Origin of the sequence: Microbacterium sp. 22179 (assembly GCF_052045715.1) — a bacterium.
GTDB lineage: Bacteria > Actinomycetota > Actinomycetes > Actinomycetales > Microbacteriaceae > Microbacterium > Microbacterium galbinum.
The window spans coordinates 113,314-167,463 of record NZ_JBQEPJ010000001.1; the positions used below are offsets into that span (position 1 = coordinate 113,314).

Annotated in this window: 61 protein-coding genes and 1 tRNA gene (2 of these 62 cut by a window edge); 36 read left to right on the forward strand and 26 right to left on the reverse strand. The window is 69.2% G+C overall.

The window, feature by feature from the left end; genetic code table 11:
- Positions 1–437: the 5' portion of a PaaI family thioesterase gene (locus ACTJKK_RS00480; protein WP_247632632.1), read on the reverse strand. Its footprint begins 34 nt before the window's first position; only the first 437 of its 471 coding nucleotides appear in the window; its start codon is at positions 435–437; its stop codon lies beyond the left edge, outside the window.
- Positions 438–535: 98 nt separating this feature from the next.
- Between ACTJKK_RS00480 and ACTJKK_RS00485 the strand changes: the two genes are divergently transcribed.
- From ACTJKK_RS00485 to ACTJKK_RS00530, 10 genes are all read left to right on the forward strand, one after another.
- Positions 536–886 carry a GntR family transcriptional regulator gene (locus tag ACTJKK_RS00485; protein ID WP_440746632.1) on the forward strand — a complete coding sequence of 117 codons (351 nt, stop codon included), beginning with the start codon at positions 536–538 and terminating at the stop codon, positions 884–886.
- On the forward strand, positions 883–1,923 hold the full coding sequence (locus ACTJKK_RS00490; protein ID WP_440746633.1) for a hypothetical protein: 1,041 nt from the start codon (positions 883–885) through the stop codon (positions 1,921–1,923). Before ACTJKK_RS00485 ends, ACTJKK_RS00490 begins: the two co-directional genes overlap by 4 nt.
- 3 nt (positions 1,924–1,926) lie before the next feature.
- Positions 1,927–2,898: a lysostaphin resistance A-like protein gene (locus tag ACTJKK_RS00495; protein ID WP_440746634.1), complete on the forward strand. Its 972-nt coding sequence runs from the start codon at positions 1,927–1,929 to the stop codon at positions 2,896–2,898.
- A gap of 31 nt (positions 2,899–2,929) precedes the next feature.
- Complete coding sequence (locus ACTJKK_RS00500; RefSeq protein ID WP_440746635.1) at positions 2,930–3,589, forward strand: O-methyltransferase; 660 nt, start codon at positions 2,930–2,932, stop codon at positions 3,587–3,589.
- Positions 3,590–3,705: 116 nt separating this feature from the next.
- The gene (eno, locus tag ACTJKK_RS00505; protein ID WP_247623030.1) at positions 3,706–4,986 is read left to right on the forward strand and encodes a phosphopyruvate hydratase; all 1,281 of its coding nucleotides are present in this window, start codon (positions 3,706–3,708) and stop codon (positions 4,984–4,986) included.
- 100 nt (positions 4,987–5,086) lie between these two features.
- Positions 5,087–5,560: an FtsB family cell division protein gene (locus ACTJKK_RS00510; protein WP_247623029.1), complete on the forward strand. Its 474-nt coding sequence runs from the start codon at positions 5,087–5,089 to the stop codon at positions 5,558–5,560.
- 46 nt (positions 5,561–5,606) lie between these two features.
- Positions 5,607–6,149 carry a DUF501 domain-containing protein gene (locus ACTJKK_RS00515; RefSeq protein ID WP_440746636.1) on the forward strand — a complete coding sequence of 181 codons (543 nt, stop codon included), beginning with the start codon at positions 5,607–5,609 and terminating at the stop codon, positions 6,147–6,149.
- The gene (locus tag ACTJKK_RS00520; protein ID WP_247623027.1) at positions 6,146–7,468 is read left to right on the forward strand and encodes a S8 family serine peptidase; all 1,323 of its coding nucleotides are present in this window, start codon (positions 6,146–6,148) and stop codon (positions 7,466–7,468) included. Before ACTJKK_RS00515 ends, ACTJKK_RS00520 begins: the two co-directional genes overlap by 4 nt.
- A 38-nt stretch (positions 7,469–7,506) precedes the next feature.
- On the forward strand, positions 7,507–9,018 hold the full coding sequence (locus ACTJKK_RS00525) for an NAD(P)/FAD-dependent oxidoreductase (RefSeq protein ID WP_440746637.1): 1,512 nt from the start codon (positions 7,507–7,509) through the stop codon (positions 9,016–9,018).
- Between the two features lie 286 nt (positions 9,019–9,304).
- On the forward strand, positions 9,305–10,090 hold the full coding sequence (locus ACTJKK_RS00530; protein ID WP_440746638.1) for a cation-transporting ATPase: 786 nt from the start codon (positions 9,305–9,307) through the stop codon (positions 10,088–10,090).
- Positions 10,091–10,107: 17 nt separating this feature from the next.
- Here the strand turns inward: ACTJKK_RS00530 and ACTJKK_RS00535 are convergent.
- Positions 10,108–10,180, reverse strand: a tRNA-Leu gene (locus tag ACTJKK_RS00535).
- A gap of 88 nt (positions 10,181–10,268) precedes the next feature.
- Here ACTJKK_RS00535 and ACTJKK_RS00540 point away from each other — a divergent pair.
- From ACTJKK_RS00540 to ACTJKK_RS00550, 3 genes are all read left to right on the forward strand, one after another.
- Positions 10,269–11,516, forward strand: a complete 1,248-nt coding sequence (locus ACTJKK_RS00540; protein WP_440746639.1) for an alanine racemase — start codon at positions 10,269–10,271, stop codon at positions 11,514–11,516.
- Positions 11,513–12,826: a D-arabinono-1,4-lactone oxidase gene (locus tag ACTJKK_RS00545; RefSeq protein WP_440746640.1), complete on the forward strand. Its 1,314-nt coding sequence runs from the start codon at positions 11,513–11,515 to the stop codon at positions 12,824–12,826. Before ACTJKK_RS00540 ends, ACTJKK_RS00545 begins: the two co-directional genes overlap by 4 nt.
- A gap of 91 nt (positions 12,827–12,917) precedes the next feature.
- Entirely contained in the window at positions 12,918–13,484 is a 567-nt protein-coding gene (locus tag ACTJKK_RS00550) for a LemA family protein (protein ID WP_247623022.1), read from the forward strand.
- 33 nt (positions 13,485–13,517) lie between these two features.
- On the opposite strand, the gene ACTJKK_RS00555 is transcribed toward ACTJKK_RS00550, so the two are convergent.
- Both ACTJKK_RS00555 and ACTJKK_RS00560 read right to left on the reverse strand, forming a co-directional pair.
- The gene (locus ACTJKK_RS00555; RefSeq protein WP_440746641.1) at positions 13,518–14,471 is read right to left on the reverse strand and encodes a hypothetical protein; all 954 of its coding nucleotides are present in this window, start codon (positions 14,469–14,471) and stop codon (positions 13,518–13,520) included.
- On the reverse strand, positions 14,468–15,724 hold the full coding sequence (locus tag ACTJKK_RS00560) for a winged helix-turn-helix domain-containing protein (RefSeq protein WP_440746642.1): 1,257 nt from the start codon (positions 15,722–15,724) through the stop codon (positions 14,468–14,470). Before ACTJKK_RS00560 ends, ACTJKK_RS00555 begins: the two co-directional genes overlap by 4 nt.
- A 97-nt stretch (positions 15,725–15,821) precedes the next feature.
- Between ACTJKK_RS00560 and ACTJKK_RS00565 the strand changes: the two genes are divergently transcribed.
- Both ACTJKK_RS00565 and ilvA read left to right on the forward strand, forming a co-directional pair.
- A complete protein-coding gene (locus tag ACTJKK_RS00565; protein WP_247623019.1) occupies positions 15,822–17,018 on the forward strand; it encodes an AI-2E family transporter in 1,197 nt (398 codons plus the stop codon).
- Positions 17,015–18,244 carry a threonine ammonia-lyase gene (gene ilvA / locus ACTJKK_RS00570; protein WP_247623018.1) on the forward strand — a complete coding sequence of 410 codons (1,230 nt, stop codon included), beginning with the start codon at positions 17,015–17,017 and terminating at the stop codon, positions 18,242–18,244. Before ACTJKK_RS00565 ends, ilvA begins: the two co-directional genes overlap by 4 nt.
- 62 nt (positions 18,245–18,306) lie before the next feature.
- Here ilvA and greA read toward each other — a convergent pair whose 3' ends face one another.
- Both greA and ACTJKK_RS00580 read right to left on the reverse strand, forming a co-directional pair.
- Positions 18,307–18,795, reverse strand: coding sequence for a transcription elongation factor GreA (gene greA / locus ACTJKK_RS00575; RefSeq protein ID WP_247623017.1), 489 nt, complete (start codon positions 18,793–18,795; stop codon positions 18,307–18,309).
- Positions 18,796–18,891: 96 nt separating this feature from the next.
- Positions 18,892–19,278: a DUF4307 domain-containing protein gene (locus tag ACTJKK_RS00580; RefSeq protein WP_440746643.1), complete on the reverse strand. Its 387-nt coding sequence runs from the start codon at positions 19,276–19,278 to the stop codon at positions 18,892–18,894.
- Positions 19,279–19,346: 68 nt separating this feature from the next.
- On the opposite strand from ACTJKK_RS00580, the gene ACTJKK_RS00585 reads away from it, so the two are divergent.
- Positions 19,347–19,646: a hypothetical protein gene (locus ACTJKK_RS00585; protein WP_247623015.1), complete on the forward strand. Its 300-nt coding sequence runs from the start codon at positions 19,347–19,349 to the stop codon at positions 19,644–19,646.
- Between the two features lie 4 nt (positions 19,647–19,650).
- On the opposite strand, the gene trhA is transcribed toward ACTJKK_RS00585, so the two are convergent.
- Entirely contained in the window at positions 19,651–20,337 is a 687-nt protein-coding gene (gene trhA, locus ACTJKK_RS00590) for a PAQR family membrane homeostasis protein TrhA (protein ID WP_440747194.1), read from the reverse strand.
- A gap of 144 nt (positions 20,338–20,481) precedes the next feature.
- Between trhA and ACTJKK_RS00595 the strand changes: the two genes are divergently transcribed.
- The 3 genes from ACTJKK_RS00595 to ACTJKK_RS00605 all read left to right on the forward strand — a co-directional run bounded on the left by ACTJKK_RS00595 (position 20,482) and on the right by ACTJKK_RS00605 (position 23,987).
- Positions 20,482–21,261, forward strand: coding sequence for an isoprenyl transferase (locus ACTJKK_RS00595; RefSeq protein ID WP_440746644.1), 780 nt, complete (start codon positions 20,482–20,484; stop codon positions 21,259–21,261).
- A gap of 54 nt (positions 21,262–21,315) precedes the next feature.
- Positions 21,316–22,446, forward strand: a complete 1,131-nt coding sequence (locus ACTJKK_RS00600; protein ID WP_440746645.1) for an aminotransferase class V-fold PLP-dependent enzyme — start codon at positions 21,316–21,318, stop codon at positions 22,444–22,446.
- Positions 22,447–22,604: 158 nt separating this feature from the next.
- Entirely contained in the window at positions 22,605–23,987 is a 1,383-nt protein-coding gene (locus ACTJKK_RS00605) for a PhoH family protein (protein ID WP_440746646.1), read from the forward strand.
- Positions 23,988–24,060: 73 nt separating this feature from the next.
- Here the strand turns inward: ACTJKK_RS00605 and ACTJKK_RS00610 are convergent, their stop codons facing one another.
- Genes ACTJKK_RS00610 through xseA form a run of 5 tightly spaced genes read right to left on the reverse strand, consistent with a single transcriptional unit; the run spans position 24,061 to position 28,307 of the window.
- The gene (locus ACTJKK_RS00610; RefSeq protein WP_336640723.1) at positions 24,061–25,455 is read right to left on the reverse strand and encodes a class II fumarate hydratase; all 1,395 of its coding nucleotides are present in this window, start codon (positions 25,453–25,455) and stop codon (positions 24,061–24,063) included.
- The gene (locus ACTJKK_RS00615; RefSeq protein WP_247632617.1) at positions 25,452–26,111 is read right to left on the reverse strand and encodes a carbonic anhydrase; all 660 of its coding nucleotides are present in this window, start codon (positions 26,109–26,111) and stop codon (positions 25,452–25,454) included. The genes ACTJKK_RS00610 and ACTJKK_RS00615 overlap by 4 nt, the downstream gene beginning before the upstream one ends.
- Positions 26,108–26,746, reverse strand: a complete 639-nt coding sequence (locus tag ACTJKK_RS00620; RefSeq protein ID WP_440746647.1) for a DUF4245 family protein — start codon at positions 26,744–26,746, stop codon at positions 26,108–26,110. The genes ACTJKK_RS00615 and ACTJKK_RS00620 overlap by 4 nt, the downstream gene beginning before the upstream one ends.
- The gene (locus tag ACTJKK_RS00625; RefSeq protein ID WP_247623009.1) at positions 26,743–26,973 is read right to left on the reverse strand and encodes an exodeoxyribonuclease VII small subunit; all 231 of its coding nucleotides are present in this window, start codon (positions 26,971–26,973) and stop codon (positions 26,743–26,745) included. The genes ACTJKK_RS00620 and ACTJKK_RS00625 overlap by 4 nt, the downstream gene beginning before the upstream one ends.
- Before the next feature lie 56 nt (positions 26,974–27,029).
- Positions 27,030–28,307 (reverse strand): exodeoxyribonuclease VII large subunit, encoded by a 1,278-nt coding sequence (gene xseA, locus ACTJKK_RS00630; RefSeq protein ID WP_247632615.1) that lies wholly within the window; start codon positions 28,305–28,307, stop codon positions 27,030–27,032.
- Between the two features lie 122 nt (positions 28,308–28,429).
- Between xseA and ACTJKK_RS00635 the strand changes: the two genes are divergently transcribed.
- The 3 genes from ACTJKK_RS00635 to ACTJKK_RS00645 all read left to right on the forward strand — a co-directional run bounded on the left by ACTJKK_RS00635 (position 28,430) and on the right by ACTJKK_RS00645 (position 31,023).
- A complete protein-coding gene (locus tag ACTJKK_RS00635) occupies positions 28,430–29,464 on the forward strand; it encodes a 4-hydroxy-3-methylbut-2-enyl diphosphate reductase (protein WP_372491953.1) in 1,035 nt (344 codons plus the stop codon).
- 2 nt (positions 29,465–29,466) lie between these two features.
- Complete coding sequence (locus tag ACTJKK_RS00640; RefSeq protein WP_440746648.1) at positions 29,467–30,258, forward strand: IclR family transcriptional regulator; 792 nt, start codon at positions 29,467–29,469, stop codon at positions 30,256–30,258.
- Between the two features lie 240 nt (positions 30,259–30,498).
- Positions 30,499–31,023 carry a DUF6264 family protein gene (locus tag ACTJKK_RS00645; RefSeq protein WP_440746649.1) on the forward strand — a complete coding sequence of 175 codons (525 nt, stop codon included), beginning with the start codon at positions 30,499–30,501 and terminating at the stop codon, positions 31,021–31,023.
- An 84-nt stretch (positions 31,024–31,107) separates the two neighbouring features.
- Here the strand turns inward: ACTJKK_RS00645 and fbaA are convergent, their stop codons facing one another.
- Complete coding sequence (fbaA, locus tag ACTJKK_RS00650) at positions 31,108–32,136, reverse strand: class II fructose-bisphosphate aldolase (protein WP_247623004.1); 1,029 nt, start codon at positions 32,134–32,136, stop codon at positions 31,108–31,110.
- A 187-nt stretch (positions 32,137–32,323) separates the two neighbouring features.
- Between fbaA and glpX the strand changes: the two genes are divergently transcribed.
- Positions 32,324–33,310: a class II fructose-bisphosphatase gene (gene glpX, locus ACTJKK_RS00655; protein ID WP_247632612.1), complete on the forward strand. Its 987-nt coding sequence runs from the start codon at positions 32,324–32,326 to the stop codon at positions 33,308–33,310.
- Between the two features lie 181 nt (positions 33,311–33,491).
- Complete coding sequence (locus ACTJKK_RS00660; RefSeq protein WP_247623002.1) at positions 33,492–33,779, forward strand: hypothetical protein; 288 nt, start codon at positions 33,492–33,494, stop codon at positions 33,777–33,779.
- On the opposite strand, the gene ACTJKK_RS00665 is transcribed toward ACTJKK_RS00660, so the two are convergent.
- Together ACTJKK_RS00665 and ACTJKK_RS00670 are read right to left on the reverse strand one after the other, a co-directional pair.
- On the reverse strand, positions 33,760–35,019 hold the full coding sequence (locus tag ACTJKK_RS00665; protein WP_440746650.1) for a DNA recombination protein RmuC: 1,260 nt from the start codon (positions 35,017–35,019) through the stop codon (positions 33,760–33,762). The genes ACTJKK_RS00660 and ACTJKK_RS00665 overlap by 20 nt on opposite strands.
- A 47-nt stretch (positions 35,020–35,066) precedes the next feature.
- Positions 35,067–35,660, reverse strand: a complete 594-nt coding sequence (locus ACTJKK_RS00670; protein WP_404596733.1) for a 3'-5' exonuclease — start codon at positions 35,658–35,660, stop codon at positions 35,067–35,069.
- A gap of 59 nt (positions 35,661–35,719) precedes the next feature.
- On the opposite strand from ACTJKK_RS00670, the gene ACTJKK_RS00675 reads away from it, so the two are divergent.
- From ACTJKK_RS00675 to ACTJKK_RS00695, 5 genes are all read left to right on the forward strand, one after another.
- Positions 35,720–36,457, forward strand: a complete 738-nt coding sequence (locus ACTJKK_RS00675; protein ID WP_440746651.1) for a class I SAM-dependent methyltransferase — start codon at positions 35,720–35,722, stop codon at positions 36,455–36,457.
- A gap of 58 nt (positions 36,458–36,515) precedes the next feature.
- Positions 36,516–37,589, forward strand: a complete 1,074-nt coding sequence (ychF, locus tag ACTJKK_RS00680; protein ID WP_247955833.1) for a redox-regulated ATPase YchF — start codon at positions 36,516–36,518, stop codon at positions 37,587–37,589.
- A gap of 238 nt (positions 37,590–37,827) precedes the next feature.
- Complete coding sequence (locus ACTJKK_RS00685; protein ID WP_440746652.1) at positions 37,828–38,205, forward strand: hypothetical protein; 378 nt, start codon at positions 37,828–37,830, stop codon at positions 38,203–38,205.
- Between the two features lie 62 nt (positions 38,206–38,267).
- On the forward strand, positions 38,268–38,501 hold the full coding sequence (locus tag ACTJKK_RS00690; RefSeq protein WP_440746653.1) for a FitA-like ribbon-helix-helix domain-containing protein: 234 nt from the start codon (positions 38,268–38,270) through the stop codon (positions 38,499–38,501).
- Positions 38,498–38,926, forward strand: coding sequence for a type II toxin-antitoxin system VapC family toxin (locus ACTJKK_RS00695; protein ID WP_247955835.1), 429 nt, complete (start codon positions 38,498–38,500; stop codon positions 38,924–38,926). The genes ACTJKK_RS00690 and ACTJKK_RS00695 overlap by 4 nt, the downstream gene beginning before the upstream one ends.
- Before the next feature lie 60 nt (positions 38,927–38,986).
- Here ACTJKK_RS00695 and ACTJKK_RS00700 read toward each other — a convergent pair whose 3' ends face one another.
- The gene (locus ACTJKK_RS00700) at positions 38,987–39,766 is read right to left on the reverse strand and encodes an alpha/beta fold hydrolase (RefSeq protein ID WP_440746654.1); all 780 of its coding nucleotides are present in this window, start codon (positions 39,764–39,766) and stop codon (positions 38,987–38,989) included.
- A gap of 81 nt (positions 39,767–39,847) precedes the next feature.
- On the opposite strand from ACTJKK_RS00700, the gene ACTJKK_RS00705 reads away from it, so the two are divergent.
- A complete protein-coding gene (locus ACTJKK_RS00705; RefSeq protein ID WP_440746655.1) occupies positions 39,848–41,614 on the forward strand; it encodes a GNAT family N-acetyltransferase in 1,767 nt (588 codons plus the stop codon).
- Positions 41,615–41,626: 12 nt separating this feature from the next.
- Here the strand turns inward: ACTJKK_RS00705 and ACTJKK_RS00710 are convergent, their stop codons facing one another.
- Entirely contained in the window at positions 41,627–41,902 is a 276-nt protein-coding gene (locus ACTJKK_RS00710; protein ID WP_247622993.1) for a hypothetical protein, read from the reverse strand.
- A gap of 38 nt (positions 41,903–41,940) precedes the next feature.
- Entirely contained in the window at positions 41,941–43,149 is a 1,209-nt protein-coding gene (locus ACTJKK_RS00715; protein ID WP_440746656.1) for a N(5)-(carboxyethyl)ornithine synthase, read from the reverse strand.
- 144 nt (positions 43,150–43,293) lie between these two features.
- On the opposite strand from ACTJKK_RS00715, the gene ACTJKK_RS00720 reads away from it, so the two are divergent.
- Both ACTJKK_RS00720 and ACTJKK_RS00725 read left to right on the forward strand, forming a co-directional pair.
- A complete protein-coding gene (locus tag ACTJKK_RS00720; RefSeq protein WP_247622991.1) occupies positions 43,294–43,947 on the forward strand; it encodes an alpha/beta fold hydrolase in 654 nt (217 codons plus the stop codon).
- Between the two features lie 25 nt (positions 43,948–43,972).
- Positions 43,973–45,637: an ABC-F family ATP-binding cassette domain-containing protein gene (locus ACTJKK_RS00725; RefSeq protein ID WP_440746657.1), complete on the forward strand. Its 1,665-nt coding sequence runs from the start codon at positions 43,973–43,975 to the stop codon at positions 45,635–45,637.
- A gap of 3 nt (positions 45,638–45,640) precedes the next feature.
- On the opposite strand, the gene ACTJKK_RS00730 is transcribed toward ACTJKK_RS00725, so the two are convergent.
- From ACTJKK_RS00730 to ACTJKK_RS00745, 4 genes are all read right to left on the reverse strand, one after another.
- Positions 45,641–45,985, reverse strand: coding sequence for a LysR family transcriptional regulator (locus ACTJKK_RS00730; protein ID WP_247622989.1), 345 nt, complete (start codon positions 45,983–45,985; stop codon positions 45,641–45,643).
- Positions 45,985–46,632: a hypothetical protein gene (locus ACTJKK_RS00735; RefSeq protein WP_440746658.1), complete on the reverse strand. Its 648-nt coding sequence runs from the start codon at positions 46,630–46,632 to the stop codon at positions 45,985–45,987. Before ACTJKK_RS00735 ends, ACTJKK_RS00730 begins: the two co-directional genes overlap by 1 nt.
- A gap of 79 nt (positions 46,633–46,711) precedes the next feature.
- A complete protein-coding gene (locus tag ACTJKK_RS00740) occupies positions 46,712–47,011 on the reverse strand; it encodes a Fe-S cluster assembly protein HesB (RefSeq protein ID WP_247622988.1) in 300 nt (99 codons plus the stop codon).
- A gap of 107 nt (positions 47,012–47,118) precedes the next feature.
- Positions 47,119–47,625, reverse strand: coding sequence for a GNAT family N-acetyltransferase (locus ACTJKK_RS00745; protein ID WP_247632596.1), 507 nt, complete (start codon positions 47,623–47,625; stop codon positions 47,119–47,121).
- Between the two features lie 90 nt (positions 47,626–47,715).
- On the opposite strand from ACTJKK_RS00745, the gene ACTJKK_RS00750 reads away from it, so the two are divergent.
- Positions 47,716–48,270 (forward strand): Dps family protein, encoded by a 555-nt coding sequence (locus ACTJKK_RS00750; protein ID WP_440746659.1) that lies wholly within the window; start codon positions 47,716–47,718, stop codon positions 48,268–48,270.
- A gap of 57 nt (positions 48,271–48,327) precedes the next feature.
- Here the strand turns inward: ACTJKK_RS00750 and ACTJKK_RS00755 are convergent, their stop codons facing one another.
- Positions 48,328–48,840, reverse strand: a complete 513-nt coding sequence (locus tag ACTJKK_RS00755) for a DUF6328 family protein (RefSeq protein ID WP_440746660.1) — start codon at positions 48,838–48,840, stop codon at positions 48,328–48,330.
- A 66-nt stretch (positions 48,841–48,906) separates the two neighbouring features.
- On the opposite strand from ACTJKK_RS00755, the gene ACTJKK_RS00760 reads away from it, so the two are divergent.
- Complete coding sequence (locus ACTJKK_RS00760; protein ID WP_440746661.1) at positions 48,907–49,113, forward strand: hypothetical protein; 207 nt, start codon at positions 48,907–48,909, stop codon at positions 49,111–49,113.
- 4 nt (positions 49,114–49,117) lie between these two features.
- Here the strand turns inward: ACTJKK_RS00760 and ACTJKK_RS00765 are convergent, their stop codons facing one another.
- Positions 49,118–49,708 (reverse strand): 1-acyl-sn-glycerol-3-phosphate acyltransferase, encoded by a 591-nt coding sequence (locus ACTJKK_RS00765; protein WP_247632593.1) that lies wholly within the window; start codon positions 49,706–49,708, stop codon positions 49,118–49,120.
- A 22-nt stretch (positions 49,709–49,730) separates the two neighbouring features.
- Positions 49,731–50,336: a carboxymuconolactone decarboxylase family protein gene (locus ACTJKK_RS00770; RefSeq protein ID WP_440746662.1), complete on the reverse strand. Its 606-nt coding sequence runs from the start codon at positions 50,334–50,336 to the stop codon at positions 49,731–49,733.
- Positions 50,337–50,446: 110 nt separating this feature from the next.
- Here ACTJKK_RS00770 and ACTJKK_RS00775 point away from each other — a divergent pair, with 110 nt between their 5' ends.
- Positions 50,447–50,596 carry a hypothetical protein gene (locus ACTJKK_RS00775; RefSeq protein WP_440746663.1) on the forward strand — a complete coding sequence of 50 codons (150 nt, stop codon included), beginning with the start codon at positions 50,447–50,449 and terminating at the stop codon, positions 50,594–50,596.
- A gap of 23 nt (positions 50,597–50,619) precedes the next feature.
- Here ACTJKK_RS00775 and ACTJKK_RS00780 read toward each other — a convergent pair whose 3' ends face one another.
- Positions 50,620–52,098, reverse strand: a complete 1,479-nt coding sequence (locus tag ACTJKK_RS00780; RefSeq protein WP_440746664.1) for an MDR family MFS transporter — start codon at positions 52,096–52,098, stop codon at positions 50,620–50,622.
- A 166-nt stretch (positions 52,099–52,264) separates the two neighbouring features.
- Here ACTJKK_RS00780 and ACTJKK_RS00785 point away from each other — a divergent pair, with 166 nt between their 5' ends.
- Positions 52,265–54,150 carry the 5' portion of an ABC transporter ATP-binding protein gene (locus ACTJKK_RS00785; protein ID WP_440747195.1) on the forward strand. 184 nt of this gene lie beyond the right edge of the window, so only the first 1,886 of its 2,070 coding nucleotides appear in the window; it begins with the start codon at positions 52,265–52,267; the stop codon falls past the right edge of the window.

The following is a 54,150-nucleotide window of genomic DNA, read 5'->3' on the forward strand; positions in this document are numbered from 1 at the left end:
CGGATGTAGACCTCGCGCCGCACGCGGGCCACGACATCCCCGTCGCGATCGGTGATCACGGTCTCGAACCACTCGAGCACCTTCCCACCGCCGTGCGCCTTGCGCCGGATGTCTTCGGCGCGCGCCTTCGACACCGCGAACTCGGCGGTCAGCACTCCGCGTCCCGGCTTGATCAGATCGATCTCGCCGCGGGTGTCCCATACGACGTAGTCCCGGCCGAGCTGGTGCATCACGAGCATGAAGAAGTACGGGTCGGTCATCGCCGACATCGATCCGCCGAACGCCGTCTTGACGTAGTTGCGGGTGAAGACGTTGACGTGCAGTTCGACGGTCGCGTGGGTCCAGTCGTCGCTGAATCGACGGACGCGGATGCCGCTGAACAGGTTCGGGGCCCACAGGCTCATGCCGATCGCGAGGCGGCGGGGAGTGATGCGCATGGCGCCAGTGTGGCCGAGGGACGTGAGCGGGTGAATTTCCCTGGAGGCTTGCGACAATTGTTCTATTTTTCATAGAATTATCTAAAAAAAGGAGTGCGATGCTGATCAGGGTGGACATGGCGAGCGGGGCGCCCCTCTTCGAACAGGTCGCCGCCTCGGTGCGCGCCGACATCGTCGCAGGCTCACTCGCCCCCGGTGATCGTCTCCCGTCGGCGCGCGAGGTCGCGGAGACACTCGACATCAATCTGCACACCGTCCTTCACGCCTACCAGCGGTTGCGCGACGAGGGGCTGATCGACCTTCGGCGAGGGAGGGGTGCGGTTGTCTCGGACTCCGTCGGACCGCTCGCCGCCCTCACCACTGAACTGCGGGCTCTCGTGGCCCGCGCCGGGGAACTCGGGGTCGCTCCCGCCACTCTTGCCGCTCTCGTGAAGGAGATCGCCGTATGACCACCGCTGTCCGCCGAGCCCGCACCGCCTTCCTCTGGGTGGGCGTGATCCTGCCGCTCACGATGCTCGCTGTCACCGCGATCATCGTGACCCTGTGGCTCCCCGAGATCCCGGAACCCGCGGCGATCCATTGGGGCACCGGCGGCGTCGACGGTTACGGCCCGGGCTGGACGCACCTCGTGGTGCTCGCCGGCATCGCGCTGATGGTCATGCTGTTCGCCGTGCTCGCCTGGTTCGCCCACCGTCTGCCCGAGAAGGGAGGGGGGCCCGAGGCATCCGCGGACGAGCGTCCGCAGTGGTCGCCGACCGCGCGCCTCTTGGGGGCCGCGAACCTCGGCGTCGCCGGGCTCATCACACTGGTCACGCTCGCGGGAGTCGGCTCCCAGCGGGGCCTGACCGACGCCGCACAGACGCCAGACATCGGCTTCGCGGTGTTCGGAGGATTCGTCCTTCTCATCGTGGGCTCGGTGGTGGGTTGGTTCGCGCAGCCGGCGACACCGCGAACCGGTCCCGGAGGGGCTGTCGCTGCCGCGCCGCTGCCCGCCTCGGCATCCGAGCGCGTCGTCTGGATCGGCACGGCGACGATCGCGCGGAGCGGGCTCGCAGTTCTCGGCGGATCCGTTCTCATCGTGGTCGCGCTCACGGCCGTGATCCTCGCGATTGCGCCGGGCGACACCTGGTCGTTCGCGATCATGCTCGCCTCCGTGGCGGTGGTGGTCCTCGCCCTCGTCGTGACGTTCTCTTTCCGGGTGCGCATCGGCCCCGCCGGGCTCCTCGTTCGCTCGCGCGTCGGGTGGCCGAAGATCGAGATCGCCGCGCGCGACATCGCCTCGGTGCGCACGGTCGACGTGAATCCGTTCGGGGAGTTCGGCGGATGGGGGCTGCGTTACGGATTCGACGGGCGCTCCGGCGTCGTCCTGCGGCGCGGCGAGGGGATCGAAGTGACGCGTGTCGACGGCCGCCGCTTCGTCGTGACGATCGATGACCCCGAGACGGCGGCGGCGGCACTCGCCACTGCCGCCGGACGAGAGGACTGAGTCATGACCGCGCCGACTTCCGAAGAACTCCGGGTGCCCTGGTCGGCGGTGATCGTGTTCGTCGCGCTCGCCTGCGGCCTCGCCTGGCTCGTGGCGCTGCCGCTGTGGCTCGGCGCGGGGCTCGCCTCGCCGCTCACCCCGGTGCTGCTGCCGGTGATGATGTTCACGCCGGCGGTCGCCGCGCTCATCGTGACCTTCGCGCTCAGGGTCCCTGCCCCGGGCGGTCGCGCCCGGTTCCTCGGACTCTGGCCGCTCCGCCCGGCGAAGCGCGTCGTCTGGCTGATGGTGGCGGGATGGCTCGTTCCGCCCGTGCTCGTGGCGCTCACGATCCTCGTCGCCGCCGCACTCGGGTTCGTGCAGATCGACCTCGCCTTCGGCGGATTCGCCGCCCAGATCGCCGCCGCTCTCCCGCCCGGCACCCCGATGCCGCCGATCGAGATGCTGGTCGTCGCGCAGTTCGCGATGATCCCGGCCGGCGCGCTGCTCAACAGCGTCCTCGCGTTCGGCGAGGAGCTCGGGTGGCGGGGGTGGCTCCTCCCGGCCCTGCGACCGCTGGGCACGTGGCCGGCGCTCCTCCTCAGCGGAGCGATCTGGGGGCTGTGGCACAGCCCGGTCATCCTGCTCGGGTACAACTTCGGCCGGATCGACTTCTCGGGTGTGCTGCTCATGGTCGCCGGATGCATCGCGTGGGGCATCCTGCTCGGGTGGCTGCGCCTGCGGTCGGCATCGCTCTGGCCCGCGGTCCTGGCGCACGGAGCGCTCAACGCCGCCGCCGGGCTCGTGCTGGTCGTCGCGGCTTCCGCACCCGACATGGCGCTGGCCGGCCCCCTCGGGGTCGCGGCCTGGATCGTGATCGCCGTCGTGGTGCTCGTGCTCGTCGTGACCGGCCAGTTCCGCCATCAGCCCGAGCTCGCCGACGGGCACGGCCGACTGCTCTCGGTACCGCGCGAGGGGGCGGTGAACCCACCCTCTTGACGCTGTCGGGCTCGGCGGGTTGGCTGAGGCCATGGAATCCACACCGCAGACCTGGTCGGACGCCGACGTCTACCTCGCCGACACCCTCGTCGGTCACGACGACGCCCTGGAGGCCGCGCTCGCCGCGCAGCGCGCGGCGGGCCTCCCCGAGATCGAGGTCGCGCCGGTCGGCGGCAAGCTCCTGGACCTCCTCGCCCGCATCAGCGGTGCGCGCCGGGTGCTCGAGATCGGCACGCTCGGCGGGTATTCGACGATCTGGTTGGCACGAGCGGTCGGTCCCGAGGGGCGCGTCGTGACCGTCGAGGCCGAGGCGGCGAATGCGGCCGTCGCGCGGGCGAGCATCGACGCCGCGGGGGTGGGGGAGCAGGTCGACATCCGGATCGGCCGCGGCGCGGACGTCCTGCCGACCCTCGTCGGCGGGTTCGACCTCGTCTTCATCGACGCCGACAAGGAGTCGAACACGATCTACCTCGACTGGGCGGCGAAGCTCGGTCATCCCGGCACCGTGATCGTGCTCGACAACATCGGCCGCGAAGGCGAGATCGTGCGCGCGGACTCGACCGATCCGAAGGTGATCGGCACGCGCGACGGACTGCGGATGCTCGGAACCGATCCGCGATTCGACGCGACCGCGCTGCAGACCGTCGGCATCAAGGGGTGGGACGGCGTGGCGATCGCCCTGGTCGTCTGACGTTCGGCTGCTGTTCGCCCCGGGAGGGCTTCGAGGCGTCGGAGGGGGCGGGCTAGACTGGGCGACGGATCGAAGACGCTCCACATCACTCTTCCCCCTGAACAAGGAGCACATCAGTGGCACTGATCGAGGCTGTAGGCGCACGTGAGATTCTCGACTCGCGCGGAAACCCGACCGTCGAGGTGGAGGTGCTCCTCGACGACGGCATCGTCCAGCGTGCCGCCGTTCCCTCCGGTGCCTCCACGGGTGCGTTCGAGGCGTACGAGCTGCGCGACGGAGACAAGAGCCGCTACGGCGGCAAGGGCGTGCTGAAGGCCGTCGAGGCCATCATCGACGAGCTCGGCCCGGCCCTCGAGGGTGTCGAGGCGAGCGAGCAGCGCATCGTCGACGAGATCCTCATCGAGGTCGACGGCACCGAGAACAAGAAGCGCGTCGGCGCGAACGCCATCCTCGGCGTCAGCCTCGCCGTGGCGAAGGCCGCCGCCGATTCGGCCGACCTGCCGCTGTTCCGCTACCTCGGCGGACCGAACGCTCACGTCCTGCCCGTCCCGCTGTTCAACGTCATCAACGGTGGCGAGCACGCCGACAACGGCATCGACATGCAGGAGTTCTTCCTCGCGCCGATCGGTGCCGAGACCTACTCGGAGTCCCTGCGCTGGGGCGTCGAGACCTACCACGTGCTGCGCAGCGAGCTGAAGGCCGCCGGCTACGCGACGGGCCTCGGCGACGAGGGCGGCTTCGCCCCCGACCTGCCCAGCAACCGCGAGGGCCTCGACTTCCTCGTCAAGGCGATCGAGAAGGCCGGCTTCACGCCGGGCCGCGACATCGCGCTCGGGCTCGACGTCGCCGCGACCGAGTTCTTCACCGACGGCGTCTACCGCCTCGACAACAAGGACTGGGATGCCGAGGCGCTCACCGAGTACTACGTCGGCCTCGTCAACGACTTCCCGATCGTCACGATCGAGGACGCCCTCGCCGAAGACGACTGGGACAACTGGAAGCACCTCACCGAGGCGCTCGGCTCGAAGGTGCAGCTCGTCGGCGACGACCTGTTCGTGACGAACCCGGCCCGTCTCGCCGACGGCATCAAGCGCGGCGTCGCCAACTCGCTGCTGGTCAAGGTCAACCAGATCGGAACGCTCACCGAGACGTTCGACGCGGTCAGCCTCGCGCAGCGCTCGGGCTACACGGCGATGCTCTCGCACCGTTCGGGCGAGACCGAGGACACCACGATCGCCGACCTGGTCGTCGCGACGAACGCGGGTCAGATCAAGGCGGGTGCGCCTGCTCGCAGCGAGCGCGTCGCGAAGTACAATCAGCTTCTGCGCATCGAAGAGGAACTGGGCGATGCGGCGGTCTTCGCCGGCCGCTCGGCGTTCCCGCGCTACCAGGGCTGATCGCAGCTGAGACATCGATGAAGGAGGAGCCGTGGTACGACGACCGGCTCCTCCTTCGGCGTCTCCGGGGCAATCCGCGACGGCATCCGGAAAGGCTTCCGTGACCACGCCCGCGTCGCGCCGTCGTCGCGGGGCCGAGGCGAAGGTCGACGTGCGGGAGTGGGCCGCCGGCATCCGTCTCTCGGCGTTCTCGGTCATCATGCTGTCGCTCGTGGTGCTGGGTGCCTGGGTGCTCGTGCCGACGCTCGGCACGTTCATCGACCAGCGGCAGAAGATCGCTGCCCTCGAGGCTTCGGTGCAGGTCAGCGAGGAGCAGATCGCCGAACTCGAGCAGGAGCGCGAACGCTGGGACGACCCGGCGTACATCACGACGCAGGCGCGTGAGCGCCTCTACTACGTCAAGCCCGGCGAGGTCGTCTTCCTCATCGACAACGACCTCGACGCCACCGACCTCCCGCGCGAGCAGGAGCCGGTGAGCGACACGCTCGAGGAGAAGCCGGCCGACTGGATGCCGCAACTCCTGCGCACCCTGGTGTCGAGCGGTCTGAGCGACACCGCCGCCGTCGCGCAGTGACCGGCGCTCCGAGCATCCTCTCGGCAGCCTCCCCTACGCTGGTGGGGTGACCACGCCGCCTTTCCCCGCGCCCACCGCCGCCGAGCTCGCCGTCGTGTCGGCCCAGCTCGGGCGCCCCGTCCGCGGAGTCGTCGGCATCGCCGCGCGCTGCGCCTGCGGCAACCCGACGGTCGTCTCCACGACGCCCCGCCTGCCCGACGGAACCCCGTTCCCGACGTTCTACTACCTGACGCATCCGGCGGCGACGGCCGCGATGTCGACGCTCGAGGCCACGCAGGTGATGCCCGAGCTCGCCGCGCTCCTCGAGACCGATGACGACGTGGCCGCCGGCTACCTCGCCGCGCACCGGGCGTATCTCGCCGACCGCGCGCAGTTCGGCGAGGTCACCGAGATCGACGGGATCTCCGCCGGGGGAATGCCGACGCGCGTGAAGTGCCTGCACGCACTCGCCGGGCACGCGCTCGCGGCAGGGCCGGGAGTCAACCCGATCGGCGATCTCGCCCTCGCCCGCTCGAGCTGGTCGCCCGAGGTGTGCCGCTGCGATGCGCCCGGAGCGGCGCTCCGCGACGAGACGGATCCGTCGGCGTGACGGTCCGGCGGACGCTGCGCACCACCGCCGCGGCGGCGCTGGTGGCGGTGTCCGTCCTGCTCCTGGGCGCGACGGCGACCCCCACTCCGACTCCGGGGCCGGGCACCGGTCCCGTGCCCGACGATCCCTCCGATCCGGTGCGGGCGCAGGAGTACTGGCTCGACGGCGCACGGATTCGCGAAGCCTGGCAGACGACGCGTGGAGAAGGCGTCACGATCGCGGTGATCGACACCGGCATCGGCAAGGTGCCCGAGGCCTTCGGCGACGCGGTCATCGGCGGCACCGACGTGTCGGGAACCGGATCGCCAGACGGCCGCACCGCGTTGGGCGCGGTCGACGGCAACCACGGCTCCTGGGTCGCGTCGCTCGCGGCCGCCCGAGGTGCCGCCGACGGCACCGGCATGATCGGGGTCGCCCCCGAAGCGAATCTCCTGTCGATATCGGTCGGCTTCGGGGCAGCGGCCGCCGTGCCCTTCAGCGAGCAGGTCGCCGAGGCGATGCGCTGGGCGGTCGATCACGGCGCCGACGTGATCAACCTCTCCTTCACCACGAACACGCTCGACTGGGACGAGAGCTGGGACGACGCGTTCCTCTACGCCTTCGACCACGATGTCGTCGTGGTGGTCGCCGCCGGCAACCGGGGGAGTGGCACGAGCATCATCGGTGCTCCCGCGACCATCCCGGGCGTGCTCACGGTCGGCGGCGTGGACCAGACCGGCACGGCCAGCGTCGAGGCGTCGACGCAGGGCATCACGATCGGCATCTCGGCGCCGAGCGAGGGGCTGCTGGGCATCTCGGCCGACGGCAAGCTCGCCTCCTGGAACGGCACCAGCGGCGCAGCACCGATCGTCGCGGGCATCGCCGCGCTGATCCGGTCGGCCCACCCCGACATCCAGGCCATCGATGTGATCAACCGCATCATCAAGACCGCGATCCCGGTGCCCGGTGTCACCGAGGTCCCCGATCCGCTCTACGGATACGGACTCGTGGATGCCGCGGCGGCGATCTCCGCCGATCTCCCCTCGGTCGACAAGAACCCGATGGGAGATCTCGCCGAGTGGGTGCGGCTCTATCGCCGGGCCGCGGCGGCCGATCCCGAGCCGGAACCCGAGGCGACGCCGGTGGAGGTTCCCCCGCTCCCCGCCGCCGACGCACCGACCGAACCGGGTTCCCCGCTCCTTCCCAGCGCCGATTCACTGCGCTACGGTACCCTGCCGCTCGTCGCACTCACAGTCCCTGGTATCCTGGTGGGGCTTGGCGTCACCGCAGCTGCCCGGCGCATCCGATCGGCGCGCGTTCGACGTACGCCACATTCCTGACTCCGAGGAGTTGTCCCCCTGTGCCTCAGAACAGCACTGTGCCCAAGATTCTGATCGTCGGTGGAGGCTACGCAGGCTTCTACAGCGCATGGAAGCTCGAGAAGCACCTGCGCAAGGGCGAAGCCGACGTCACCATGGTCGACCCGCTGCCGTACATGACGTACCAGCCGTTCCTGCCCGAGGTCGCCGCAGGTTCGATCGAAGCGCGTCACTCGGTCGTCGCGCACCGTCGCCACCTCAAGCGCACGAACGTGATCACCGCCAAGGTGACGAACATCAACCACGCCGAGAAGGTCGCCACGATCACGCCGCCGTCGGGTGAGCCGTACGAGTTCGCCTACGACCAGATCGTCGTCACCGCCGGTGCCGTGTCGCGCACGTTCCCGATCCCGGGCATCGCCGACAACGCGATCGGCCTCAAGACGATCGAAGAGGCCGTCGCGATCCGCGACCGCGTCATGTCGAACTTCGACAAGGCCGCGTCGCTGCCCGCCGGCCCCGAGCGCGACCGCCTGCTGACCGTCGTCGTCGTCGGTGGCGGGTTCGCCGGCATCGAGGTGTTCGCCGAGCTGCGCTCGCTCGCCTCGTCCCTCGTCGGCAAGTACCCGCAGCTGAGCTTCGAGGACACCCACTTCCACCTCATCGAGGCGATGGGCCGCATCATGCCCGAGGTCTCGCTGCCGACCAGCGAGTGGGTGCTCAAGGACCTCGCCAAGCGCGGCGCCAACGTGCACCTCGACACGCAGCTCACGAGCGCGGTCGACGGCAACGTCGAGCTGTCGACCGGTGAGGTCATTCCGACCGACGTGATCGTCTGGACCGCCGGTGTCATGGCGAACCCGACCGTCGTGCGCGGCGGCGACCTGCCCGTCGAGGAGCGCGGCCGCATCCAGACCCGCGCTGACCTGCGCGTCGGAACCCCGGAGGCCTTCGTCGAGGGCGCCTGGGCCGCCGGTGACGTCTCGGCCGTCCCCGACCTCTCGGGCGGTGGCGTCGGCGGCTTCTGCGTGCCGAACGCGCAGCACGCCGTGCGTCAGGCCAAGCTGCTCGCGAAGAACCTCGTGGCCGTCCTCCGTGGTGAGGACCCCAAGGAGTACTTCCACAAGAACCTGGGTGCCGTCGCCGGTCTCGGCCTCTACAACGGTGTGTTCCAGTCCGGGAAGATCGCGCTCAAGGGCTTCGTCGCCTGGGTCGCGCACCGTGGCTACCACGGGCTGGCGATGCCGACGTGGGAGCGCAAGTGGCGCGTGCTGTGGGGCTGGTGGAACAACCTGTGGCTCGGTCGCGACATCGTGAACCTGCAGACCGTGCAGAACCCGCGCTACGTCTTCGAAGAGTTCGCCGCTCGTCCGCGTCCGGCCGCTCCGGCCGTAGCGCCCGCCGCCGAGACGGCTCCGGCCAAGACGGATGCCGCAGCCGAGAAGGCCGAGAAGGCTCCGGCTGACAAGGCTCCGGCTGACAAGGCTCCGGCGAAGAAGGCTCCGGCCAAGAAGCCCGCCGCGAAGAAGCCGGCTGCCGAGAAGGCCGCCGAGCCCGCCGCAGCGAAGTAATCCGCGTCATCGAACGCCCCGACTCCCGCCCGGAGTCGGGGCGTTCGTGCGTCACCCCGTATTCGCACGGGGCTCATAGGTGCGGTCGCTACTCTCGGGCATGCAAGGGGAGTACTCCCGTCTGCGGTGGTGTCGTCATTACGGACATGTCGATGTGTCCCGGCCCACCGGCCCCGTCCGGGGTGGAGGAGACCTGGCTTCCGCCGTCGCGGACAGCCGTGGATCCCTCGTCTCCTCCCGTCGTGGTTCCCGTGGTCGTCCGCACACGACCCGAAGGAATCGCATCATGGGAAAGCTCTCCCGCCTCATCGGAATGGCCACGCAGGCGCTCGACCTCGACTCCGGTGACCGCCGCCGGGATCAGACCGCGCCGCAGACCGCGGCTCCGCGACAGTCGGCGCGCGGCCACGACCCTTACTCGCCGCCGCCCGCGCCGGGAGCGTATGCCGCCGCTCCGCGCGCCGGCGCCGCGGCCTCCGATGCCGACCGCGCGGCGATCGCGCGCTACGACTACCTGATGCAGACCGCCGACCCGCAGCGCATCGAGCAGATGCACCGTGAGGCGTTCGAGCGCCTCACCCCAGCGCAGCGTGCACACATCGAAGACCGCATGCGCGTGGAGCTTCCTCCGCACGAGCGCCCGGCATCCGCCTCGGCCGACAACCTCGCCCGGGCGGCCGGACGAGCCGAGGCGGCGAAGCCCGGACGGATGCGGGGGCTGCTCTCCCGCGTCCGCGGCGGCGGACGCGGGCTCGGCGCCGCGGGAGCTGTCGGTGGCGCAGCGGTCGGTGTGCTCGGGGCGGTCGCGGGCGGGGCGGTGCTCAGCACCGTCGCCGGCCCGCTGCTCGACCAGGCGGCGAGCCTGGGCGTCGACTTCACCGCGCTCGCCGAGGGCGTCGATCTCGAGGCGATCGCGGCCGGTGTCGACGTCGAGGGCCTCGCGGGCGCGGCCGAGGGCGTCGTTGGTTCGGCTGGCGAGGCGGTCAGTGGGCTGGGCGAGACGGCGAGCGGCTGGGGCGACAAGCTCGGGGAGCTCGGGCTTCCCGACATCCGCGATCTCTTCGGGCGGTGATCCGCGACCACGAGGAGTGCCCCCGCTGGGACTCGAACCCAGACTGAAGCGATTTTAAGTCGCCTGCCTCTGCCATTGGGCTACGGGGGCCTCGTCGTGGCCAGCCTATCGAAGCCTTCGTGTGCGATCCGGTCCCGCGATCCGTGACCCTGAGTACGAGAAGCCGTAGGGTGGGGGAGTGCTCGACCTCACAGCCGAACTGAGCCCCGATCCACACCGCACCGGGGTGTCCCCCGAGTGGGAGGACCCCGCGAGGTACTGGCCGCGCATGTCGGCCGCGACCGCGCATCTGCCGGCCCCCGTGGCCGTGATCGATCGTGACGCGCTCCGCTACAACGCGATGGACATGCTCGTTCGCGCGGGGGGTCTGCCGATCCGGGTCGCGTCGAAGTCGGTGCGTGTGCGCGCCGTGCTCGACGCGGTGCTGGCTCTTCCGGGCTACCGGGGCATCCTCGCCTTCACGCTCGCCGAGGCGCTGTGGCTGGCCGAGACGCACGACGACATCGTCATCGGCTATCCCACGGTCGACCGGGCCGCACTCGTGCGGCTCTTCGCCGACGAGCAGGCGACTCGGCGCGTCACCCTGATGGTCGATGACCCTGCGCACCTCGATTTCATCGACAGCGTCGCCGGTCCCGGTCGTCGGCCGGAGATCCGCGTCGCGATCGACGTCGACGCGTCGTGGCGCTCGGCCCTGCTCGGTCACATCGGGGTTCGCCGCTCGGCCCTCTTCAGTGCGGGTGAGGTCGCGGCGTTCGCCCGCGAAGTGGCGGCGCGCCCCGGGTTCCGACTGGTCGGGTTGCAGATGTACGACGCTCAGATCGCCGGACAGGGTGACGACGCAGGGTCTGATGCTCCGCTCATCCGTCTCGTCCAGGCCCGTTCACGGGCCGAATTGCGGGAGCGGCGGGCCGCTATCGTCTCGGCGGTCGCCGAGGTCGCCCACCTCGACTTCCTCAACGGCGGCGGCACGGGTTCGCTCGAGTTCACGGCGAGTGACGAGTCGCTCACCGAAGCGAGCGCCGGGAGCGGTCTTCTCGGGGGCCACCTCTTCGACGGGTACCGCTCGTTCCGACCCGCACCGGCATCCGCGTTCGCGTTCGACGTCGTGCGACGCCCCGCCGCCGACATCGCCACCGTGCTCGGCGGGGGATGGATCGCGTCGGGTCCTCCCGTCGCCTCCCGTCAGCCCCGGCCGGTGTGGCCGGAGGGGCTGCGCACCCTGCCGCGCGAAGCCGCGGGCGAGGTGCAGACGCCGTTGCAGGGCCCCGCTGCCGCCTCGCTCGGTGTCGGCGACCGGGTCTGGTTCCGGCACGCGAAGAGCGGCGAACCGGCGGAGCGCATCGACCGCTATCAGCTCGTCTCGGGCGACGAGATCGTCGACGAGCTGCCCACCTATCGCGGCGAAGGAAAGGCGTTCCTGTGACGAGAATCGGCGGCACCTGGCAGAACTGGGGGCGGTCGGCATCCGTCAAGCCCGTCCGTGTCGAGCGCCCCCGCACGCCCGAAGGGGTGCAGCGCGCCGTCGTGGCCGCCGCCTCGCAGGGGCTGACGATCAAGGCCGTCGGCGCCGGGCACAGTTTCACCGGGATCGCGGTCGCGCCGGGCGTGCTGCTCGAGCTCGACGATCTGCAGGGCCTCGTGTCGGCGGACGCCACGACCGGCCGCGTGACCCTGCTCGCCGGCACTCGTCTGCACCGCATCCCCGGTCTGCTCGCCCCGTTCGGCCTTGCGATGGAGAACCTGGGCGACATCGACCGGCAGTCGATCTCCGGGGCGATCTCCACGGGAACGCACGGCACGGGTACCGGTTTCGGGGGACTCGCAACGCAGGTCGTCGGCGTCACCCTGGTGACCGCCGCGGGCGAGTTCCTCCGGGTCGACGACGAGCAGAACAGCGATCTGCTTCCCGCCGTCGCTCTCGGACTCGGAGCCCTCGGGATCCTCGTCGAGGTGACGCTGCAGTGCGTTCCCGCCTTCGTACTGCACGCCGTCGATGCGCCCGCCCCGCTCACAGATGTGCTCGCGACGCTCCACGATCGCGCGGCGGCATCGGATCACTTCGAGTTCTACTGGTTCCCGCACACCGACGTCGCGCTCACGAAGCGGCAGACCCGTCTCGACGAGTCGGCGGTGCGCAAGCCGCTCCCTCTCTTCGGCAAGTGGGTCGACGAGTCGCTGCTCTCGAACGGCGTCTACCGCGCGGTGTGCGCCGCGGGCCAGGTGGTGCCCGCGGTCACGCCCCCGTTCAGCCGCCTCGCCGTCAAGCTCACGGGCGATCGGGAGTACACCGACCGCTCGCACCGGGTGCTCACGCAGTCGCGCAACGTGCGCTTCCGCGAGATGGAGTACGCCGTGCCGGCGGAGCGGATCGTTCCGGTGTTCCGCGCCGTGCAGGCGCTGATCGCTCAGCGCGGATGGCGCATCGAGTTCCCGCTCGAGGTGCGGTTCGCGGCGGAGGACGACCGCTGGTTGTCGACGGCCTACGGGAGAGCCAGCGCCTACATCGCCGTGCACCGCTACTGGCGGGCCGACCCCACGGAGTACTTCGAGGCGGTCGAGCAGATCATGCACGAGCACGGCGGGCGCCCGCACTGGGGGAAGCTGCACACGCTGAACGCCGATCAGCTGCGTGAGCGGTATCCCCGATTCGACGATTTCGTCGCGCTGCGCGACCGGCTCGACCCCGATCGGCTCTTCCGCAATCGGTATCTCGATCGCGTTCTCGGAGCCTGAACGCATTCACAGGTCGGAGACGCGTCATGCCCAGTCCACGTGCAGGCGCGGTGGATAGGATGAAAGAAACACGAGGAAGGGTGGGCCTCTGATGGAATGGCTCGTGCCGGTACTGATCATCGTCGGCGTGATTCTGCTGGTCGGCATCTATCTGTGGGCCACGTACAACTCGCTGGTTCAGTTGAACGTCCGCGTCGATGAGGCATGGAGCGGCATCACCGTCCAGCTCAAGCGTCGAGCCGACCTCATCCCCAACCTCATCGAGACCGTCAAAGGCTATGCCTCGCACGAGAAGGCCGTCTTCGAGAACGTGACCCGTGCGCGCGCCGAGACGCTCTCCGCGAGCGGACCCGGTGCGGCCGGTATCGCCGAGGGCCACCTGCAGCAGGCGTTGCGCAGCCTGTTCGCCGTCGCCGAGGCGTACCCGCAGCTGCAGGCCAGCACGAACTTCCTCCAGGTGCAGCAGGCTCTCGTCGACACCGAAGACAAGATCCAGGCTGCGCGCCGTTTCTACAACGGCGGTGTGCGCGAGCTCAACACCAAGATCAAGGTGTTCCCGAACAACCTCTTCGCCAAGGGCCTGGGATTCACCGAGCGCGAGTTCTTCGAGGTCGCTGACAGCGGAGCGATCTCCGAGCCGCCGCGCGTCCAGTTCTGATCGAGTTCCGCGTTCCGCTTTCGTGAATGACCCTCACCACACGGTGAGGGTCATCTCGTTTCCGGCGAACGTCACGTCTCCCCGCACCGCCCAGTCCTCGCTGCGATAGGTGGTCGTGCGCGAACCGCCGTCGCGGGCGGTGCCGGTAAGGGTCGCCACGAGCTCTCCGCCGCTTGCGGTGAAGCTCGCGCCGTCGTCGGCGAGCACGACGGTCGGCATCGTGTCGATGCGGAATGCGACGTCGTCGACCGTGCGGAACTCGGTGCCCCAGGGGATGCGGATGCCGCAGCCGTCGGCCGGGAGGGCCGTTTCCGCCGCGCATGCCTCGAGGAGTTCGTCGAGTCGCTGCTGCGCCGCTTCCGTCGCCTCGGGCCGCAGCGAGGTCTCGACCTCGACGTCGTCGGCTGCGCCCGGAAGCGCCACGACGTCGATCGACCCCGACAGGTATGCGGTCGGCGCGGCCGCGACCGTGTAGACGGCGGGGATGAGGACGAGCGCCTCGGAGGCGTCGAGCACCGTGCCTTCGACCGCAACGGCCGTACCCGCGGTCGTCGAGACCGTCACCTCGGCGAGGCCCGATCCGTCCGGGACCCACCGACCGTCGGAACGGGTGAGAGCGAGGTCGGCGCCGTGCTCGGCATCACCCAGCACGAACGACACGTGCGCCACCGCGGTGGATCCCATCTCCTCTACCGAGACCACGGTGGCCTCGGAGATGACCGAATCCGCTCCGTCGAACGCCTGCAGCGCCTCGTCCGAGACGTCGATCCCGGTGGCCTGCACCGCCGCGGCGTCGCCGGACTCGAGCGCCCGGAGATACGCGTGCGCGGCCTCCTCGGCGGAGCCCGCCCGCGACTGCGCCAGCCAGATCACGATGCCCGCACCGACGAGGAGCACGGCGGCGATCGCGGCGACGAGCCATACCCAGGGCCGAGTGCGCCTGCGTCGTGGGCTCGGACGCGGATCCGTCGTGTTCCGGTCGGTCATCCGTCGGCCTCCCGAGCATGAACGTGCCGGCGAACGACGCCGCCGAGGGCGTGCAGCGCTCCGTGGATCGCGTCGGACGCGTCGCCCCAGCCCGACACCGATACGTGCTCGAGCCGCTGCCAGGCGGCGGCGAGAGCGAGTTCGCGGGCGATCGGTTCGGCGTCTTCGGGTCGGGCCTGCGGCTCCCACCAGGCCGACTGCACCTGCAGCGTGGACGTGGAACGGTCGGCCTTGAGATCGACGCGGGCCACGATGCGGTCGCCGACGAGCACGGGCAACGAGTAGTAGCCGTAGCGACGTTTCTCGGCCGGGACGTAGATCTCGATGCGGTAGTCGAGGTCGAAGGTGCGCAGCGCTCGATCGCGGAACCACACGACGGGATCGAACGGGGTGAGCAGAGCGGCGCTCCCGAGGGCGCGGGGCAGGACGCTGTCCCGATGCCGCCAGGCGGGGAGGGGGCGCCCGCCGCGCTCCCATCCGCGAACCCGTACGGGGAGGAGCTCACCGGCATCCGAGAGATCGGCGATCGCTTCGGAGACCGCGGCGCGGTCGCGGATGCGGTAGTAGTCGGCGAGGTCGGACTGCGTCGCGACGCCGGACGAACGTGCGGCGCGGCGCACGAGCTCGCGGATCGCATCAGAGCGGGGAATCGTCCGGGCGCGCACATCGGCGGGGATCACGTGCTCGGCAAGAGCATAGGTGCGCTCGAATCCCTTGCGACCGCTGATCGCCACGTCGCCCGTGCGCCAGAGGTGCTCGAGGGCGAGTTTGACGTCGTCCCAGTCCCACCACGTCCCTCGCTCGCGCGGTGCATCTTCGCGCAGGTCCACCGGCCGCAGCGGGCCGCGGGCGCGCAATTCATCCTGCACCCAGGTCAGGGTGCGCGCGTTCTGGCTCATCCAGGACTCGTCGCCCGACCAGCGTCGGCGGAAGTCGTCCATCCGGAACTGCCAGAGCGGCCAGTCCTCGATCGGGATGAACGTCGCCTCGTGGGCGAGGTACTCGACGTAGTGGGTGGTGCGTGAGAGGAACACGCGGTCGAGGAGGGCCGGCTCGTAGGCGCCCAGACGGGAGAACAAGGGCATGTAATGCGACCGGGCGAAGACGTTGACGGAGTCGATCTGCAGCACACCGAGTCGCTCCATCGCCCGGTGCACGTGCCGCGAGGAGACGTCTTTCGGGCGGGCACGTGTGAACCCCTGAGCGGCGAGGGCGATGCGCCGCGCCTGAGCGGCGCTGAGGGTTTCGGTCACGTCGGAAAGCGTAGCCCCGGCCGCCGACATCGCGGGCGCGTGACCGGCCGCCGAAGGATGCGTCTGACGGCATACGGCATCGCCGTAGACTTGGGCGATGAGCGACGAGCAGCGACCGCGGTTGAGGGATCTCCTGCGTCCGCGCCCGGTCTCGACCGACCGGACGGTGACGACCGAGGCGGAGGAGGCCGTGCCCCTCCCGTTGCGCATCACGGCGGGTTACGCGTGGCGTCTGCTCCTGATCGCCGCGGTCGTCGCGGGGTTCATCTGGATCGTCATCCAGCTCAAGCTGCTCGTGATCCCGCTGATGGTCGGCATCCTCATCACCGCTCTGCTGTGGCCCGCGTTCGAGTGGATGCTGCGGCATCGGTTCCCCCGGTGGCTCGCCGTCGCGATCTCGATCCTCGGCACGATCGCGATCGTCTCGACCCTGCTCTGGCTCGTGATCTGGCAGATCCGCGCCCAGCTCCCGGACGTGCAGGCGCGCACGGGGGCCGCGGTCGAGCAGTTCCGGCAGTTCCTCCTCGACGGTCCGCTGCACCTGACCGAGAAGCAGATCCAGGGCTACATCGATCAGGCGTTCGAACTCGTCAACGAGCAGGCCCAGCTCCTCCTCAACGGGGCTCTCGCCGTCGGAACCACGGCCGCCCACGTCGTGACCGGAGCCGTCCTGTCGCTGTTCATCCTCATCTGCCTGCTGGCCGACGGAGCGGGGATCTGGCGGTGGACGCTCCGGCTGTTCCCGCGCAAGGCGCGTCCCGCCGCTGACAGCGCGGCCCACAACGGCTGGTCGACGATCGTCAACTACGCACGCACGCAGCTGCTCGTCGCCGCGATCGACGCGGTCGGCATCGGCACCGGAGCGGCCCTTCTCGGTGTTCCCCTCGCCCTCCCCGTCGCGGTGCTCGTCTTCCTCGGATCTTTCATCCCGATCGTCGGTGCCGTCGTGACCGGCGCGATCGCGGTGCTGCTCGCCCTTGTCTACAACGGCCCGTGGATCGCCCTGGCGATGCTCATCGTCGTGCTCGGGGTCCAACAGCTCGAGGGCCATGTCCTGCAGCCGATCCTGATGGGGTCCGCCGTGAAGGTGCACCCCCTGGCGGTCGTGCTGGTGGTGGCCGGAGGATCCATGATCGGCGGCATCCCCGGCGCACTGTTCGCCGTGCCGCTGGCCGCATTCGTGAACGTGGCCGCCGTGACCGTCAGCACCGGGTCGTGGCGCACCGGAGACCAACCAGATGCAGATCTGATCTGGAGCACAGTACCGCGACAGCGGAGACGGAGAAATCGATGAGCGCAGTCCCCAGCCTGACCGAGTTCGAGCACGCAGCTCAGAGTCTGGCTGAGGTGATCTCGCACACGCCCACGCTGCCCTCCCGCGCCCTGTCGGACATCCTCGGCGCACCGGTGCTGCTGAAGATGGAGAACCTGCAGCGCACCGGCTCCTTCAAGATCCGCGGCGCGGCCTACCGGCTGTCGCGGCTGAGCGCCGAAGAGCGCTCTCGCGGCGTGGTCGCGGCGTCCGCAGGCAACCACGCGCAGGGCGTCGCGCTCGCCGCCCAAGCGCTGGGCATCCCGGCGACGATCTTCATGCCGCTGGGCGTGCCGGTGCCCAAGCTGCTCGCCACGCGCGGCTACGGCGCCGAGGTCGTGCTCGAGGGCGAGACGGTCGCCACCTCGTTGCGACTGGCCGCGGAGTTCGCCGAGCGGACCGGAGCCGTGCTCATCCCACCGTTCGACCACCGCGACGTGGTGATCGGCCAGGGCACGCTCGGTCTCGAGCTGCTCGCCGACGCCCCCGAGGTCGACACGATCGTGCTCGGCATCGGCGGGGGAGGGCTCATCGCCGGCGTTGCCGCGGCGGTCAAGGCGCGCGCCGCCGAACTGGGCCGCGAGGTGCGCATCATCGGTGTGCAGGCCGAGAACGCCGCGGCCGTGCCGCCGTCGCTCGCAGCCGGCCACCCGGTCGATATCGAGACGCGTCCGACCATCGCCGACGGCATCCTCGTCGCCCGTCCCGGGGCGATCCCGTTCGACATCATCAAGGACCTCGTCGATGAGGTCGTGACCGTCTCCGACGACGATCTGGCCCGGGCGATCCTCATCCTCCTCGAGCAGGCGAAGGTCGTCGTCGAGCCCGCGGGCGCGGCGGGTGTCGCCGCGATCCTGTCGGGGAAGATCGAGGCGACGGGCACGACGATGGCGGTGCTGTCGGGAGGGAACATCGATCCGCTCCTGCTGCAGCGCGTCGTCTCGCACGGTCTCGCCGCCTCCGGCCGCTACCTGACCATCCGCATCCCCCTCCCGGATCGTCCCGGCCAGCTCGCGCGCGTCTCGGAGCTGATCGCGGAGGCGGGAGCGAACGTCATCGAGGCGATGCACACGCGTCACGGGCATGGTCTGCAGATCAGCGACGTGATCCTCGAACTCAGCGTCGAGACCCGCGGACCCGAGCACTCCGAGCACACGCTCGACACGCTCCGCCGCGAGGGTTTCGAGCCCATCGTCGTTCCGGACTGACGTCGAACGCAGAACGCCCCTCGTGCCTGCGGGCCGAGGGGCGTTCTTCGTTCGAGGGGGTGTCAGCCGGTGTACGTCTCGACGTTCACGATCTCGACCGAGATCGAGCGCCCGTTGGGAGCCTCGTACGACGACTTCTCGCCGACCTTCAGGCCGAGGATGGCCTGTCCGAGCGGGCTGGCCTCGCTGTACACGTCGAGGTCGCTGCCGACCGCGATCTCGCGGCTGCCGAGGAGGAAGACCTCTTCGCCGCCGGCGACGAGCGCCGTGACGACCGTGCCGGGCTCGACGACGCCGCGGCTGGCCGGTGCCTCGCCGACCTTGGCGGTCTTGAGCAGGTTCTCGAGCGTGCGGATGCGCGCCTCCTGCTTGCCCTGCTCGTCCTTCGCGGCGTGGTAGCCGCCGTTCTCCTTGAGATCGCCCTCTTCGCGGGCGGCCTCGATGCGCTTCGCGATCTCGTCGCGGCCCGTGGTGGAGAGGTTCTCGAGCTCGGCGACGAGCCGGTCGTAGGCTTCCTGCGTGAGGAAGGGAACCTGAGCGTCCGTGGACATGACGAAGCTCCTTCTTTCGGTATCGCTCCCGCTCGCGGCGGGGGATATGCCAAGACGCCCCGGCACTTGCCAGGGCGTCGTCGTTCTGCGTCGAGTCTAAGCGACCCAGCAGGTGTTCACCAAACCTGTCGTGGCCTCGGCCACGGTCGGGATGGTGGCGGCGAGGGCCTGCGCGTGGCTTTCGCCGGCGGGGATCTCGACGACCTTCCACCCGACCACGCCGAACTCCTCGTCGAGGGCCTCGACGATGCAGACCACGTCCTTGCCCTGCACGCCGGTGATCTGGAACCGCACGTCGACGCTGTGCTCGTCGACCAGCGTGTATCCCAGGTCGTCGGCATCGACCTGGTTCATCGACTGCGCCACGATGCCCCACCCGTAGCCGCCGACGAGCAGGATCGCCACGATTCCGGCGATGATCCACGGGGCGCGGCGCCTGCGGGTGCGTCCGTACCGTTCGTCGAGCTGCTCTGGGGTCGTCACGCTGCAGGTCTCCCGATCGTTAGGCTGGTGATTACAGGTTATGCGACCTGCGTACGAAAGGCCGATTCATGCTCGCTCTGTCCGAGACCCCGATGCCGACGCCCACGATGACCGTCGACCCGGAGTCCGTCACCCCCGGCTTCGTCGGGTTCGCGGCGATCGTCGTCGTCCTGATCGCCGTCATCCTGCTGATCTGGGACATGAACCGCCGTATCCGCCGCGTGCGCTACCGCGAGGAGGTGCGCGACGAGCTCGACGCCGAAGAGGCCGCCCGCGCCGCCGACGAGGCGACCGAGACGGATGCCGACCTGCCGATCGTGCGCGAGGGTGACGACGACCCTGCAGACGACGGTCCGCGCCCGGCCTGACCGATCAGGCGGGTACTCCGAGCGAGGGCGACAGCGGTGCGAGGGCGATCAGCAGGCACGCCGTCCAGTGGCAGAGGAATGCCAGCACCGTGCACACGTGGAAGATCTCGTGGAAGCCGAAGTGCCCGGGCCACGGGTTCGGCTTCTTGAGCGCGTAGACGACCGCCCCGCCCGTGTAGAGCAGTCCGCCCACGATGACGAGCACCATCATGGCGGCGTTCGCGTTGAGCAGGTCGACGATGTACATCACGGCGGCCCAGCCCAGCAGCAGGTAGAGCGCGACGTACAGCCATCGTGGTGCGTGGATCCAGAACACCCGGAACAGGATCCCCAGCAGGGCGCCGCCCCAGACCAGGAAGAGCAGCAGCGTGCCCTTCTCCGGCGGGAGGGCGAGCGTCGCGAGCGGCGTGTAGGTGCCGGCGATCAGCAGCAGGATGTTCGCGTGATCGATGCGCTTGAGCACGATCTTCGTGCGCGGGCCCCAGTTGAAGCGGTGGTACAGGGCGGAGTTGCCGAAGAGCAGCAACGATGACGCCATGAACACCGCGGCGGCCCACTTGGCGGGCGCTCCCTCCGAGAGGACGATGAGCACGACGCCCGCAGCGATCGCGACGGGGAAGGTACCGGCGTGGACCCATCCGCGCCACGAGGGCTTGACCTCGATCACGGCATCGGCTGCGGCAGCCTCCATGAGGGGCAGCTGAGGGAGGTTGGGGCCGGAGTCTTCGGGAGTGCTCACGTGCACACTCTATGCGCGGTGGCATTCCGCCAGCCGTACATGTCCACAGCATCCGCACCGGCGGCGAGGGAGAGGACGCTGTAGCGTAGGAAGGTGATGTCAGGGGATAACCAGGGGCGTGGGCCGCTGTACCGGCTCTACAGCAACCGGCTGCGCCGCCGCCTCGATCCGGCGTCCGTTCCGCACCACATCGCGATGATGATCGACGGTAACCGTCGATGGGCACGACAGCTCGGCTACGCCACGGCCGCCCACGGACACCGTGCCGGTGCGATCAAGATGCGCGAGTTCCTCGGTTGGTGCGATGAACTCGGCGTCCGCGTGGTATCGCTGTACCTGCTCTCGAGCGACAACCTCCTCAAGCGCGACTCGGCCGAGCTGGCGGATCTGATCGAGATCATCGCCGATCTCGCCGAAGGCCTGTCGCGGGAGGGCAACTGGCGCGTCAAGCACGTCGGGCGCTCCGACATCCTTCCGACGGATCTCGCCCGGGTCCTCGCCGATGCCGAGGAGCGCACGAAGGACCACACAGGACTCCACGTCAACCTCGCCGTCGGCTACGGCGGCCGGAACGAGATCGTCGACGCCGTGCGCAGCATCCTGGTGACGCACGAGGCGTCCGGCGGCACGATGGAGGATCTCGCGGCGCAGCTCACACCGGAGATGATCGGGGAGCACCTCTACACCGGAGGCCAGCCGGATCCCGACCTCGTGATCCGCACGAGCGGCGAGCAGCGCCTCAGCGACTTCCTCCTGTGGCAGAGCGCCCATAGCGAGTTCTACTTCGTCGAGGCTCTCGGACCGGACCTGCGCGAGGTCGACTTCCTCCGGGCGATGCGCGACTTCGCGGATCGGGACCGTCGTTTCGGGCGGTGACGCGACGCCCGAGAGGGAGTCGTCGCCGCGCCGGCATCGTGCCAGACTTACTCGGTGAGCACCATCCACGACTACTTGGCCACGTTCGACGTCGAACCCGGTTATCTCAACTGGGCCGCATTCGGACCGCTGTCGCCGTCGGTGCGCGAGGAGGTCTTCGCCGACGCCGACCTCCTCGGCAGCGGTCGCCCCGCCTCGCTCGCGCTCGTCGCGGAGCGCGTCACCCAGGCGCGCGAGGTCGTCGCCGACATCCTGCAGGCGGATGCCGAGGACGTGACGATGCAGCCGTCGTCGACCCAGGGACTCGCCCAGGCGCTCTACGGCGCACGGGGCACGGTGATCGCCTCGACCGCCGAGTTCCCCAGCGTCAGCCTGACGCTCGATCGCGCGGCGGCCTTCTCGCAGGGCACGGTCGTGCCGCGATGGATCGACCCGGCCGACGGCCGCGTGACCCCGGATGCCGTGGCGGAGGCGCTCGACGACGATGTCACCGCCCTCGCGGTGAGCCACGTCGACTTCCGCACGGGCTACCGTGCCGACCTCGCGGCGCTGCGGGAGGTGATCGGCCCGGACCGACTGCTCATCGTCGACGCCGTGCAGTCCTTCGGCATCGTCGACACCGACTTCCGCGTCGCCGACGTGGTCGTGGGACACGGTTACAAGTGGCTGCGCGCCGCGCGCGGGACCGGCTTCGCCTGGTTCTCGGATCTGGCGCGCGAGCGCCTCGCCCCGGTGCTCAGCGGGATCACCGGCACCGAGGGGGAGGGGCTCGCGGTCGACGAGCGCCCTGCGCCCGCGGCATCCGCTCGCGCCTTCACGACCAGCGGTCCCGACACGCTCGCGGCGGGTCGTCTGGCCGTCGGCGCGCGCACCGTGCGCGATGCCGGGATCGCGGCGATCGAGGAGCATCTCGCCGACCGCGTCGACGCGGTCATCGAGATCGCCGACCGGCACGGCATCACGGTCGTCTCTCCGCGCGAGCGTGAGCGGCGTGCGGGGATCGTCGCCCTCGCGCCGGAGGAGCCGGCCCGCCTCGCAGCCGCCCTCGCCAACGCCGGTGTCGTGGTGACCGCTCGTGGTTCGGCGGTGCGGTTGGCCCCGCATGCCGGCACAGACGACGAGACCATCCGGATGCTCGACGACGCGCTCGCCGGGTTCGGCAACGAGACGTTCACCATCGCGTAACACTTCGCTGGCGTGTCGAGCCGGGGAAAAGTCGGCGGCTGGTCGTACCTTCAAGGCATCGGGCATGGTGCCCGATCGGGTCGGCCACAGGCAAGCGACTCGTGACCCCCTGGTCGACTCGTTCGAATAGCCGGGATTCCCCGGGTCGGGAGTGGGTCGTGACCACACGTTCAGCGCAGCAGTCCACCAGCACCGCGCAGCAGTCCACCCGTCAGTCGAATCGACGGGCGTCGTCATCGGATCCGGATCAGGATCTCCGCACCTACGTCCTCGACACCTCGGTTCTGCTGAGCGATCCGCAGGCCTTCTTCCGATTCGCCGAGCACTCCGTCGTCCTCCCGGTGGTCGTGATCACCGAGCTCGAGGGCAAGCGCCACGACCCCGAGATCGGATACTTCGCCCGACAGGCGCTCCGGCACCTCGACGACCTGCGCATCGAGCACGGGCGTCTCGATTTCCCGGTCGAGGTCGGCGAGGGCGGCACGCTCCGGGTGGAGCTCGCCAACACCGACTCCTCGGTGCTCCCCGCGGGCATCCGCCTGAGCGACAACGACACCCGCATCCTGTCGGTCGCGATGCATCTCGCCCAGGACGGCCAGGACGTCACGATCGTCTCGAAGGACCTGCCGATGCGGGTGAAGGCGGCGTCGCTCGGGCTCCGAGCCGAGGAATACCTCGCCGAGCAGGCGATCGACTCCGGCTGGACCGGCATCTCGACCCTGAACCTCTCGGGCGACGACATCAGCGACCTGTACGAGAGCGAGGTCGGCATCAGCGAGGAGGCCCGCGGTCTTCCGGTGAACACCGGCCTCATCATCCACTCGGAGCGGGGTTCCGCCCTCGGACGGGTGACCGCGGAGGGCGAGTACAAGCTGGTTCGTGGCGACCGTGACATCTTCGGGATGCACGGGCGCTCGGCCGAGCAGCGGATCGCCATCGACCTGCTCACCGACCCCGACGTCGGCATCGTCTCGCTGGGTGGTCGTGCGGGTACCGGCAAGTCGGCCCTGGCGCTCTGCGCCGGGCTGGAGGCCGTGCTGGAGCGGCAGCAGCAGAAGAAGATCATCGTCTTCCGTCCGCTGTTCGCGGTCGGCGGGCAGGAGCTCGGATACCTCCCGGGCGACCAGGGCGAGAAGATGGGGCCGTGGGGCCAGGCGGTCTTCGACACGCTCGGCTCGGTGGTCTCGGGCAACGTCATGGAGGAGGTCGTCGAACGCGGCATCCTCGAGGTCCTGCCGCTCACGCACATCCGCGGCCGTTCGTTGCACGACGCCTTCGTGATCGTCGACGAGGCCCAGTCCCTCGAGCGCAATGTGCTCCTCACCGTGCTCAGCCGAATGGGTCAGAACTCGCGGGTCATCCTCACGCACGACGTCGGTCAGCGCGACAACCTCCGCGTCGGACGCCACGACGGCATCGCCAGCGTGATCGAAACGTTGAAGGGACACGACCTGTTCGCGCACGTCACGCTCATGCGCTCCGAGCGCTCCGCGATCGCGGCCCTGGTCACCGAACTCCTCGAGGGCGGTGAGCTGAGCTAGCGGGTCGTCCCGTTCGAGAAAGCAAAGAACGCCGGCCCCGAAAGGGACCGGCGTTCTTGCGTGGGCGGACGGATCAGCCCGGGTGCGTCATCGACAGCAGGTCGAGCTTCTCGTCGAGCTGCTCGAGCGTCAGCTCGCCGCGCTCGACGTAGCCGAGATCGATCACGGCGTCGCGCACCGTGATGCCCTGGGCGACCGCGTGCTTGGCGATCTTGGCGGCGGCCTCGTAGCCGATCAGCTTGTTCAACGGCGTCACGATCGACGGGCTCATACCGGCGAACGCGGCCGCGCGGTCGAGGTTCGCCTGCAGGCCGTCGATCGTCTTGTCGGCCAGCACGCGCGAGGCGTTGGAGAGCAGACGGATCGATTCGAGGAGCGCCGTGCCCATGACGGGGATGGCGACGTTCAGCTCGAACGAACCGGATGCTCCCGCCCAGGCGACCGTCGCGTCGTTGCCGATCACGCGCGCGCACACCATCAGCACGGCCTCCGGAACGACCGGGTTGACCTTGCCGGGCATGATCGACGAACCCGGCTGCAGATCGGGGATGTGCAGCTCGCCGAGACCCGTGTTCGGGCCGGAGCCCATCCAGCGCAGATCGTTGTTGATCTTGGTCAGCGAGACGGCGATGGTGCGCAGGGCACCGGATGCCTCGACGAGACCGTCGCGGTTGGCCTGGGCCTCGAAGTGGTCCTTCGCCTCGGTGATCGGCAGTTCGGTCTCGGCTGCGAGCAGCGCGATGACCTTCTGCGGGAAGCCGAGCGGGGTGTTGATGCCGGTGCCGGTGGCGGTGCCGCCGAGCGGGACCTCCGCGACGCGGGGGAGCGCCGACTGCACGCGCTCGATGCCGAGACGCACCTGGCGGGCGTAGCCGCCGAACTCCTGGCCGAGGGTGACCGGGGTCGCATCCATGAGGTGGGTTCGGCCGGACTTCACCGCGTCCTTCCACAGCTCGGCCTTGGCCTCGAGAGCCACGGCGAGGTGGTCGAGCGAGGGGATGAGCGTGTCGATGAGCGCCTGGGTCACCGCGATGTGCACCGAGGTCGGGAAGACGTCGTTCGACGACTGCGAGGCGTTGACGTGGTCGTTGGGGTGCACGTCCGCGCCGAGGATGCGCGTCGCCAGCGTCGCGAGCACCTCGTTCATGTTCATGTTCGACGACGTGCCCGAGCCGGTCTGGTAGGTGTCGACCGGGAACTCGCCGTCGTGGGAGCCGGCGGCGACCTGGTCGGCGGCCTGCGCGATCGCGTCGGCGATGGCGCCGTCGAGCGTGCCGAGCTCCTTGTTGGCGAGCGCGGCGGCCTTCTTGATCCGGGCGAGGGCTGCGATCTGCGTCGACTCCAGCCCCTTGCCCGAGATCGGGAAGTTCTCGACGGCGCGCTGCGTCTGCGCCCCGTAGAGCGCGTTCACGGGCACCCGCACTTCACCCATGGTGTCGTGCTCGATGCGGTACTCGGTATCGGTCATTCCGAACCCTCCTGCGTTTCGGGGTCGATCCCCACGGTGATGACGGGCACGGCCGTGCCCTCGGCCAGACGGTAGTTGGCGCCGACGATGCCCAGGCGGCCCTCGGCGACGGCGCTGCTGATGATCTCGGACGACTGCAGCAGGTCGGCGACGGTGTTGCGCAGGTGCTCCTGGCCGACGAGTTCGGCGTCGATCTCGGCGACCGTCGTGCCGCCGCTCTCGGCGAGCACCTTGCGCGCGGCCGGGACGATCGGGGCGATCAGCTTCCAGATGTGCGGGGGCACGGGTGCCGCGTCGATCGCGGTGCCGTCGATCGCGGCGCGCACGGCACCGCACGAGTCATGGGCGAGAACCACGATCAGCGGCACGTTCAGCACCGCCACCGCGTACTCGAGGCTCGCGACGATCGATTCTCCGATCACCTGGCCGGCGTTGCGCACGACGAACAGGTCGCCGAGTCCGAGGTCGAAGATGATCTCGGCGGCGAGACGCGAGTCCGAGCATCCGAACAGGGTGGCGACCGGGTTCTGGGCCTCGGCGAGTCCCTTGCGGCGGGCGACGTCCTGATTCGGATGCCGCGGCTCCTCGTTCACGAAACGGCGATTGCCGTCGCGCATCTGCTTCCAGGCTGCGGCCGGGGTCAGGTCGTGCGTCATGAGGCCTCCGAGAGGGTGCGGATCTGGGGGGTGAGCGAGGCGGCCAGCTCGGCGGTGGAATCGGCCGACCGCGAGCCGTAGAGCAGCACGTAGTTGTCGCCGGCCTGCGTGCCGAGTGCGTAGGAGATGTTCGAGGCCGAGTCGCCGGGGGTGAAGACGTCCCACTCGATGCCGTCGATCGTGACGGTGTCGGTGGGGGCCGTCCCCTCGAGGCGCTGCGGTGCCCAGCGGGAATCGGCGTCGAAGGCCTGGGCGACCTTGACGAACCCGCGCTCATCCTGGGCGGCAGGGGCGAGCGTGATGTCCCACACGACGGTGGCACCGCTCTGCAGCTCGGCCGCGTTCACCCGCCAGAAGTCGCCGAGTTCGGGCACGATCACCGCGCTGTCCATCGTGTTCTCGACGTCGGCGGCGATGCCGGTGAGGTCGACGGACGGCGCGGATGCCGGCTCACCGCGCGGGACGGCGAAGATGATCACGGCCAGCACGGCGAGGGTCGCCAGCAGTGCGGCGATGAGGCTGCGCACGGTCTGGCTCGACCGATAGGCCTTGCTCGACGCGGCCTTGCGGGCGGCCGTCTCCTCCGGGGTCTCGGGGCGTCCGAGCTCCGCGACGATGGGAGCGGGCTTGTTCATCGCTCGTCCCCGTCGTCGGCAGCGGCGCGGGCGGCGTCGAGTCGGCGCTTGGCGCCGAGGAGCCATTCCTCGCAGCGGGCCGCCAGGGCCTCACCGCGCTCCCAGAGCGCCAGCGACTGCTCGAGGGTCGGCGCGCCCTGTTCGAGTTCGGCGACCACGGTGACCAGCTCGTCACGAGCGGCCTCGAACGTCAGCGTCTCGACAGGGGTATCGTTCAGCGCGCTCACTCCTCCATCCTACGGCGTGCCGTCGCGATCGGTGAGCGGCCGCGGGCCGCGCTCGATCAGGATGCCTCGGCGATCTCGCCCTCCGACCGCGCAGCCACCGAACCCCGATCGACCGTGATGGTCAGGGCGCTTCCGGCCGGGGCATCCGCCGCATCGCGCAGGATCACACCGCCCTCGAGATGCGCGATCGCGTAGCCGCGCGCGAGCGTCGCCGCCGGTGACAGCGCACGCAGGGAAGCCCGCAGCTCGCTCGTGCGGCGACCGGCGGCATCGAGGTGGCGGGTGAGGGTGTCGCGACCCCGCGAGAGCAGCAGCCACACCTCCTGCGCGCGGGAGTCGATGATCGGGGCGGGGGAGCGGAGCACGGGGCGCGAACGCAATTGTTCGAGCTGCGCGATGTCGTGCGACAGGCGCTGGGTGAGTCGCGTGGTCGCCCGGGAGCGCAGCTGTCCGATCAGGGCGCGCTGCTCGCCGACATCCGGCACGACCCGCTTCGCGGCATCCGTCGGGGTCGACGCGCGCAGGTCGGCGACATCGTCGAGGAGGGGGTGGTCGTTCTCGTGCCCGATCGCACTCACGACCGGCGTCGAGGCGGCGGCGACGGCGCGCACCAGACGCTCGTCGCTGAAGCCGAGGAGGGTCTGCGGATCGCCGCCGCCCCGGGCGATGATGATGACGTCGACGTCGGGATCCGCGTCGAGACGGGCCAGGGCCGCCAGCGTGTCGGGAACGCAGCGCTCGCCCTGCACCGCCGCGTACTCGGTGCGGAAGCGCACCTGCGGCCAGCGCAGCTCGGCGTTGCGGTGCACGTCCTTCTCGGCGTCGGACCTCTCGCCCGTGATGAGCCCGATCACGTGCGGGAGGAACGGCAGCCGCTTCTTGCGCGAGGGGTCGAAGAGGCCTTCCTGACGGAGTTGTGCGCGCAGCTTCTCGAGCCGCTCGAGCTGATCGCCCAGCCCCACGTGCTTCATCGAGGAGACGGTGAAACTGAAGTCGCCGGCCTTCACGAAGTAGTCGGCCTTGACGGCGGCGACGACGTGATCCCCGATCCCGAGGTCGGCGGGAATGCGCCCTCGAACGCTCGACCACACGCGGATCGAGATCTGCGCATCGGACTGCACGTCCTTCAGGCGTGCGAAGACGTTTCCGCCGCGCACGTTCCAGGAGGTGATCTCACCCTCGACCCACACCGTGTTCCAGCGCGCGACGAAGTCCCGGATGGTGGCGTTCAGCCGGGCGACGGAGGTCGGGGCATCCGCCGTCGAATCGCGGGGCGAGACGGCATCCGCCGGCGGGTTCTCGCCGGGGCCGGTGGCTGCTTCGAAGACCGTCATCTGCTCTCGTCCCTGGGGGTTGTCGTGCGGGGGAGGATTCCCGGCTTTCTCAGGGTGGACGCCGGTAGAATCGAGGGGTGACCTCGACTGCCGTTCATCTCCCCATTCCTCGCCTCCCACGCGTGCGTGCGGCGGCCGGGAGGCTTCAGGATAACGCGGTGGCCGGACGCAAGCGCGTGCTGCTCGCCGCGCCGCGCGGATACTGCGCGGGTGTCGATCGCGCCGTCGTCGCCGTCGAGAAGGCTCTCGAGCGTTACGGCGCTCCGGTCTACGTGCGCAAGCAGATCGTTCACAACATCCATGTGGTGAGCGAGCTCGAGGCCAAGGGGGCGATCTTCGTCGAGGAGGTCGACGAGGTTCCGGCCGGGGCACACGTGGTCTTCAGTGCGCACGGCGTCTCGCCGGCCGTCGTGAACGCGGCATCCGATCGCGGCCTGCACGCGATCGACGCGACCTGCCCCCTGGTCACCAAGGTGCATCGCGAGGCCGTGCGCTTCGCCCGTGACGACTTCGAGATCCTGCTCATCGGTCACGAGGGGCACGAGGAGGTCGAGGGCACGGCGGGTGAGGCTCCGGATCACGTGACGATCGTCAACTCGCCGGACGAGGCCGACACGGTCGTTGTGAAGGACCCGAACAAGGTCGTGTGGCTGTCGCAGACCACGCTCTCCGTCGACGAGACGATGGAGACCGTCAACCGTCTGCGCACGCGCTTCCCCGAACTGCACAATCCGCCGTCCGACGACATCTGCTACGCCACGCAGAACCGTCAGGTCGCGATCAAGAAGGTCGCCGTCGGTGCGGATCTCGTCATCGTGGTCGGCTCCGCGAACTCCTCGAACAGCGTGCGCCTGGTCGAAGTCGCGCTCGAGTACGGGGCCAAGGCCGCGTACCGCATCGACTACGCCGAGGAGATCCAGCAGGAGTGGCTCGACGGCGTCGAGACGGTCGGCGTGACGAGCGGGGCATCCGTCCCCGAGGTCCTCGTGCGCGAGGTGCTCGACGCGATCGGCGACGCCGGCTACCGCGACGTCGAAGAGGTGAAGACGGCCGAGGAGGACCTCATGTTCTCGCTGCCGAAAGAACTGCGTCAGGATGCTTCGGGCAAGCGCGACGATCGGGCCCTGGGCGGACGCGCGACCGGAGGAGGCGCGTAGCGTTGAGCGCCGCCGAGGCGGAACCCACGCTCATCGGATCGGTGCAGCGGGCTCTTCGCCTGGTCGACATCGTCGCCAACTCTCCCCGTCCGTTGCCGACCAAGATGCTGGCGGCGATCACCGGGCTCACGCCCGGCACCACCTACAACCTCGTGCGCACGCTCATCCATGAGGGGTACCTGTCGGCCGAGCCCGACGGACTCGTGCTCGGCGCGCGATTTCCGACCTTCCAGCGCGAGATCGACACCCGCGGAGTGTTCCTCGCCCGCGTGCGGGCGGCGCTGCGGTCGGTCACCGACGAGGTCGGGGCCACGGCGTACCTCTCGCGTTACGACGACGGGGAGATGCACCTCATCGACATCGTCGACGCCGAGCAGAACCCGCGTGTCGAGCTGTGGGTCGGACTGCAGTCGAGCGGGCACGCGACGGCGCTGGGCAAGCAGATCCTGGCGGAGCTTCCCGACGACGACCGTCTCGACTACCTCTCGCGTCATCGTCTCGAGGAGCTCACTCCTCGGACCATCAGCGATCGGCGCACGCTGCTGACGCAGCTCGAGCATTCCCCGGGGTGGACCCTCGACCAGGAGGAGTACCTCATCGGCGCGACCTGCGTGGCAGTTCCCGTCATCGCGCCCAACGTCACCGCCTCACTCGCGATCTCCCTGCCGTCGGATCAGGCGATCGTCGACCGCGAGCTGGTGTCGAAGCTGCAGAGGGCGGCACGGCGGTTGTCGCTCCAGCTCGGGGCGGATGCGCTCGGCGGGGACGAGCCTGGGCCGGAGTTCACTATCTGAAAAACCTCAGTGGCAGAGGATTCCACGGTTGCCTATCCTTGTAGGCGTAGGCGTCTGTGCATCACGGCACTACGGGTTGCGAGCAGGATCCCCAGTCCCTCGCGACTGACTGGGATGAGGAAGCGTCCCCAGCGCTCCTCGTCCGCGGCCCCGAGAAGTCCCCACTTTCCGGGGCCGCCACCATTCTCGGAAGATGTTCTGCTGGGAGCTCGGGACAGGCGCGGCCGTTAGCATGGCGGCATGAGCGAACAGCGGCCCCAGTACGGCGAGATCGCCACTCCCGAGGAGCAGCGGCGTGCCGCCGGTCTCCCGCCTCTCTCCGAACTGCCGCCGGTCGAGACCGCTGTCGCGCTGCCGGCCGCGGACGCCGCTACGGATGCACCCCGGCGCGCGCACCCGGTAGACCGCTTCGTGACGATCGGACTTCTCGCCTACGGTCTGGTGAACGTCGTGGTCACCGGTCTGCAGTATCTCGACCTTCCGACCGTGATGAATCAGGTGTTGTCGGTGCTGGGCGCCTCCGGCGAGTTCACCAACTTCGCACAGGGCAGACTCTGGGGGACGATCGCCTCCGTGGTGCTCATCGCCGGGTGGGCGCTGACGGCGACTTTCTCGATCCGTCGTCTGCGCCGCGGGAAGCTCACCTGGTGGCTGCCCCTGGTCGGTGCCGTGGTGACGCTGGGCATCGCGGCGATCTGCATCTCGATCCCGATGATGGGAGACCCCGCGTTCGTCGCCTACATGCAGGGCGGCACCGGCTCCTGATCGATCGCGCCCTGCCGCTACGCAGAAGGAAAAGAACGGGTACCCCGCCTCGCGGCAGGGCACCCGTTCTTCTCGTGCGGTGGGTCAGCTCTTCGACTGACCGTACGAGCCCAGCTGGCGAGTGGACTCGATGACGCGGGCGGCCATCGCGGTCTCGGCGATCTTGCCCCAGGCGCGCGGGTCGTACTGCTTCTTGTTGCCGACCTCGCCGTCGACCTTCAGCACGCCGTCGTAGTTCTTGAACATGTAGTCGGCGATCGCGCGCGTGTAGGCGTACTGCGTGTCGGTGTCGATGTTCATCTTGATGACACCGTTCGCGACCGCCGTGGCGATCTCCTCGTCGGTCGAGCCCGAGCCGCCGTGGAAGACGAGGTCGAGGGGCTTGGGGCCCGTGCCGTACTTGGCGGCGACCTCGGCCTGGATGTCGCCGAGCAGCTCGGGGCGCAGCTTCACGCCACCCGGCTTGTAGACGCCGTGCACGTTGCCGAAGGTGAGGGCGGCGATGTAACGGCCCTGCTCGCCGAGACCGAGCGCCTGGACGGCCTGGTCGACGTCGGAGAAGGTCGTGTAGAGGGCGTCGTTCGAGCCCTCGTGCTGGACGCCGTCCTCTTCGCCGCCGACGACGCCGATCTCGACCTCGAGGATCGCGTTGATCGCCTTCATACGGGGGAGGAGGTCCTTCGCGATCTCGATGTTCTCGGCGAGCGGCACGGCCGAGCCGTCCCACATGTGCGACTGGAAGATCGGGTTGCGGCCGGCCTTCACCTCTTCTTCGGAGGCGGAGATCAGCGGCTCGACGAATCCGGCGAGGGCGTCCTTCGGGCAGTGGTCGGTGTGGAGGGCGACCGTGATCGGGTAGTTCTTGGCGACCTCGGTCGCGAAGCGGGCGAAGGCGAGGGCGCCGGTCGCGCGGCCCTTGACGGTGTGGCCGGCGAAGTAGTCCGCGCCACCGGTCGTGACCTGGATGATGCCGTCGGAGCCGGCCTCGGTCAGCCCCTGGAGGACGGAGTTGATCGTCTGCGAGCTCGAGACGTTGAACGCGGGGTACGCGAAGCCGCCGGCCTTCGCGCGGTCGAGCATTTCGGCGTACTGATCCGGGGTGGCGACGGGCATGAGAACTCCTGCGGTAGATGAAGCCTGGGACAGCAGTCACTCTAGCCGGGAGCGCGGACGGATGCCGGGGGCCGGGGTCCGACGCCGGCACGTGTCTCCTACCGTTCTGTTAAGAAACGCGAATCCTTCACGGTCTCGACGGGGAAAACAGGGCGTTTCGCCCATGCCCGCTGGCTAGGCTGACCCCATGGTGAGTCTTACTGCTGATCTGAGCCCGCTTCGACCCGACCGCAACCTCGCGATGGAGCTGGTGAGGGCGACGGAGGCGGCGGCGATCCGCGCCGTGCCGTTCATCGGGCGGGGAGCGAAGGAGGCCGCCGACGGTGCGGCCGTCGACGCGATGCGCGCCTTCCTCGGCACGGTCGACTTCCAGGGGCGTGTGGTGATCGGCGAGGGCGAGAAGGACAACGCTCCGATGCTGTTCAACGGTGAGGTCGTCGGAACGGGACGCGGTCCCGAATGCGACATCGCCGTCGACCCGATCGACGGCACCTCGCTCACGGCTGCAGGACGGCAGAACGCGCTCTCGGTCATCGCGGTCTCGGACCGCGGCTCGATGCTCGATGCGTCGACCGTCTTCTACATGGACAAGCTCGTCACAGGACCCGCGGGCGTGGGTGTCGTCGACATCCGCCTCCCGATCGCCGAGAACATCCGTCGCCTCGCCGGCGCTCTCGAGAAGCCTGTAGACGAGATCGTCGTGTCGGTGCTCAACCGTCCCCGCCACGAGCAGCTCATCCAGGAGATCCGTGATGCGGGCGCGGGGACGCGTCTGATGAGCGATGGCGACGTCGCCGGTGGCATCAATGCGGCGCGCCATGACGCGCGCACCGACATGTGCGTCGGTGTCGGCGGCAGCCCGGAGGGCATCGTCACCGCCTGCGCGATCAAGGCTCTCGGTGGACACATCCAGGGACGCCTCTGGCCGCGCGACGATGACGAGCGCCAGCGCGGGATCGACGCGGGACTCGAGATGGATCGCGTGTACGAGGCGGATGATCTGGTGCAGGGCAACAACACGATCTTCGTCGCGACCGGTGTCACGGACGGCCAGCTCGTCGCGGGCGTGCGCCGCGAGCGCGGGTACGTGTACACCGAGAGCGTCGTGCTGCGCGGGGCGTCGGGAACGCTGCGACGGATCGCCTCGGAGCACCTCGTCTCGAAGTGGTTGTGATCCTCGCGGGATGATGCATCGAGGCTTCCGGCGCGTGTCGGGGGCCTCGTCATCGTTACCGACCCGGTATCCCTCCTGCGCGCCCGATCCTGCGATTCTTCGTGGGTCGTGTCAGACTTGAGCCTGGGTTTGTCGCCGAGGACGGAGCCATCTGGCACCGCAGGCACAGGAGGGCGAACACATGACCACGCCGCAGACACGCAGCTCGAAGGCCGCGCCGACGAAGATCGTCACCACCAACACCGGACGCATTCTCCGCGTGAGCGCGGCGGATGCCGAGGGCAGCATCGCGGCGGCCACGCCTGCGGTGCCCGCCGCTCAGCCGGTCGTCGATCCGGCTCGTCGCGCCGATGTGCTCTTCCGCAAGCGCCGTGCCGAGGGGCAGGAGATGAGCGCCTGGTGGATGATCGGGGCCTTCCTCGCGACCAGCGGGCTCGTCATCATCCTGCTCAGTGGCGTTCCGGTGTGATCGGAGCGTCGATCCGATCGCGGACCGCACCGATCTCTGCCTGAGCGGTCTCGCCGCGTACCGGTTCCTCGACCAGTTCTGATGCCGTGAATCGGCGCGCGCTCGCGGTGATGCGCGCCGGCTGGGCATCGAGCGTGGTCGCGTCGATGCCGGGGAACTGGCGTGCGGTCACGAGGACGCGGGTCTCGAGCGACCCGGCGAAGCGGTTGTAGCTGTCGACCGTGCGCTCCAGCGCGCGGCGGAGGTCGTCGGCATGACCTGCGAGGGTTCCGAGGCGGTCGTAGAGCTGCGTGCCGAGGTTCAGGAGCGTGCGGGCCTCGGTCGACACCTCCTGCTGCGTCCACGTGTACGCAACGGTCTTCAGGACGGCCCAGAGATTGACCGGGGAGGCGAGAGCCACGCGTCGACCGAACGCGTAGTCGAGGAGGGTCGGGTCCTCGTCGATCGCGGCGGCGAGCAGGGATTCGCTGGGGAGGAAGCAGATCACGAACTCGGGGCTGGAATCGAGTCCCGCCCAGTACGCCTTCTTCGCGAGAGCATCGACGTGTGCGCGCACCGCCTTGACGTGCTTCTGCATGTGCGCTCGGCGCTGAGCCTCGTGCGCATCTCCCGACGGCAGCGCCGACGCCTCGAGGTAGGCGTCGAGCGGCACCTTGGCATCGACGGCGATCGAGGCACCGCCGGCGAGACGGATCACCATGTCGGGTCGGCCCTGCCCGCGATCCGACGAGATCGTGGCCTGCAGGTCGAAGTCGACGTGCCGCGTCAATCCCGCAGCCTCGACCACGCGCCGCAGCTGGGTCTCGCCCCAGACGCCGCGCGTGGCGGTCGAGCGCAGCGCTCCGGCGAGCGACTCCGTCGTCGCGCGCAGTGCCTCGTCGGACTCCTGCGCTCGCCGCAACTGCTCGGCGAGTGAGCCGAACTGGGCGTGGCGCTCCTGCTCGATCGTCGCGACCTTCTGCTGCATCTGCTGCAGGCTCTCGCGCACCGGGGCGAGCGCGGTGAGCACGGCGTTCTGCTGCTGCACCCGCTGCGCCTCCGCTCGTTGCTCGACGCGCGCGTGCTCGACGGCATCGCGGTAGAGGTCGTACTGGCGATCGCGATCGTCGCGGGCCGCGGCGAGCTCGGCCTGTACGCGGGCGAACTCGGCGGCACCTCGGCCGGCGCGCAGGAACCAGCCGAGCGCCGCCCCGGCGCACAGAGCGGCGATGACGAGGAGAACGATCAGGGGAGCATCCATGTGCTCATGATGCCCCTGGCCGCCGACATTGCCGGGAGGCGTCCCGGTCAGGCGACGGCGCGCTCCTCGCGGACGACCGGCGCGCCACCGAGTCGCAGTCCCAAGATCTCGGCCAGCATCTCGACGTCCGAGGCTGCGGCGCGGCGCGCGGCATCGATCACGATCTGCGCGCAGGCCCGAGCATCCGCCAGCGCATCGTGATGCGAGAACTCGGCGAACCCGGCGGCTGCTGCCGCCTTCGGGAGGCGATAGGAGTCGAGCTGGTAGGTCTTGCGCGCGACCTGCAGGCTGCAGAGCGAGCGATACGGAGGGCATACGCCGCCGGTCGCTTCGGATGCGCGGCGGAGCACGTTGAGGTCGAAGCCGGCGTTGTGCGCGACGAGCACATCGGACCCGGCGAAGTCGCACAGGCGGTCGAACTGCTCGGTCCACGTGGCGGCCGTGAGAACGTCTTCGGGCTGGATGCCGTGGATGCGGACGTTCCACTCCTGGAACTCGTCGTGCCCGGGCGGGGGCTGGATCAGCCACCCGGCCTGCGCCACGACCTCGCCGCCGCGCACGCGCACGAGGCCGACGGAACAGGCGGAGGCGGGGCTGGAGTTCGCCGTCTCGAAGTCGATCGCTGTGAAGTCCAGGGGCACGAATCCACTCTCGCCCGGGCGTCCTGTTCGCGGCGGGCGGCGCGCCGTATGCTGACGACATGGCGGACAGCAGAGCGACGTCGTTCGGCGCGCAGGCGCAGGACTACGAGGTGGGGCGGCCCGAGTACCCCTTCGACGCGGTGGCATGGATGCTCGAGATCCTGCCCGCCGGGGCGCAGCGCGTCGCGGACGTCGGGGCCGGAACGGGCAAGCTCACCCGCGCCATCGCGCACGCTCCGGGCGCTCAGATCGTCGCGATCGATCCCGACCCGGCCATGCTCGCCGCCCTGCGCGAGAACGTGCCGGGCGTGCCCACGTTCCTCGGCACCGCCGAATCCCTTCCGCTGCCGGACGACAGCCTCGACGCCGTCGTGCTCGGTCAGGCCTGGCACTGGGTCGACCCGGTCCGAGCCTCCGCCGAGATCGGACGTGCGGTGCGCGCGGATGGAGCGCTCGGGCTGATCTGGAACATCCGCGACGAGCGCGTCGAGTGGGTGCGCGACCTCAGCCGCATCATGCACCGCAGCGCGGCGGAAGAGGCGCTCGCCGCCGGTGACCCTGTCGTCGCCGCACCCTTCGGCTCGCTCGAGAGCGAGAGCTGGGAATGGTCGCGGCCGATGACACGCGAACAGCTCCACCGGATGGCTTCGTCGCGCAGCGCGGTGATCACCGCGACATCCGAGGAGCAGGAGCGTATCCACAGGGAGATGGACGCCCTCTTCGACGACCTCGAGTTCACCGACGGAGTCATCGATCTGCCCTACGTGACGAAGGCGTTCCGCGCCCGTCGCGGCTGATCGCCACGGGCGAGCGATCCGACGAGGGTACGCGTCACGACAGGTAGACTCGTTCCCCGTGGCTCTCACTATCGGAATCGTCGGCCTGCCCAACGTCGGCAAGTCCACCCTCTTCAACGCACTCACCAAGAACGACGTGCTCGCAGCGAACTACCCGTTCGCGACGATCGAGCCCAACGTCGGCGTGGTGAACCTGCCGGACCCGCGGCTCGACAAGCTCGCGGAGATCTTCGGCAGCGAGCGCATCCTGCCCGCTGCGGTGTCGTTCGTCGACATCGCTGGCATCGTGCGCGGCGCCAGCGAGGGGGAGGGGCTGGGCAACCAGTTCCTCGCGAACATCCGCGAGGCCGACGCGATCGCTCAGGTCGTGCGTGGTTTCGCCGACGACGACGTGGTGCACGTCGACGGTGCGGTGAACCCGGCATCCGACATGGAGACGATCAACGCCGAGCTGATGCTCGCCGACCTCCAGACCGTCGAGAAGGCGATCACCCGGTACGAGAAGGAAGTCCGCGGCAAGAAGATCGACCCGTCGGTCCTCGATGCGGCAAACGCGGCGAAGGACGCTCTCGAGCGCGGTCAGCTGCTCTCGGTCAGCGGCCTCGACCTCGAGCCCATCCGCGAACTCGGGCTCCTCACCGTGAAGCCCGTCATCTTCGTCTTCAACGTCGACGAGGCAGTCCTCACCGACGACGCACGCAAGGCAGAGCTCGCCGCGCTTGTCGCTCCGGCTCAGGCGATCTTCCTCGACGCGAAGATCGAGTCGGAACTCATCGACCTCGACCCCGAGGACGCCGCCGAGCTGCTCGCGGCGACCGGCCAGGACGAGTCCGGCCTCGACCAGCTCGCCCGCATCGGCTTCGCCACGCTCGGACTGCAGACGTACCTCACCGCCGGTCCGAAGGAAGCGCGCGCCTGGACGATCCCGCAGGGCGCCAAGGCTCCGCAGGCGGCCGGTGTCATCCACACCGACTTCGAGAAGGGCTTCATCAAGGCGGAGATCGTCTCGTTCGAGGACCTCGTCGAGACCGGATCGGTCGTCGAAGCCCGTGCCAAGGGTAAGGCCCGCCTCGAGGGCAAGGACTACGTCATGAAGGACGGCGACGTCGTGGAGTTCCGCTTCAACAACTGAGGTCGGCGCACGAGAAGGTTCCGCGTCTCCGCTTCTCCTGCACAGTCGGCGAGTCTGCCGACTTGTGACCTAATGGTGCATCGCCGTTCCGAACGTGCCCGGTGCGTGCAACAGGCTCGATGCATGGGAATCGGATACTACGCATACGCTTTCGACGCCGAGCACACGGACCGCGCTGTGGCCGATCCGATGAGTTTCATCGGCGACGATCCGCTTGCGGATGCCTGGGGTATGCCGCATGGGGGCGCAGATCGCGCAGACCGACTTTCAGCAGTCCGTGCCCAAGGCCGAGATGCTGTACCTCGACAAAGCGTGGCGCGAGCTTCAAGCCCTGACCGGTCCCTCGCCCGAACGGGAGACGCCTCGACCTTCCTATCGCATGTTCGAAGGGCAGGTTGCGATGCACGATCGCGGGTGGACGCCCTTCGTCCGCGGCGTCGCCCCGCGGGAGATCCCCGCCATCGCGGACGACCTGGTCAGCCTCCTCCAAGAAGTGCGCGATCACGCCAGAGCTGATCGCGAGTCTCGCTACGTCGAGGACTTCCTCACGCGTGCGGTCGATTTCGTCCACGGCGTGGCCGCATCTAATCGGGGCTTCGCCTACCTGATCGGATGATGATGACGACTCGCGGCACTGCGATATCATCGAGTGATATCACGATGAAAGGCGGTCGCCGCATGGCATCGATCATCGTTCGCGGACTCGACGAACTGGTCAAGGAGCAACTCGCCCTGCGGGCGCGGGAGCACGGGCGTTCGATGGAGGCCGAGGTGCGCGACATCCTCACGCGAGCGGCAGGTCGCCCGCACATCGGCGTCGCGTTCATGACCGCCGCGCAGGCAATCGGCGGTGCCGATGACCTCGTGATTCCCGAGCGCGACGATGTCGCTCGTGCTGCGGACTTCTCGTGATCGTCCTCGACACGAACGTCGTCTCGGAGGTCATCCGCGCGGAGCCGAACGGTGACGTCGTCGCATGGATGCGATCGCTGACGGGAGAGGTCGCCATCACCGCGATCACGCTCGCCGAACTCCTCGCGGGAGTTCGCAGACTTCCCGACGGACGCAGAAAGGACATCCTGGCGTCCGTCATCGAACGCGCGATCGATCCGTTCCGAGGGAGCCGCGCCATCCTGGCGTTCGACGAGGGCGCGGCCGAACACTACGCGGCCGTCCTCGAGGTGCGTGAGGAGGCCGGGCTCCCGATCAGCACGGCCGACGCCCAGATCGCAGCGATCTGCCTGGCGTACGGGGCGACGTGCGCGACGCGCAACGTCAAGGACTTCGCGCACACGGGTGTCGAGGTGCTCGACCCGTGGGTGACCTCCACCACCTGACCAGGACACAGCGCGGCTTGTCGCCGCCACACAGGGACCGCCGTCACGGGGTCACGGGGGTTACGTCTGACGGCCGAGATCCTGCCTCAGGATCTCGGGCCAGACCTCGATGTCCGCGGGCGCGCGCGCAACCCTCAGGGTCGCGTGCGGGAGGATCTCGACGAGTGCCTCCGCCGTCGACAGCGGATGCCCCGGGTCATCGGTCCACGCCAGGATCGATGTCGGCACCGCGATGCGGGCGACGGCCTCCGGCGCGGGCAGATCGCTGAGTGCCGCCCCTCGCAGGACCGACGGCAGAAGCGTCTCGGTGACGTCGGGCCCCGGATCGGGCACGGCCTCGGCCTCTGGCGAGGGTGCGGGGCCGCGCGTGCTCGCGAGATACGCCTCCATACCCTCGGCGTCGATGAGATCGGCCGCGGCTCGATAGTTCGCGGCCTGAGCGGGTCGGGTATCCCACGCCGTGGGCGGCGCCATGAGCGTGAGTCCGGTGAAGCGTTCCGGCGCGATCGTCGCAGCGTGCAGCAGTGTCGCGGTGCCCATGGAGGGGCCGACGCCGTGAACGCGCTCGCCCGGGAACCAGTGGTCGAGCAGTCGCAGGAGGTCGTCGGCGAGGGTCTGCCAGCGATAGTCCTCGGGGACCTTCCGCCCGGTCGACCGGCCGTGGCCGCGCGCGTCGTAGCGCAGCAGTCGCGTTCCGCTGAGTCCTCGGCCGAGGTCGAGGTCGAGTCCTCGATCGCGCGCCCGGCTCGCGGTGAGGCCGTGCAGTTGGACGACCGGGTGGCCGCCTTCATCGCTCATGGCGACGGCCAGCTCGGCTCCAGGCACCTCGAATGTGGGCATCAGACTCCTCGATCGATGACGGAACGGGACCGCTCGGGCAGTGGTTGTGAGTTCACATTATCCGGACGATATGGTGCTCCCATGCGCCTGACGAATGTGACGCACCTCCGCCTCCCGTTCGGACGGCTCTGGGGGTACGACGTCACCGCGTCCGCGCCCGGACGACGCCTCCCCGTGTCGTTCGATCAGCGCCTCCATGTCGGGGCGGGCGATCGACCCGGATCGTGGATGGCGCTTTCCTTCCGGCTGCCTGCACCGATTCCTCGCGAGTCGATCGCCGCCGCCTGGCTGGAGGTGATCGCTCGACATGGCACGCTGCGGACGGCGTTCGTCGCCGGTGCAGACGGCGAGCCGGAGCTCCACGAGATCGAGATCGGTCCCGGCAGTTGGGTCGAACATCAGGTCGGCTCGGGGCAGGCCGTCAACGACGCGTTGCGGGATGTCCTCGATGAGGCATGCTCGCCGTACCGGCATCCGTCGCACCGCCTCTGCGTGTTGGAGACGGCTGCCGGTCTCACGGTCGTCATCGCTGCGGACCACGCGCACGTCGACATGTGGTCGATGCTGGTAATCGCGCGCGACCTGCTGTCCGCGCTCGACGCCGGGCGCGTCGGTGCGCAGTCGACGTCACGGCCGGCACCGGCATTCGTCGAACACACGCAGACTCTGTTGGATCGGGACGCGGCACCCGACCACGTGCGTCGGCGGTGGGAGGACATCATCGACGGCAGCGGCGGCGTGATGCCGCAGTTCCCGTTATCGCTGGGTACTCCTGAGCCGCATCGTGAGCGCGTAGAAGTGCGCGACGTGTTCGATGTCGACGATGCCGCGGCCTTCGCCGCACAGGCGCGCGACGACGGCGTCTCGACCCTCGCGCGCGCCGTCGTCGCGATGACCGCGGTGACCCGAGAACTGGCGGATGCCCCGCTTCGCGCCGTGTTCCCCGTGCACAGCCGATTCGAGGACACCTGGCACGACTCGGTCGGATGGTTCATCACCAACTCCGTCCTCGAGTCGGGCGTCGCAGAACCGCTCGCGGCGGCGGCCGCAGTCAAAGAGGCGGTGCAACTCGGCGCCTGGCCGCTCGCGGACGTCCTCGCGCCGTGGGGCGGCATGCCCGTCGCCCCCGGGATGTTCGCGATCTCGTGGCTCGACCTGCGCAGGCTTCCCGTGCGCATCGACTCCGTCGGCCTCGACGCCCAGTACGTCAGCGCGGCGACCGACACGGACGGGGTCATGCTGTGGTTCATCCTGGATGAGTCGGGCCTGCACCTGAGATGCCGCTACCCCGACACGGCGGAGGCTCGCGCGAACGTCGGCGGATGGCTCGACCTCCTCGTCGCCCGGCTGCAGGCGGATGCGCGGTCGTCCGTGCGGGGACGCCTGCAGGTGGCGGGCCGAGAGTTCCGGCTCGAACGGGCGAATCGAGACGACATCGGGGCCATTGCCGCGCTGCTGCTCGACGATCAGTTCGGCCGGGATCGGGAGAGCGTCGAGCTCGAGCGCTACGAGGCGGCCTTCAGCGCGGTCGCGCGCGACGGATCCAACTACCTGGGGGTCGTCCGCGACAGCGACGATCGCCCGGTCGCCACGATGCAGCTCACCGTCATCCCGGGCCTCTCCCGCGGTGGGGCGACCCGGCTCCAGATCGAGGGACTGCGCGTCGCTGCAGGGACGCGGTCCCAGGGGCTGGGGGCGGCGATGCTCGAATGGGCGCACGAGTTCGGGAGGGCGCGAGGCGCCCGGCTGTCGCAGGTCACCACCGACGATGCGCGGGAGCGGACGCGCGCCTTCTACACCCGACACGGGTACCAGACCGCCCATGTCGGACTGAAGAGGGAGATCTAGCCGAGTCAGCTGCTAGAGCGTCCAGACCGAGAGCATCTGCCAGCCCTCGGGAACCTGCGCCTCGAGCGCGCCCATGTCGTCGGCCGAGATCTCGCGGACGCCGTCTCGGCGATCGAACCGGGCCGTCGCCTGGATTCCCGCCGTGCCCTTGAGCATCCGCACCGGGGCCGAGACGAGGTCGAACCCGTCCGGTGCATGGCTCGAGATCTGCGCGTACACGTCGTCGAGGGACGCTCCGGCGACCTCGACGGTGTGCGATTCGACGGGGCGGATGAGAGCGGCGAGCATCTCCCCAGCCTAGATCGACGGTCGCGGGCGCACGGTCATCACGCCGCCGACGGACGTCGCTCGATCTGCGGATGCGGGTATGCCGGGTCGCGGTCCTGGAAGCTGAGAATGCTCGGATTCTGGACCACGCCGTCGCGGATCTCGATCGCGCGGGCGAGAGTGCTGCTCGCGTCCCAGGAGGCCTCTCCCTCCATCACCGAGCGGAGGAAGGGCAGCGTCGCCTCGCTGATCTCCCAGGTCGCCGAGTTCCAGAGGTACGAGGGGCTGTGGTCCACGGCGTAGTAATCGACGCCGTCGCCGACGGTGAACATCGGGTCGTCGAAGGTCGTGGGTGTCGCCCACTCGAATCCCATGCCCTCGTCGCAGGAGACGTCGATGATGAGACTTCCCGACGTGAATCCCTGCAGGTCCTCCGTGCGCAGATAGGTCATCGGCGCCGCGACGTCCTGCAGTGTGCAGTTGACGACGATGTCGTGCGACGCCAGGAAGTCCGGCAACAGCACGTCACCGGCATCCGTGACGACCGTGCTGAGGTGGGTGGCCCCGCTGCCATCGGTGTTCAGCTGCGTCATGTGCGCATTGTGGATGGGAGAGCCGACGGCCGCCACTCCGCGTTGCGTGAGCACCTGGATGTCGTGGATGCCGTGCGCGTTGAGCGCGGTGACCGCGCCGCGCGCCGTCGCTCCGAAGCCGATCACGACCGCGCTGAGGCGTGGACCATAGTCGCCGGTCGAGCCGACCAGGCTCAACGCGTGCTGCACCGAGCAGTAGCCCGCGAGCTCGTTGTTCTTGTGGAACACGTGCAGGCTCATGTCTCCCTGCGGTGTCCAGTGGTTCATCGCCTCGAACGCGATCAGCGTGAGGCGGTTGTCGATCGCGGTCTGGGTGATCGCGGCATCCTGCACGCAGTGCGGCCAGCCCCACAGCGTGCGCCCCGCGGGGATGGCGGCCACATCGGCCGCCTGCGGCTTGGGCAGCAGCAGCACATCGGCGGAGGCGAGCACCTCGGCGCGGTCGGCGACTCGTCCGACGCGCGACTCGATGTAGCCGGGGGAGAGCCGGAAGTTGGCGCCGTATCCGCGCTCGACGACCATGCGCGCCCGGAGGTCCGGGTCGATGCGGTCGAAGTGGTGGGGGTGGATCGGCAGTCGTCGCTCGTTCTCCATCGACGAGCCGGCGAGGAGACCGAGTGAGAGCAGAGCGGCAGTGGAGCGGGGTGCGGCGTCGGACAACGTGATTCCCATCATCGGAGAACCAGGGTCAGTTCCTTCTCCGACAGTACGCCCCTGGCCTGTGCGGCGGGGCCGCATGTGCGGCGCCCGGCTTCGTGACTTCCGCGACCGCCCGGTACGCTGGGTAAGGCCCACCTCACCAAAGGAGACTGCCGCACTATGGCTGACATTCAGATCTTCGAACCCGCAGGACGCGCGATCCCCTTCACCGCAGAGGGTGAGGGCCCCGCACTGATCCTGATCGCCGGGCACGGTCTGAACGTCACGTACCTCGAGCTGCTGTCGCACTCCGTGTCGGAGGAGGACTTCCGGGTGGTGAGCATCGGCTCGCGTCGGCCCTCGGATGCCGCGGTCACGATGCACGACCTCGCGCAGGACGTCGTCGACGTCATGTCGCACCTCTCGATCTCGGATGCCTGGGTCGGAGGTCACGCCTTCGGCGGTGCGGTGGCACGCGTCGTCGCACTCGACCACCACGATCGTGTCAACGGCGTGCTCCTGCTCGGCGTGGACGAGACCGGCCCTTCGGCCGAGGCGCTCGCCGCGATCCCCGCCCCGGCCCGCGACGCCGAGGTCGACGCGCTGCAGGCCGCCGCGTGGGAGACCCCCGCTCCGCTCGCCGAGGGACTCCCGGTGCTCGTGGTGCAGGGCACCGACGACCCGATCGCCCCGGTCGTCAACGGCGAGAAGCTGCAGGCCGCAGCCCCCGACCGCGTGAGCGTCGTCGGCGTCGACGGCGGCGGATACCTCTTCCCGTTCACCCACATGGGAGCGACCTCCTGGGCGATCGAGGACTACCTCGACTGGGACTGACCTCTCGGGCTGAGAGGATGGTCTGATGACCGCCACCCTCGTCGCCCAGAACCTCTCCGGTGGGTACGGCCACCGCGTCCTCTTCGAGGATGTCGACCTGACGGTCGCTCCCGGAGACGTCATCGGCGTGGTGGGCGCGAACGGCGCCGGCAAGTCCACCCTCCTGCGCCTGCTCGCGGGGGCGGATGCTCCGATCGAGGGGAGCGTCGCGCTCGCACCGGCCGACGCCTTCGTCGGGTGGCTGCCGCAGGAGCACGAGCGCGTCGCGGGCGAGACCGTCGCGGACTACATCGCGCGTCGCACGGGCTGTGCCGAAGCGACGAGACAGATGGATGCCGCGGCCGAGGCTCTCGGCGATCCCTCGCTCGCGGCACCCGGTGTCGACCCGGCCGATGCCTATTCGACCGCTCTCGACCGCTGGCTCGCGAGCGGGGCGGCCGATCTCGACGAACGTCTGCCGGCGGTGCTGGCCGATCTCGGGTCGTCGAGCGGCGGCGCGCTGACCCCCGAATCGATGATGACGGCGCTCTCGGGCGGCCAGGCGGCGCGGGTCGGTCTGGCGGCGCTGCTGCTCTCGAGGTTCGACGTCGTGCTGCTCGACGAGCCCACGAACGACCTCGATCTCGACGGCCTGGATCGGTTGGAGGCGTTCGTGCGAGGTCTTCGCGGCGGCGTGGTGCTGGTCAGCCACGACCGCGAGTTCTTGGCGCGCAGCGTGACGAAGGTGCTCGAGCTCGACCTCGCGCAGGGGACCAACCGCCTCTACGGCGGCGGGTACGATGCGTTCATCGAGGAGCGCGCGACGGTCAAGCGACATCTGCGCGAGCAGTACGACGAGTTCGCCGAGAAGAAGGCCGATCTGGTCGCCCGGGCGCGGACGCAGCGCGAGTGGTCGAGCCAGGGCGTGCGCAATGCCATGAAGAAGTCGCCCGACAACGACAAGATCAAGCGCAAGGCGTCGATGGAGTCGAGCGAGAAGCAGGCTCAGAAGGTGCGCCAGATGGAGAGCCGCATCGCGCGCCTCGACGAGGTCGAGGAGCCCCGTAAGGAGTGGAAGCTCGAGTTCACGATCGGGTCCGCACCGCGCTCCAGCACCGTCGTGTCGACGCTGAACGGGGTGGTCGTCCGGCAGGGGGCCTTCACGCTCGGACCGGTGACGCTCCAGGTCGACGCGGGCGACCGCATCGGCATCACGGGTCCGAACGGTGCGGGAAAGTCGACGCTTCTGCGAACCCTTCTCGGCACGCGCAGCCCCGACGAGGGGAGCGCGAGCCTCGGCAGCAGCGTGCAGATCGGCGAGATCGACCAGGCGCGCTCCCTCCTCGTCGGCGATGCGGCGCTCGCGGATGCCTTCGAACTGCTCGTGCCCGAGATGGCGTCGGCCGACGTGCGCACGCTGCTGGCCAAGTTCGGGCTCAAGGCCGACCACGTCACGCGGCCGGTCGATGGCCTGTCTCCGGGGGAGCGCACCCGCGCGGCGCTCGCGCTGCTGCAGGCACGCGGTGTGAACCTGCTCGTGCTCGACGAGCCGACGAACCACCTGGATCTGCCGGCGATCGAGCAGCTCGAACAGGCCCTCGAGTCGTACACGGGCACGCTGCTGCTCGTCACGCACGATCGGCGGATGCTCGACGCCGTCGAGACGAACCGGCGCTGGAACGTCACCGACGGAAACGTCGCCGAACTCTGAGCGTCAGCGGCCCTGACGCTTCTTATACGGCTTGGGCTGGCCCTTCACGATCGGGGCTCTGCCTTTGCCCTTCGATGCCTTGGCTTTGCCGCCCGCCGGGGCGACGTTCTTCGGGGCGGGCGGGGGAGCAGCAGCGACGGCGGCCTGCGCCTCGACGAGGAAGAGTTCGCCGACGTGGGTGAGTCGCGGCGTGCCCTCGCGATTGATCAGCGCGTGCCCGACCTCCTCCTCGAGTTTGTCGAGCGACGTGTAGAGCGAGGCGAGGGGGATGCCGAGCGATTCCGCGGCACGCGGGAAGTGGAGCGTCTCGGCGAGGACGACGTAACGGCGCAGGAGGGCGATCTTCATCAGATATCGCTGAAGTCGTTGCCACCGGTGCTGATGCTGCTGACGACGTCATCGGTGATCTTCAGGGTGAGGTACTCGATGCCGACCGCGCCGGGAGTGGTGAGCGATTGCGTTCCCGGCACCTCTCGCATGCCGATCCTGAGGTAGTCGGCGATGCCGTCGCCGTTCTCGTCCCAGTCATCCTCCGCCCCGGCTGCCAGCGCTTCGGCGCGGGCGGAGCCGAGGGTGATGCCCTGCTCAGTGGTGAAGGCGACGCCGGGAGCCTCGGCCGAGACCGTGACGGTGGCCCGCGCGTCGGCAACCAGCACGCGCACCGACGCCCACTCGTAGGCGGTGTAAGCGGAGTCGTACGGCCCGTCGACCGTCGACTCGTCGGGGGCGGTGCCGAACAGGTCGGTGAACGCGGCGACCAGACCGTCCACGTCGCCGAAGGGGACGAGCACCCCTTCATCGACCGACGCCCCGTCGAGAGAGATCACCACCACCTGGGTCTCGGGGGTCGCGGACGGAGAGGGCGTAGGTGACGACGTCGGCGATGAGGTCACCGCAGACTCGATCGGCGCGGAAGGTGCGCAGCCCGCCAGCATTCCGCTGGCCGCTGCGAGAGCGACCAGCGGGAGGATGAGGCGGGGTCGAGGATGCATCATGGCCTCAGATTATCGTCGGATCGACCGGACACAGCGGATGCCGCGGCTCTGGTGAGCCGCGGCATCCGAAGTCTGTGGGTCAGGCGACCTGGGGCAGGACCGCGAACGACACGGCCCCCTCGTCGTCGACGCCCGCGTCGAGGATCTTGTCGTCGAGGGCGACGGCGGCGGTCTCATCGAGGAACAGACGCGTTCCCGAGATCTCGACCACCTGGTCCTGCGGTTCGGGATCGGTCGTCACCAGCACGGCCAGGCGGGACTCGCCGCTGGGGCCCTGGGCCTCGGTGGAGTGGATGCGGAGGCCGGCATCCGGAGCTTCGCTCTGACGGCTCACGAGGGTGGTGACGATGGCGGAGGCGTTATCGGTGAGGGTGAGCACGAGACTCTCCTTCCGGTTGGGGCACGCCGCGGTCGCGACGTGTCCGGGCCACGATGCCGAAACGGGGACGCGCTTTCAACCTCGACGCGCCGGTTCGGAGGAACCTCTCACCTGGGCAACAGCTTTCGCAGGAACACCTGCTCGGTCCCGTCCCCGTCGGGGATCCTCTCACTCTCCACGTAGCCGCACGCCTCGTACAGGCGGATGTTCGCCTCGCTCAGGCTGCCGGTGAACAGTTCGGCCTCCGGGGCCGCCGATGCCTGCTCGGCTGCTTCCAGGAGCGCCCGTCCGATTCCCTCCCCCTGCATATCGGGGGCGATCGCGATCCGTCCGATCAGGAGGAGGTCGGTGCCGTCTCGGAAGCGGATCGCACCGACCACCCGACCGTCGAGACGGGCGGCGAAACCCTCGCCCGCGGCGAGTTCCGCGCGCATTTCGTCGAGGGTCTGCGTCAGCGGCGGCATGTCGGCGCTGCCGTAGATCTGCGCCTCCGAGACGAACGCGGCGCGCTGAATCGTGAGCACTTCACCGGCGTCCTCCTCCCGAAGAGGGGAGATCTCGAGGGTCGGGCCCTCGTGCGGATGATTCTGCGATGTCTTCTCTCGTGCGGTCACCTGCCTACGTTCGGTGTTGCCGTGCCGGGGTGTCAACCCCCTCGGAAAGGCGGATGGTGAACGATATGTTCGCCTGCAGGAGGTCAGAAAATGGCAAACAAGACCACGTCCACGTCGGCCGCGAAGAAGACCGGCACGAGTAAGCGCGGCGCGAAGACGACGCGCACCCAGAACGCGGAGAAGGGCTTCACCGCCTCGTCGACGCTGGCGGCGAATCTGCAGGCCGTGCTCGTCGATCTGCTCGAACTCTCCCTGCAGGGGAAGCAGGCGCACTGGAACGTCGTCGGTCGGAACTTCCGCGACATGCACCGCCAGCTCGACGAGATCATCGACGACGCCCGAGCATTCAGCGACACGATCGCCGAGCGCATGCGTGCACTGCACGCCGTGCCGGACGGCCGGAGCGCCACGATCGCCGCAGCGACCTCGCTCCCGGAGTTCCCGGCGGGAGAGGTGTCGACCACCGAGACGGTCGACCTCATCACCGAGCGCCTCGAGGCCACGGTCGGCACGCTGCGCGATGTGCACGATGCCGTCGACGACGAGGACCCGACCTCCGCAGATCTTCTCCACGCCATCATCGAACGCCTCGAGCAGTTCGCCTGGATGGTGAGTGCGGAGAACCGAGAGCCTGCGGGGCGCTGAAGGGAGCGATCCGCACGGCCGCGCGTCAGGGGAGCGGCGCGTCGGGGTGCGGTCGGGTCAGTCCTTCGGGCTGTCGCCCGGCCGCACCGAGTTGCGGATGATGCGCGGGAGAACGATCCACAGGGCACCGACCGCGACGACCGCGGCGACGAGGGCGATGAGACCCGCGGTGCGATTCACGGTGAAGTCGACGATGAGAGTGGTCACCCCGATCGTCAGCGCTCCGATGACGAGGAGGTCGATCTTCACGATGCGCGCGGCGATGTGCACGAGTTCGGGTTTGCGCCGTCGGCCGAAGAAAGCGCGGTGCATCCCCACCGGCGCGAGGGCGAGGATCGTGGCGACCGCGGCCAGTGCCACCAGCACGACGTACAGATCGCGCTGCAGCTCGTCCATGTCGGTGAAGCGCGGCTGGAAGGCGACGGCGAGCAGGAAGCCCGTGAGGATCTGCGTGCCGGTCTGCATCACCCGGAGTTCCTGCAGCAGCTCGTCCCAGTTGCGATCAGCCCGCTCGTTGGGGGTCTCGTCGCGACCATCGGCACGGTCGTCGAACTCGGACGCAGCACTCATGGACTCAGTCTGTCGACTGGGTCGGATGCCTGTCCAGACGTGTGACCCGAAGGGGAGAATGACCGCATGACTCTTCCACCGATCCGCGACTGGTGGCCGCAGCTCTCCATCGACGCGCGACGCACCCTCCTCGACGGTGAACTCCCTCACCTCACCGACGCCGTGCGCGAGGAGATCCGCGAGATCACCGGTGCGGTGGTCGGCATGCAGGAGACGTTGTCGGACGAGGATCTCGACTATGCGCGCGCCGAGGTCGAGGAATCCGAGCAGTGATTCCTCAGCCGATGGGCGTATCGGTCGGCTGCTCCTCGCGCAGGCGCGGTTCGGTGCGGCGTTCGGGGCGCACGCCCGCCTTGTCGGCGTAGAAGGCGCGGATGCGGTCCATGTCGGAGCGCACGTCGCCGGTGACCTCGATCGTCGGACCGAGCCCCGTCGTCATGGTCGTTCGGTCGACGAAACCGAGTGTCAGCGGCATCCCGGTCTCGGTCGCGATGCGGTAGAAACCCGACTTCCAGAAGTCGTTGCCCCCGCGCGTGCCGTCCGGGGTGATGACGAGACCGAAGACCTCGCCCGCATGCACCTGGCCGACGACGTCGGACACGACGCGCCCCGGGTTCTCGCGATCGACGGGGACACCGCCGAGTCGTCTCATGATCGGGCCTTTCCAGCCGCGAAAAAGGCTCTTCTTGCCGAGCCAGTGCACGTCGATCCCGAGCCGCCAGGCGATCGCGAGCATGAGGACGAAGTCCCAGTTCGAGGTGTGAGGTGCTCCGATGAGGATCGTGGGCCGCGTGGGGACGGCGTCGTGCCCGACGAGCGTCCAACGGCTGAGGGCCCAGAAGAGGCGGGCTATCGAACGCGTGATCATCTCTCCACCGTAGGGGGAGCGGCTATCCGTCCGCTGGCGACGAGGATGCCTCGGAGTCGCCGGCGAGGCGGATGAGAGCGGCCGCCGTACCCGGGGGAAGCCCCGGCACGGCGTCGACGGGCACCGCGAGGGCCTGCAGTGCGCGGCTGAAATAGTTGCGAAGTGACGCTGCGAGCGAGATGTCGACGATCTGCCGATCGGTGAACCCGAGATCGCGCAGCTCCTGGGAATCGGCATCCGTCATCGCCCGGGGTGTGGTCGACAGGCGGGCCGAATAGCGCACGACCGCCTGCTCGGCCGGGCCGAATCCGCGATCGTCGTGAGCCGTGAACGCCGCCAGGCCGGCCTCATCGAGCACCCCGACGGCGAGAGCACGTCGACCGTGCGCCAGCAGACAGTGCGTCGAACCGATCGCGCGTGCGGCGCCGAGGGTCGCAGCCTCGTAGACCCGCACGCCGATCGACGGCACGACGGCCCGTATCAGCTCTTCGAAGGCGGCGTGCGCCTCGGGATTGATCGCCATCGCCTGGGTGTGGACGTAGACGAATCCGTCTTCGGCGATGTCGTCGGCGTACATCTCGGCGGCGTGCCCCGCGACGGATGCCGCATCCGGGGGAGTGATGATCATCGCTGCTCCTTCGCCTCGACTCTCGTGTCCACAGCGAACGTTACGCCGCGCGGGCGCGACGCAACACCCGGATCGACGCCGCTGCCTCGGGACAGGCGTACGATCGAGGGATGACCGATCAGCAGGGAGACACCACCGAGCAGGACGCCGCCCTCGGGCTGGCACCTCTGCCCGGAACCCTCGACCTTCTCGACGGGGAAGCCGCGGGCCTCTGCAGCGGCGGCGTCTGCCACTTCCCCGCTCCGAAGAAGGCGGGATAAGCGCCAGACGCCGCCATGCGGCGTCAGTGTCCGCCGTGGAACTCTCCGCCGGCGTCGTCGGCCGGCTTCCGGACGAACGGGCTCAGCGCCACGGCCGCGAGCGAGATGATGGCCGCGATCAGGAACGCCGTGCGCGCGCCCGGTGCACCGGCCAGTGCGGTCGAGAGACCCTGCTCCTCGCCCGAGTGCAGGATCGCCGAGTAGGAGACGAGCAGCACCGCGACACCGGCCGCCCCCGCAACCTGCTGCATGGTGTTGAGCACGGCCGAGCCGTGCGAGTAGAGCGAACGCTGCAGTGAACCGAGCGATGCCGAGAACAGAGGCGTGAACGACATCGCGAGGCCGACCGACATCACGGCCTGCACGATCACCAGCACCCACCACTCGGTGTGCTCGCTGACGGTCGAGTAGAAGAACAGCGCGGCAGAGACCAGGATCGTGCCGGGGATCAGCAGCGGGCGCGTGCCGCGTGCGTCGTACACGCGACCCATGATCGGGCCGAGCAGACCCATCAGCACCGAACCGGGGAGCAGGATGAGGCCCGCGGAGAAGGACTCGAGTCCGACGACGTTCTGCAGGTACTGCGGGAGCAGCGTGAGCGTTCCGAACATCGACAGCGCGAGGATCGACATGATGATCACCGAGAAGGTGAAGTTCGTCGAACGGAAGACGCGCAGGTCGAGCAGCGCGTCGTCGACGCGCTGGAGCACGAGCTGACGCCAGACGAACAGCCCGAGCGAGACGACGCCCACGACAAGCGCGATGACGCCCGTTGTCGCACCGGCTCCGGCGCCCTCGCCGCCGAGCTGGCTGATGCCGAACACGATTCCACCGAAGCCGAGAGCGGCGAGCGGGATGGAGACCACGTCGAGGGGCATACGGCGCGTCTCGCCGAGGTTCGTCATCCAGCGGATGCCCATGGCGAGGGCGATCAGGGCGATCGGGAGGATGATCGCGAACAGCGCGCGCCAGTTGAACACCTCGAGCACGGCGCCCGCGAGCACGGGGCCCGTCGCGGGAGCGAGGGAGATCACCATGCCGACGCGACCCATCATGCGCCCGCGCGACTGCGGGGGCACGACGTTCATGATCGTCGTCATGAGCAGCGGCATCATGATTCCCGTGCCGACGGCCTGGATCACGCGGCCGACGAGCAGCACGGCGAAACCGGGGGCGATCAGCGACACCAGGGTGCCGAGCGAGAAGGAGATCATCGCGGCGATGAACACCTGACGCGTCGTGAAGCGCTGCAGGATGAACCCGGTCGTCGGGATCACGACGGCCATGGTGAGCATGAAGGCGCTGGTGAGCCACTGACCGAGCTCGGGCGGGATGCCGAGGTCGGTGTTGAGGTGGGGGATCGCGATCCCCATGGTGGTCTCGTTGAGGATCGCCACGAACGCGGCGACCAGGAGCAGCCAGATCACCCGCATGTCGGAACGCGCGATCGTCCCGTCGGCGGGAGCGGTGGTCGGGATCGACCCGGTGTCGACGGCAGACATACGGCCTCCAGGGCACAGGAAAGAGAGAGAACGGTGCGCGAGTGCGCCAGGATCATTCAGCGTAACCACAGGATCGGACATTTCATTCCGAGCGGACGATATATCTGCTGAGGGCGGACGCCGCGACCCCGATGTCCCCACCGCTGGCTACGCTGACCTCATGAGCATGGGCGGCGGAATGGGTGGGAGGCATCCCGGGGGCTTCCGCGGTGTCGACGAAGATGCGCAGCGCCGGCTGAACGCCGAGGCTCCGCGCATCAGCGGCCTCGGAGCCCGAGTGGTGACGCTCTTCCGCCCCTACAAGTGGCGGATCGTCGTGACCGGCATCCTCGTCGTGCTGGGCGCGGGCATCGCCGTGATCCCGCCGCTGATCGTGCAGCGCGTGTTCGACGACGCGCTCTTCCCCGTCGACGGCGGCGGTCCGCACCTCGAGCTCCTGGTCTGGCTCGTGGTCGCCATGATGGGGCTCTTCCTCGGGTCCGCGGCGCTCGGCGTCGCGCAGACGTGGCTCACCTCGACCGTCGGCAACAGCGTCACCGGGGATCTGCGGGTGCGCCTGTTCGAGCACCTCCAGGCGATGGAGCTGGGGTTCTTCACCCGCACCAAGACCGGTGTGATCCAGTCGCGCCTGCAGAACGACGTCGGTGGCGTCTCCGGCGTGCTGACGAACACCGTCACGAGCATCCTCGGCAATGCAGTCACCGTGATCGCCTCGCTCGTGGCGATGATCCTGATCGACTGGCGTCTGACCCTCATCGCGATCATCCTCATGCCGTTCCTGATCATCGTGCAACGCCGGGTCGGGCAGGTGCGTGCGCGGATCGCGGGCGAGACCCAGGAGTCCCTGTCGGAGCTCACCTCGATCACGCAGGAGACCCTGAGCGTGTCGGGCATGCTGCTGTCGAAGGCGTTCAACCGGCAGCGCGCGGAGTCGCAGCGCTACCAGGCCGAGAACCGCAACCAGGTGCACCTGCAGGTGCGCCGGGCGATGAGCGGCCAGGGCTTCTTCGCGGTGGTGCAGGTCATCATGGCGAGCGTTCCCGCGATCATCTACCTGGTCTCGGGCTACCTCATCGCGGGAGGGACCGGCGCGATCACCGCCGGCACCGTCGTCGCCTTCACCACGGTGCAGGCGCGGCTTCTGCAGCCGCTCATGGGCCTGATGCGCGTCTCGCTCGATCTGCAGACCTCTTCGGCCCTGTTCGCGCGCATCTTCGAGTACCTCGACCTGGTCCCCGAGATCGAGGACGCCCCCGATGCGATCTCGGTGGCGGATGCTCCGGGGCCGCGAGGACGCGTCGAGTTCCGCGAGGTCGTCTTCCGCTATCCCGATGCGCCCGATGACGCCCGGCCCACCCTCGACGGGGTCTCGTTCGTCGCGGAGCCCGGCCAGCACGTGGCGTTCGTCGGTCCGTCCGGAGCGGGAAAGACCACGGTGCTCTACCTCGCTCCCCGCCTGTACGAGGCCCGCGGCGGAGCCGTGCTCTTCGCCGGCGCCGACGTGCGCACGCTCACGCAGGAATCGATCATCGACGACGTGGGCATCGTGTCGCAGGAGACCTACCTCTTCCACGCGACCATCCGCGAGAACCTGCTGTACGCCAAGCCCGACGCGAGCGAGGAGGAGCTGATCGAAGCGACCACGGCGGCGAACATCCACCACATCATCTCGGGGTTCGAGAACGGCTACGACACCGTGGTGGGCGAGCGCGGATACCGTCTGTCCGGCGGCGAGAAGCAACGCATCGCCATTGCGCGCGTGCTGCTGAAAGACCCTCCCGTACTGCTGCTCGACGAGGCGACGTCGGCCCTCGACACGGTGTCGGAGCGCGTCGTGCAGGAGGCGCTCGACGAGGCCGCGAAGGGCCGGACGACGATCTCGATCGCACATCGACTCTCGACCGTGATGGGCGCCGACGTGATCCACGTGCTCGAGGCGGGGCGCATCGTCGAGTCCGGTACCCACGCCGAGCTGCTCGCGCACGATGGGCTCTACGCCGAGCTCGCCGCCCAGCAGGTGGCCGCGTCCCGTGTGCTCGCGACCGAGGCGGC

Coding starts and splice junctions, on each gene's coding strand:
- ACTJKK_RS00675 (WP_440746651.1), top strand. CDS start 35,720: ATGGCGGACAGCAGAGCGACGTCGTTCGGCGCGCAGGCGCAGGACTAC.
- ACTJKK_RS00565 (WP_247623019.1), top strand. CDS start 15,822: ATGAGCGACGAGCAGCGACCGCGGTTGAGGGATCTCCTGCGTCCGCGC.
- ACTJKK_RS00700 (WP_440746654.1), bottom strand. CDS start 39,766: ATGCCCACATTCGAGGTGCCTGGAGCCGAGCTGGCCGTCGCCATGAGC.
- ACTJKK_RS00760 (WP_440746661.1), top strand. CDS start 48,907: ATGACTCTTCCACCGATCCGCGACTGGTGGCCGCAGCTCTCCATCGAC.
- ACTJKK_RS00530 (WP_440746638.1), top strand. CDS start 9,305: ATGGGAAAGCTCTCCCGCCTCATCGGAATGGCCACGCAGGCGCTCGAC.
- ACTJKK_RS00555 (WP_440746641.1), bottom strand. CDS start 14,471: ATGACCGACCGGAACACGACGGATCCGCGTCCGAGCCCACGACGCAGG.
- ACTJKK_RS00735 (WP_440746658.1), bottom strand. CDS start 46,632: ATGATGCATCCTCGACCCCGCCTCATCCTCCCGCTGGTCGCTCTCGCA.
- ACTJKK_RS00780 (WP_440746664.1), bottom strand. CDS start 52,098: ATGTCTGCCGTCGACACCGGGTCGATCCCGACCACCGCTCCCGCCGAC.
- glpX (WP_247632612.1), top strand. CDS start 32,324: ATGGTGAGTCTTACTGCTGATCTGAGCCCGCTTCGACCCGACCGCAAC.
- ACTJKK_RS00615 (WP_247632617.1), bottom strand. CDS start 26,111: ATGACGCACGACCTGACCCCGGCCGCAGCCTGGAAGCAGATGCGCGAC.
- fbaA (WP_247623004.1), bottom strand. CDS start 32,136: ATGCCCGTCGCCACCCCGGATCAGTACGCCGAAATGCTCGACCGCGCG.
- ACTJKK_RS00660 (WP_247623002.1), top strand. CDS start 33,492: ATGACCACGCCGCAGACACGCAGCTCGAAGGCCGCGCCGACGAAGATC.
- ACTJKK_RS00725 (WP_440746657.1), top strand. CDS start 43,973: ATGACCGCCACCCTCGTCGCCCAGAACCTCTCCGGTGGGTACGGCCAC.
- ACTJKK_RS00495 (WP_440746634.1), top strand. CDS start 1,927: ATGACCGCGCCGACTTCCGAAGAACTCCGGGTGCCCTGGTCGGCGGTG.
- ACTJKK_RS00755 (WP_440746660.1), bottom strand. CDS start 48,840: ATGAGTGCTGCGTCCGAGTTCGACGACCGTGCCGATGGTCGCGACGAG.
- ACTJKK_RS00750 (WP_440746659.1), top strand. CDS start 47,716: ATGGCAAACAAGACCACGTCCACGTCGGCCGCGAAGAAGACCGGCACG.
- ACTJKK_RS00595 (WP_440746644.1), top strand. CDS start 20,482: ATGTCAGGGGATAACCAGGGGCGTGGGCCGCTGTACCGGCTCTACAGC.
- ACTJKK_RS00720 (WP_247622991.1), top strand. CDS start 43,294: ATGGCTGACATTCAGATCTTCGAACCCGCAGGACGCGCGATCCCCTTC.
- xseA (WP_247632615.1), bottom strand. CDS start 28,307: ATGACGGTCTTCGAAGCAGCCACCGGCCCCGGCGAGAACCCGCCGGCG.
- ACTJKK_RS00500 (WP_440746635.1), top strand. CDS start 2,930: ATGGAATCCACACCGCAGACCTGGTCGGACGCCGACGTCTACCTCGCC.
- ACTJKK_RS00620 (WP_440746647.1), bottom strand. CDS start 26,746: ATGAACAAGCCCGCTCCCATCGTCGCGGAGCTCGGACGCCCCGAGACC.
- ACTJKK_RS00715 (WP_440746656.1), bottom strand. CDS start 43,149: ATGATGGGAATCACGTTGTCCGACGCCGCACCCCGCTCCACTGCCGCT.
- ACTJKK_RS00585 (WP_247623015.1), top strand. CDS start 19,347: ATGCTCGCTCTGTCCGAGACCCCGATGCCGACGCCCACGATGACCGTC.
- ACTJKK_RS00685 (WP_440746652.1), top strand. CDS start 37,828: ATGGGGGCGCAGATCGCGCAGACCGACTTTCAGCAGTCCGTGCCCAAG.
- ACTJKK_RS00610 (WP_336640723.1), bottom strand. CDS start 25,455: ATGACCGATACCGAGTACCGCATCGAGCACGACACCATGGGTGAAGTG.
- ACTJKK_RS00775 (WP_440746663.1), top strand. CDS start 50,447: ATGACCGATCAGCAGGGAGACACCACCGAGCAGGACGCCGCCCTCGGG.
- ACTJKK_RS00705 (WP_440746655.1), top strand. CDS start 39,848: ATGCGCCTGACGAATGTGACGCACCTCCGCCTCCCGTTCGGACGGCTC.
- ACTJKK_RS00550 (WP_247623022.1), top strand. CDS start 12,918: ATGGAATGGCTCGTGCCGGTACTGATCATCGTCGGCGTGATTCTGCTG.
- greA (WP_247623017.1), bottom strand. CDS start 18,795: ATGTCCACGGACGCTCAGGTTCCCTTCCTCACGCAGGAAGCCTACGAC.
- ACTJKK_RS00765 (WP_247632593.1), bottom strand. CDS start 49,708: ATGATCACGCGTTCGATAGCCCGCCTCTTCTGGGCCCTCAGCCGTTGG.
- ACTJKK_RS00770 (WP_440746662.1), bottom strand. CDS start 50,336: ATGATCATCACTCCCCCGGATGCGGCATCCGTCGCGGGGCACGCCGCC.
- trhA (WP_440747194.1), bottom strand. CDS start 20,337: ATGGAGGCTGCCGCAGCCGATGCCGTGATCGAGGTCAAGCCCTCGTGG.
- ACTJKK_RS00690 (WP_440746653.1), top strand. CDS start 38,268: ATGGCATCGATCATCGTTCGCGGACTCGACGAACTGGTCAAGGAGCAA.
- ACTJKK_RS00645 (WP_440746649.1), top strand. CDS start 30,499: ATGAGCGAACAGCGGCCCCAGTACGGCGAGATCGCCACTCCCGAGGAG.
- ACTJKK_RS00730 (WP_247622989.1), bottom strand. CDS start 45,985: ATGAAGATCGCCCTCCTGCGCCGTTACGTCGTCCTCGCCGAGACGCTC.
- ACTJKK_RS00665 (WP_440746650.1), bottom strand. CDS start 35,019: ATGGATGCTCCCCTGATCGTTCTCCTCGTCATCGCCGCTCTGTGCGCC.
- ACTJKK_RS00710 (WP_247622993.1), bottom strand. CDS start 41,902: ATGCTCGCCGCTCTCATCCGCCCCGTCGAATCGCACACCGTCGAGGTC.
- ACTJKK_RS00490 (WP_440746633.1), top strand. CDS start 883: ATGACCACCGCTGTCCGCCGAGCCCGCACCGCCTTCCTCTGGGTGGGC.
- ACTJKK_RS00485 (WP_440746632.1), top strand. CDS start 536: ATGCTGATCAGGGTGGACATGGCGAGCGGGGCGCCCCTCTTCGAACAG.
- ilvA (WP_247623018.1), top strand. CDS start 17,015: ATGAGCGCAGTCCCCAGCCTGACCGAGTTCGAGCACGCAGCTCAGAGT.